Source organism: Halorubrum sp. Atlit-8R, assembly GCF_003666025.1.
GTDB classification, from domain to species: domain Archaea; phylum Halobacteriota; class Halobacteria; order Halobacteriales; family Haloferacaceae; genus Halorubrum; species Halorubrum salinarum.
Genome location: NZ_QPLV01000001.1, coordinates 57,672 through 113,365 on the forward strand (window position 1 = coordinate 57,672; position 55,694 = coordinate 113,365).

At 71.2% G+C, this 55,694-nt stretch carries 53 protein-coding genes and 1 tRNA gene (2 of these 54 cut by a window edge); 26 read left to right on the forward strand and 28 right to left on the reverse strand.

All coding sequences use genetic code 11. The annotated features are described in order from the left end of the window. Both tnpA and DVK05_RS00245 read left to right on the forward strand, forming a co-directional pair. Nucleotides 1-23: the 3' portion of an IS200/IS605-like element ISHmu6 family transposase gene (gene tnpA / locus DVK05_RS00240; RefSeq protein ID WP_121561460.1), read on the forward strand. Its footprint begins 382 nt before the window's first position; only the last 23 of its 405 coding nucleotides appear in the window; its start codon lies beyond the left edge, outside the window; the stop codon is at nt 21-23. A gap of 1 nt (nt 24) precedes the next feature. Continuing rightward, entirely contained in the window at nt 25-1,266 is a 1,242-nt protein-coding gene (locus DVK05_RS00245; protein ID WP_121561461.1) for an RNA-guided endonuclease TnpB family protein, read from the forward strand. A gap of 435 nt (nt 1,267-1,701) precedes the next feature. On the opposite strand, the gene DVK05_RS00250 is transcribed toward DVK05_RS00245, so the two are convergent. The 3 genes from DVK05_RS00250 to DVK05_RS00255 form a co-directional block, all read right to left on the reverse strand. Then, on the reverse strand, nt 1,702-2,157 hold the full coding sequence (locus DVK05_RS00250; RefSeq protein ID WP_121561462.1) for a pyridoxamine 5'-phosphate oxidase family protein: 456 nt from the start codon (nt 2,155-2,157) through the stop codon (nt 1,702-1,704). 133 nt (nt 2,158-2,290) lie between these two features. Then, nucleotides 2,291-2,449, reverse strand: a complete 159-nt coding sequence (locus tag DVK05_RS17180) for a hypothetical protein (RefSeq protein WP_173228886.1) — start codon at nt 2,447-2,449, stop codon at nt 2,291-2,293. Nucleotides 2,450-2,523: 74 nt separating this feature from the next. Next, nucleotides 2,524-3,159: a helix-turn-helix domain-containing protein gene (locus tag DVK05_RS00255; protein ID WP_121561463.1), complete on the reverse strand. Its 636-nt coding sequence runs from the start codon at nt 3,157-3,159 to the stop codon at nt 2,524-2,526. A 115-nt stretch (nt 3,160-3,274) separates the two neighbouring features. Between DVK05_RS00255 and DVK05_RS00260 the strand changes: the two genes are divergently transcribed. The 4 genes from DVK05_RS00260 (at nt 3,275) to DVK05_RS00275 (ending at nt 8,706) form a co-directional block, all read left to right on the forward strand. Beyond that, a complete protein-coding gene (locus tag DVK05_RS00260) occupies nt 3,275-3,661 on the forward strand; it encodes a helix-turn-helix domain-containing protein (RefSeq protein WP_121561464.1) in 387 nt (128 codons plus the stop codon). Between the two features lie 101 nt (nt 3,662-3,762). After that, complete coding sequence (locus DVK05_RS00265; protein WP_121561465.1) at nt 3,763-5,415, forward strand: PAS domain S-box protein; 1,653 nt, start codon at nt 3,763-3,765, stop codon at nt 5,413-5,415. A gap of 89 nt (nt 5,416-5,504) precedes the next feature. Next, on the forward strand, nt 5,505-7,652 hold the full coding sequence (locus tag DVK05_RS00270) for an acetate--CoA ligase family protein (RefSeq protein ID WP_121561466.1): 2,148 nt from the start codon (nt 5,505-5,507) through the stop codon (nt 7,650-7,652). After that, on the forward strand, nt 7,645-8,706 hold the full coding sequence (locus DVK05_RS00275) for a phosphotransacetylase family protein (RefSeq protein WP_121561467.1): 1,062 nt from the start codon (nt 7,645-7,647) through the stop codon (nt 8,704-8,706). Before DVK05_RS00270 ends, DVK05_RS00275 begins: the two co-directional genes overlap by 8 nt. A 16-nt stretch (nt 8,707-8,722) precedes the next feature. On the opposite strand, the gene DVK05_RS00280 is transcribed toward DVK05_RS00275, so the two are convergent. Further along, nucleotides 8,723-10,519, reverse strand: a complete 1,797-nt coding sequence (locus DVK05_RS00280) for a response regulator (protein WP_158598842.1) — start codon at nt 10,517-10,519, stop codon at nt 8,723-8,725. A 253-nt stretch (nt 10,520-10,772) separates the two neighbouring features. On the opposite strand from DVK05_RS00280, the gene DVK05_RS00285 reads away from it, so the two are divergent. Continuing rightward, nucleotides 10,773-11,888, forward strand: a complete 1,116-nt coding sequence (locus DVK05_RS00285; protein ID WP_121561469.1) for a hypothetical protein — start codon at nt 10,773-10,775, stop codon at nt 11,886-11,888. A gap of 151 nt (nt 11,889-12,039) precedes the next feature. Here the strand turns inward: DVK05_RS00285 and DVK05_RS00290 are convergent, their stop codons facing one another. Both DVK05_RS00290 and DVK05_RS00295 read right to left on the reverse strand, forming a co-directional pair. Beyond that, nucleotides 12,040-13,149, reverse strand: a complete 1,110-nt coding sequence (locus tag DVK05_RS00290; RefSeq protein WP_121561470.1) for a DUF373 family protein — start codon at nt 13,147-13,149, stop codon at nt 12,040-12,042. 134 nt (nt 13,150-13,283) lie between these two features. After that, complete coding sequence (locus DVK05_RS00295; RefSeq protein WP_121561471.1) at nt 13,284-14,006, reverse strand: DUF6517 family protein; 723 nt, start codon at nt 14,004-14,006, stop codon at nt 13,284-13,286. A 151-nt stretch (nt 14,007-14,157) separates the two neighbouring features. Between DVK05_RS00295 and DVK05_RS00300 the strand changes: the two genes are divergently transcribed. Next, nucleotides 14,158-15,156, forward strand: coding sequence for a radical SAM protein (locus tag DVK05_RS00300; RefSeq protein WP_121561472.1), 999 nt, complete (start codon nt 14,158-14,160; stop codon nt 15,154-15,156). Nucleotides 15,157-15,551: 395 nt separating this feature from the next. Continuing rightward, nucleotides 15,552-15,848 (forward strand): hypothetical protein, encoded by a 297-nt coding sequence (locus DVK05_RS00305; protein WP_121561473.1) that lies wholly within the window; start codon nt 15,552-15,554, stop codon nt 15,846-15,848. Between the two features lie 399 nt (nt 15,849-16,247). On the opposite strand, the gene DVK05_RS00310 is transcribed toward DVK05_RS00305, so the two are convergent. The 10 genes from DVK05_RS00310 to DVK05_RS00355 all read right to left on the reverse strand — a co-directional run bounded on the left by DVK05_RS00310 (nt 16,248) and on the right by DVK05_RS00355 (nt 27,854). Continuing rightward, on the reverse strand, nt 16,248-16,502 hold the full coding sequence (locus tag DVK05_RS00310; protein WP_121561474.1) for a preprotein translocase subunit TatA: 255 nt from the start codon (nt 16,500-16,502) through the stop codon (nt 16,248-16,250). Nucleotides 16,503-16,555: 53 nt separating this feature from the next. Further along, on the reverse strand, nt 16,556-17,884 hold the full coding sequence (gene nreA, locus DVK05_RS00315) for a DNA repair protein NreA (RefSeq protein WP_121561475.1): 1,329 nt from the start codon (nt 17,882-17,884) through the stop codon (nt 16,556-16,558). A 102-nt stretch (nt 17,885-17,986) separates the two neighbouring features. Then, nucleotides 17,987-18,973 carry a transcription initiation factor IIB family protein gene (locus DVK05_RS00320; protein WP_121561476.1) on the reverse strand — a complete coding sequence of 329 codons (987 nt, stop codon included), beginning with the start codon at nt 18,971-18,973 and terminating at the stop codon, nt 17,987-17,989. 78 nt (nt 18,974-19,051) lie between these two features. Then, entirely contained in the window at nt 19,052-19,891 is an 840-nt protein-coding gene (locus tag DVK05_RS00325) for a molecular chaperone (protein ID WP_121561477.1), read from the reverse strand. A gap of 17 nt (nt 19,892-19,908) precedes the next feature. Beyond that, the gene (locus DVK05_RS00330) at nt 19,909-20,127 is read right to left on the reverse strand and encodes a hypothetical protein (protein WP_121561478.1); all 219 of its coding nucleotides are present in this window, start codon (nt 20,125-20,127) and stop codon (nt 19,909-19,911) included. Nucleotides 20,128-20,134: 7 nt separating this feature from the next. Further along, nucleotides 20,135-21,325 (reverse strand): 4Fe-4S dicluster domain-containing protein, encoded by a 1,191-nt coding sequence (locus DVK05_RS00335; protein ID WP_121561479.1) that lies wholly within the window; start codon nt 21,323-21,325, stop codon nt 20,135-20,137. A gap of 33 nt (nt 21,326-21,358) precedes the next feature. After that, nucleotides 21,359-24,883 (reverse strand): molybdopterin-dependent oxidoreductase, encoded by a 3,525-nt coding sequence (locus DVK05_RS00340; RefSeq protein WP_121562422.1) that lies wholly within the window; start codon nt 24,881-24,883, stop codon nt 21,359-21,361. A gap of 279 nt (nt 24,884-25,162) precedes the next feature. Beyond that, entirely contained in the window at nt 25,163-26,722 is a 1,560-nt protein-coding gene (locus tag DVK05_RS17185) for a P-loop NTPase (RefSeq protein ID WP_199712266.1), read from the reverse strand. Then, nucleotides 26,719-27,363 carry a molybdopterin-guanine dinucleotide biosynthesis protein B gene (locus DVK05_RS00350; RefSeq protein WP_199712267.1) on the reverse strand — a complete coding sequence of 215 codons (645 nt, stop codon included), beginning with the start codon at nt 27,361-27,363 and terminating at the stop codon, nt 26,719-26,721. The genes DVK05_RS17185 and DVK05_RS00350 overlap by 4 nt, the downstream gene beginning before the upstream one ends. Nucleotides 27,364-27,395: 32 nt before the next feature. Beyond that, nucleotides 27,396-27,854 carry a molybdopterin-dependent oxidoreductase gene (locus DVK05_RS00355; protein WP_121561480.1) on the reverse strand — a complete coding sequence of 153 codons (459 nt, stop codon included), beginning with the start codon at nt 27,852-27,854 and terminating at the stop codon, nt 27,396-27,398. 112 nt (nt 27,855-27,966) lie between these two features. Here DVK05_RS00355 and rnhA point away from each other — a divergent pair, with 112 nt between their 5' ends. After that, the gene (gene rnhA / locus DVK05_RS00360; protein WP_121561481.1) at nt 27,967-28,563 is read left to right on the forward strand and encodes a ribonuclease HI; all 597 of its coding nucleotides are present in this window, start codon (nt 27,967-27,969) and stop codon (nt 28,561-28,563) included. After that, nucleotides 28,550-29,353, forward strand: a complete 804-nt coding sequence (locus DVK05_RS00365; RefSeq protein WP_121561482.1) for a hypothetical protein — start codon at nt 28,550-28,552, stop codon at nt 29,351-29,353. Before rnhA ends, DVK05_RS00365 begins: the two co-directional genes overlap by 14 nt. Nucleotides 29,354-29,450: 97 nt before the next feature. Here DVK05_RS00365 and DVK05_RS00370 read toward each other — a convergent pair whose 3' ends face one another. Next, nucleotides 29,451-29,801: a PadR family transcriptional regulator gene (locus DVK05_RS00370; RefSeq protein WP_121561483.1), complete on the reverse strand. Its 351-nt coding sequence runs from the start codon at nt 29,799-29,801 to the stop codon at nt 29,451-29,453. Between the two features lie 343 nt (nt 29,802-30,144). Here DVK05_RS00370 and DVK05_RS00375 point away from each other — a divergent pair, with 343 nt between their 5' ends. Then, a complete protein-coding gene (locus tag DVK05_RS00375) occupies nt 30,145-30,678 on the forward strand; it encodes an inorganic diphosphatase (protein WP_121561484.1) in 534 nt (177 codons plus the stop codon). A 97-nt stretch (nt 30,679-30,775) separates the two neighbouring features. After that, nucleotides 30,776-30,898: a hypothetical protein gene (locus DVK05_RS17680; protein ID WP_255409695.1), complete on the forward strand. Its 123-nt coding sequence runs from the start codon at nt 30,776-30,778 to the stop codon at nt 30,896-30,898. An 8-nt stretch (nt 30,899-30,906) separates the two neighbouring features. Here DVK05_RS17680 and DVK05_RS00380 read toward each other — a convergent pair whose 3' ends face one another. The 3 genes from DVK05_RS00380 to DVK05_RS00390 all read right to left on the reverse strand — a co-directional run bounded on the left by DVK05_RS00380 (nt 30,907) and on the right by DVK05_RS00390 (nt 34,510). Continuing rightward, nucleotides 30,907-31,704 (reverse strand): winged helix-turn-helix domain-containing protein, encoded by a 798-nt coding sequence (locus DVK05_RS00380; protein ID WP_121561485.1) that lies wholly within the window; start codon nt 31,702-31,704, stop codon nt 30,907-30,909. An 83-nt stretch (nt 31,705-31,787) separates the two neighbouring features. Next, nucleotides 31,788-32,036, reverse strand: coding sequence for a hypothetical protein (locus DVK05_RS00385; RefSeq protein WP_121561486.1), 249 nt, complete (start codon nt 32,034-32,036; stop codon nt 31,788-31,790). A 323-nt stretch (nt 32,037-32,359) separates the two neighbouring features. Next, nucleotides 32,360-34,510, reverse strand: coding sequence for a caspase family protein (locus DVK05_RS00390; protein WP_121561487.1), 2,151 nt, complete (start codon nt 34,508-34,510; stop codon nt 32,360-32,362). Between the two features lie 149 nt (nt 34,511-34,659). Between DVK05_RS00390 and DVK05_RS00395 the strand changes: the two genes are divergently transcribed. From DVK05_RS00395 to DVK05_RS00405, 3 genes are all read left to right on the forward strand, one after another. Beyond that, nucleotides 34,660-35,616 carry a succinylglutamate desuccinylase/aspartoacylase family protein gene (locus DVK05_RS00395; RefSeq protein ID WP_121561488.1) on the forward strand — a complete coding sequence of 319 codons (957 nt, stop codon included), beginning with the start codon at nt 34,660-34,662 and terminating at the stop codon, nt 35,614-35,616. After that, nucleotides 35,616-36,845 (forward strand): pyridoxal-phosphate dependent enzyme, encoded by a 1,230-nt coding sequence (locus tag DVK05_RS00400; protein ID WP_121561489.1) that lies wholly within the window; start codon nt 35,616-35,618, stop codon nt 36,843-36,845. The genes DVK05_RS00395 and DVK05_RS00400 overlap by 1 nt, the downstream gene beginning before the upstream one ends. 71 nt (nt 36,846-36,916) lie before the next feature. Next, nucleotides 36,917-37,819: a ketopantoate reductase family protein gene (locus DVK05_RS00405; RefSeq protein WP_121561490.1), complete on the forward strand. Its 903-nt coding sequence runs from the start codon at nt 36,917-36,919 to the stop codon at nt 37,817-37,819. Between the two features lie 46 nt (nt 37,820-37,865). On the opposite strand, the gene DVK05_RS00410 is transcribed toward DVK05_RS00405, so the two are convergent. Beyond that, nucleotides 37,866-38,087 (reverse strand): hypothetical protein, encoded by a 222-nt coding sequence (locus tag DVK05_RS00410; RefSeq protein WP_053771909.1) that lies wholly within the window; start codon nt 38,085-38,087, stop codon nt 37,866-37,868. Between the two features lie 275 nt (nt 38,088-38,362). Between DVK05_RS00410 and DVK05_RS00415 the strand changes: the two genes are divergently transcribed. The 3 genes from DVK05_RS00415 to DVK05_RS00425 are packed head-to-tail and all read left to right on the forward strand — an operon-like array spanning nt 38,363 to nt 41,630. Beyond that, entirely contained in the window at nt 38,363-39,211 is an 849-nt protein-coding gene (locus tag DVK05_RS00415) for a CBS domain-containing protein (RefSeq protein ID WP_121561491.1), read from the forward strand. Then, entirely contained in the window at nt 39,212-41,002 is a 1,791-nt protein-coding gene (gene glyS / locus DVK05_RS00420) for a glycine--tRNA ligase (RefSeq protein ID WP_121561492.1), read from the forward strand. A 4-nt stretch (nt 41,003-41,006) separates the two neighbouring features. Beyond that, entirely contained in the window at nt 41,007-41,630 is a 624-nt protein-coding gene (locus tag DVK05_RS00425) for a dolichol kinase (RefSeq protein WP_121561493.1), read from the forward strand. A gap of 92 nt (nt 41,631-41,722) precedes the next feature. Here DVK05_RS00425 and DVK05_RS00430 read toward each other — a convergent pair. Beyond that, nucleotides 41,723-41,807 (reverse strand) — tRNA-Ser (locus DVK05_RS00430). Between the two features lie 158 nt (nt 41,808-41,965). On the opposite strand from DVK05_RS00430, the gene DVK05_RS00435 reads away from it, so the two are divergent. Further along, nucleotides 41,966-42,928: a MoxR family ATPase gene (locus DVK05_RS00435; RefSeq protein WP_121561494.1), complete on the forward strand. Its 963-nt coding sequence runs from the start codon at nt 41,966-41,968 to the stop codon at nt 42,926-42,928. A gap of 18 nt (nt 42,929-42,946) precedes the next feature. Here the strand turns inward: DVK05_RS00435 and pyrE are convergent, their stop codons facing one another. Together pyrE and DVK05_RS00445 are read right to left on the reverse strand one after the other, a co-directional pair. Then, on the reverse strand, nt 42,947-43,495 hold the full coding sequence (pyrE, locus tag DVK05_RS00440; RefSeq protein ID WP_121561495.1) for an orotate phosphoribosyltransferase: 549 nt from the start codon (nt 43,493-43,495) through the stop codon (nt 42,947-42,949). 52 nt (nt 43,496-43,547) lie between these two features. Further along, nucleotides 43,548-46,736, reverse strand: coding sequence for a PAS domain-containing protein (locus DVK05_RS00445; protein ID WP_121561496.1), 3,189 nt, complete (start codon nt 46,734-46,736; stop codon nt 43,548-43,550). Between the two features lie 313 nt (nt 46,737-47,049). Here DVK05_RS00445 and gatB point away from each other — a divergent pair, with 313 nt between their 5' ends. The 6 genes from gatB (at nt 47,050) to DVK05_RS00475 (ending at nt 51,166) form a co-directional block, all read left to right on the forward strand. After that, nucleotides 47,050-48,537 (forward strand): Asp-tRNA(Asn)/Glu-tRNA(Gln) amidotransferase subunit GatB, encoded by a 1,488-nt coding sequence (gene gatB / locus DVK05_RS00450; RefSeq protein WP_121561497.1) that lies wholly within the window; start codon nt 47,050-47,052, stop codon nt 48,535-48,537. 28 nt (nt 48,538-48,565) lie between these two features. Continuing rightward, nucleotides 48,566-48,880: a hypothetical protein gene (locus tag DVK05_RS00455; protein ID WP_121561498.1), complete on the forward strand. Its 315-nt coding sequence runs from the start codon at nt 48,566-48,568 to the stop codon at nt 48,878-48,880. Between the two features lie 52 nt (nt 48,881-48,932). Beyond that, complete coding sequence (locus tag DVK05_RS00460; protein WP_121561499.1) at nt 48,933-49,154, forward strand: ubiquitin-like small modifier protein 2; 222 nt, start codon at nt 48,933-48,935, stop codon at nt 49,152-49,154. Then, on the forward strand, nt 49,151-49,687 hold the full coding sequence (locus DVK05_RS00465) for a GNAT family N-acetyltransferase (protein WP_121561500.1): 537 nt from the start codon (nt 49,151-49,153) through the stop codon (nt 49,685-49,687). The genes DVK05_RS00460 and DVK05_RS00465 overlap by 4 nt, the downstream gene beginning before the upstream one ends. Before the next feature lie 78 nt (nt 49,688-49,765). Then, a complete protein-coding gene (locus tag DVK05_RS00470) occupies nt 49,766-50,236 on the forward strand; it encodes a hypothetical protein (RefSeq protein ID WP_121561501.1) in 471 nt (156 codons plus the stop codon). Nucleotides 50,237-50,392: 156 nt separating this feature from the next. Next, on the forward strand, nt 50,393-51,166 hold the full coding sequence (locus DVK05_RS00475; RefSeq protein WP_121561502.1) for a 23S rRNA (uridine(2552)-2'-O)-methyltransferase: 774 nt from the start codon (nt 50,393-50,395) through the stop codon (nt 51,164-51,166). A 46-nt stretch (nt 51,167-51,212) separates the two neighbouring features. Here DVK05_RS00475 and DVK05_RS00480 read toward each other — a convergent pair whose 3' ends face one another. From DVK05_RS00480 to DVK05_RS00495, 4 genes are all read right to left on the reverse strand, one after another. Further along, nucleotides 51,213-52,877, reverse strand: coding sequence for a histidine kinase N-terminal 7TM domain-containing protein (locus DVK05_RS00480; protein WP_121598737.1), 1,665 nt, complete (start codon nt 52,875-52,877; stop codon nt 51,213-51,215). 118 nt (nt 52,878-52,995) lie between these two features. Next, on the reverse strand, nt 52,996-53,493 hold the full coding sequence (locus tag DVK05_RS00485; RefSeq protein WP_121561504.1) for a dihydrofolate reductase: 498 nt from the start codon (nt 53,491-53,493) through the stop codon (nt 52,996-52,998). Between the two features lie 74 nt (nt 53,494-53,567). After that, the gene (locus DVK05_RS00490) at nt 53,568-54,626 is read right to left on the reverse strand and encodes an ornithine cyclodeaminase family protein (protein ID WP_121561505.1); all 1,059 of its coding nucleotides are present in this window, start codon (nt 54,624-54,626) and stop codon (nt 53,568-53,570) included. Between the two features lie 20 nt (nt 54,627-54,646). After that, nucleotides 54,647-55,694: the 3' portion of a glycerate kinase gene (locus DVK05_RS00495; protein WP_121561506.1), read on the reverse strand. Its footprint extends 434 nt past the window's final position; only the last 1,048 of its 1,482 coding nucleotides appear in the window; the start codon falls outside the window, past its right edge; its stop codon occupies nt 54,647-54,649.

A 55,694-nucleotide genomic window follows, 5' to 3' on the forward strand; every position in this document is an offset into this window, starting at 1 on the left:
ACGTAGAGGACCAACGCGAGTAGAATGTACTACGCCTACAAGTACCGTCTCAAGCCATCCGACGCACACCGTGAGGAGTTGGACCGCCACCGAGACATTTGTAGGCAACTGTACAACCACACGCTCTACCGCCTCAACGAGTTCCAAGACGAACACGGCGAACTGCCGTCCATGACCGCGCTACGGTCGGAACTCCCCGACCTCAAGAGGTGGTGGGACGACCTCTCGGACGTGTACTCAAAGGTTCTCCAAACCGTCGTGGAACGCCTGTTCGACAACCTCAAAGGCCTCTCCAAGCTCAAGGAGAACGGCTACGGTGTCGGTCAGCTCAAGTGGAAGCCACCACGGGAGTTCCGCAGTTTCACGTACAGTCAGTCTGGCTTCAAGCTCGACAAGAAGGGCGGTCAGACTGTCCTGTCGCTCTCGAAACTCGGAGACATACCGATTCGGCTCCACCGCGCTATCCCCGACGACGCGAAACTCAAACAGGTCACGGTCAAGAAGGAACCGACGGGCGAGTGGTTCGCCACCTTCGGCGTCCAAATGGACCGTGAACCGCCCAAACCACCTGAGAATCCCGAGAAGTGCGTCGGTATCGACGTGGGGATTCTCAAGTACGTCCATGACACCGACGGTACGGCTGTCGGGTCACTCGACCTTTCCAACGAGCGCGAACGCTTGGAACGCGAACAACGGAAACTCTCACGCAAACAGCATGGGTCGAACAACTACGAGAAGCAACGGCGACGAGTCGCGGAGTGTCACGCCGATCTCCGACGGAAGCGCCGTGACTTCTTACACAAACTCTCGAACTACTATGCTCGGGAGTACGACCTCGTGGCGGTCGAAGACCTGAACGTGAAGGGAATGATGGAGTCGCCGTCGAACAGCCGCAACACGGCGTCTGCCGCGTGGCGGAAGTTCCTCTCGTTGCTCGAATACAAGTGTGAGCGAGCGGGGACGCACTTCCTGGCGGTCAACCCGAGAGGGACGACCAAAGAGTGCGCGTCGTGCGGCGTTTCGACGGAAAAGCCGTTGTGGGTCCGTGAACATTCCTGTCCCGCTTGCGGGTTTGAGGCGGACAGAGACGCGAACGCGGCGTGGAACATCCTTTCTCGCGGTCTACAAGATGTAGGAGTGGGACACTCCGAATCAACGCCTGTGGAGACTGCGCTCCCTGTGGATACGCCTGTGTCTGCAAAGCGCGTCGTGGAAGCAGGAAGCCCTACCCTCAAGGAGCGAACGGCGTCAGCCGTGAGCGAGTAGGGTAGGGTAGTTCACTGTCTTGTGTCCCCACATCGGAGACTCTGACAAAGCCCTACAGTCGCTCTGACAACCCCTCTCGATGTATTTTTCTCGCAGCTCTGAGTGTTCTGTGACAAGAATTCGTGTAGTACGATAGATTGAAATGGATCTCACCATTCAACCTAACACGCCAGACGCTGTCATGAGACACTCTCAATGGTTGCCGTGGCACGGAACTATTAGCGTATCCCAGTGACGGTGTCTGGCATCCCTCAGATGGGAGTGCTTGTCTGAGACACAATCGGCCTCAGTGGAACATCTGCGGCCTCCCGATCCTATGGCAGGGTCTGACGCTGTCTCAGCATTGCTGTTCATAAGCTAACACCGTTGTTCTGACTTGTCTGGTGTCACCACTGACCACGCTTTTCGACGGGTTCCAAATGCTTCCGACTCCGACTACTCTCCGTCGCGCTCGACGACGACCGTCCGCCCGGTCAGCGTCTCGGGCTCGAAGCGGTAGAGTTCGATGTCCAGGTCAGGCTTGTCGTCGGCCCAGATCTCGAAGAGCGGTCGCCGCGCCTCGCCGTACTGCGCGATCGTCTCGGGGGTGAGCTCGTCGAGGTCGACCCGCTCTAAGGCGCCGACGCCGACGACGCTCGCGTACTCGTCGTCCGCGTCGTCGTAGACGACCACGCGGGCCTGCGGCGTCGACGCGAGGAACTCGCGCTTCTCGCTGTCGGGCGTCGACACCAGCCGGAGGTACAGCGCGCGGTCGTCCGCGTCGTACCCGTAAGAGATCGGGATGGCGTACGGCGCGTCGTCGCGCGCCAGCGCGAGGACGCCCGTCTCGTGGCGGGACAGGTGCGCGTCCACCTCGGCCGGCGACATCTCGACCTCGCTGTTCGTCGGCATACCCGAATTTCTTCGCACGAGGTGATAAAGGACACGAGACGACGCGCGACGGGGCGGGGTCTCCGGGAGGTGTGGCGCCGTTGTGCGGCCTCGACGCTGGACGCAAGCGACGGGTGGCTCGTCGCCGTCGCCGCTAGCTGATCGCCGGCGCCCCGCCGATGTCCTCCTCGGTGACCGGCGCCCCGCAGACGACGCAGCCCGTCTCGAGCAGCGTCGCCCGCATCGCGTCGTCCACCTCGATCGAGCGCCGACACTCCGGGCAGACGAAGGTGTGGGTGGATCGCCCCGTCATACCTGTGCGTACGGTCCCCACGCCCATCAAACGGCCCTCGGATTCTCGGGAGTTCGAAATGTGATGAACGATCCTTACTCCAGCAGCGACCCGAACAGCTTTCGCTGGGCGGCCGCGACGTGCTCCGTGAACGTCGACCGACCGATCCCCAGCGACTCGGCCACCTCGCCGGCGTTGGCGCCCTTGGGGTGGTCGAAGTAGCCCGCCTCGTAGGCGGCCGCCAGCACCTCGCGCTGCCGCTCGGTCAGTTCGCTCCGGTCGACGGTCACGAGGTCCGACTCCGTCGGCGTCGTCGTCGACTGGAGCAGGCGCTTCACCTCCATGTCCGGACACGCGTCGCGGAACGCCTCCAAGACGGACCGCAGCGTCGGCAAGTCGGTCGCGTGGAAGGTGATCCGGAGCCGGCCGTCGCGGACCGTCGCCTCCGAGACGGGCGTCTCGTGGCGGTCGAGGACCGCGAACGGCGAGTCGGGGTCGACCGCGGCGTCGAAGCGGTACGCCGCCCGGCCGCCGTAGTCGAAGACGACCTCGACGTCGTCTGGGACCGCGAGGTCGGCGTCCGCGATGAACTCCACGACGACGCGCTCGCGGTCGGCCGCGGGCGTACAGCGCGCCACCTCGGAGACCGGCGTCGCCCCGTCGACGACGCCGTCGAACGGCGACGGCGACGCGGTCGGCAGCGAGACCTCCGCCCGGATTCCCGAACCCATCTCGTTCGTCCGTACCCGTCCCGGGCCAAAACGTTGACGGGCGCGCGGCCGCGGTATAAAACCCCCCGCATATGATGGGCCACCGTTCGGGGGGCTGGAGCGGGTACATACAGATATGAAACGCCCCCCGCGCACGACCGACGGCACCACGACGACCGAGGGAGACGCGGCGCTCGACGCGACGTTCGAGGCGCTCGCCGACGCCGACTGCCGGGCGATCCTCGCGGCCGCGACGACGCCGAAGACGACGAGCGAGCTGGCCGAGGACTGCGACATCGCGCTCTCGACCGCCTACCGGAAGGTGGAGCTGCTGAGCGAGACGCCGCTGCTCGCCGAGGGGGTCCGGTTCGACCCGGACGGCGACCACGCCGCGGAGTACGTCCGCGACGCCGCCGACGCCGCGATCGAACTCGGCGACGACGGCGTCGCGCTCACGGTCGACGACGGGGGGAGCGACCCGCTCACCGCCGCGCTCGACGCCCCCGGCGTGTCGGCCGACTGACAGCCGCGCACGGCGAAGAGGCCCCTCGATCCGCGCCGATTGTTCTCGGCGCTGATAATCGAACGGTCAACGTTTTAGGCCAGTTCGCAGACGGGTTTCGTATGTCTCGGCCGCCGGAACCAGAGACCCTCATCGATCTCGCGCAGGACAAAATCGCGGTGATCGACGAGACGGGTCGGTTCCGATACCTCAACGCGGCCACCCGCGACCTGCTCGGGTACGCGCCCGACGAACTCGTCGGCACGAACGCCTTCGACCTGGTCCATCCCGACGACGCCGACCGAGTCCTGGCGGCGTTCGAGCGCCTCGTCGTCGACGGCGAACGCCCGGACGCCCCGCTGGAGTACCGCTACGCGACCGCCGACGGCGACTGGGTGTGGTTCCGCACCCGCGTGTTCCTGCCCGCCGACACCGGACTCGACGGCTACGCGCTGAGCTCTCGCGACGTCACCCTCGAAATCGAGTCCAGGCGGCGCTTGGAGACCATCGCCTCGACCTCGCCGGACGTGCTGTGGATGTTCACCGCCGACTGGTCGGAGCTGCTGTTCGTCAACGGCGCGGCCGAGTCGGTGTTCGGGATCGACCCGGACACGCTCGAAACGCGGCCGCGAGCGTTCCTGGAGGCCGTCCATCCCGACGACCGGGAGGCCGTCGAGGACTCGATGGAACGGCTCTCCGCCGGCGAGCCGACGAACCTCGACTACCGGATCGGGTCGCGCGACGGCCCGACCAGCTGGGTCAGGGTGCCCGCCCGCCCGGTGATCGAGGACGGCGAGGTGGTCGCGGTCACGGGGTTCGCGCGCGACGTGACCAACGAGTACCGCCGCGAGCGACAGCTCACGGTGATGGACAACCTGCTCCGGCACACGATCCGCAACGACATGAACATCGTCGACGGCACCGCGGAGCGGATCGCCGAGCGGGTCGACGACGCCGTGCCGTCCGGCGACGGGGAGGCGGCCGACGTCGACCTCGCCGGCCTCGCCGCCGACCTGATCGACCACGCCGAGACGGTTCGCCGCGTCGCGGACGACCTGTTGACGACAGCGGAGAAGCAGCGCGGCGTGATCGACCTCCTGCGGCAACACGAGCCGCCGCAGCGGCTCCGGGTCGCCCCCCTCGTCGAGCGCGCGGTGGCGGACGCCGTGGGGGACCCGAGCGACTCGCCCGCCGACGTCTCCGTCACCTGTCCCGAGGACGCGCGGGCGTTCACGCACCCCGAACTCGACTACGCGATCGCCGAGCTGATCGAGAACGCGATCGAACACGCGGAGGGGACGGCGACGGTCGAGATCGAGGTCACGGCGCCCGGCGACCGCGTCGAGATCGCGGTCCGGGACGACGCGCCGCCGATCCCGGCGGCCGAGCGGGACCCCATCACCGACCGGTGGAAGATGGACGACCTCAGACACACCGGCGGGATGGGGCTGTGGCTCGTCTACTGGATCGCGGACCGCTCCGGCGGGGACCTCGCGTTCGACCCCGGCCCCGACGGCAACGAGGTGACGATCAGCGTCCCCGACGCCGACTGCGAGCCCTCCTTCTCGGTGGCGGAGCGGGGGCACCCGGCGGCCGCGCCGGTCAGCCCGTCGGCGGCCGGGATGGACCGCGGGTCGACGGCGCCGGTCTCCGGCTCCGAGGCGGTCTCCCAGTCCGACGGCGACGGTGGAGCCGTCGCCGCGTCCGCCGCGGACGGCGGGGTGGACGGGTCCGACGCGTCTCCCGAGGCGTCGCCGGGATCGACGGACGGCTGACCGAAACCCGATCGATCGTTCACCGTTGGATTCGATTTCGAAGAACCTCCCACCGATCTTAAGCCGGCGCTTCGCGTACTCCCGCGTTGATGGGTACGCTCAACGAGCTGTTCGACCCGGACCGGGTCGCCGTCGTCGGCGCCACCACCCGCGAGGGGGCCGTCGGCCGCGCCGTCACGTCGAATCTCCTCGACGACTTCGACGGCGACACGGTCCCCGTCAACCCGAACTACGACGAGGTGCTCGGCACGCCCTGCGTCGACGACGTCGCCGACGCGGACGCCGACGTGGCCGTGATCGTCGTGCCCCCCTCGATCGTCTTGGACGCCATCGAGGCGTGCGGCGAGGCGGGGGTCCGCAACGTCGTCGTGATCACCGCCGGGTTCGGCGAGACGGGAGAGGACGGAGCGGCGAGGGAGCGTCGCCTCGCGGAGCTAGCCGACGAGTACGACCTGAACCTCGTCGGCCCCAACAGCCTGGGGATCATGTCGACGCCCTCGGGGATGAACGCGACGTTCGGCCCCGAGAACGCGCTCCCCGGCGGGCTCTCCTTCATGAGCCAGTCCGGCGCGTTCGTCACCGCGGTCCTCGACTGGGCCAACGACAACGGGATCGGGTTCAAGGACGTGGTCTCGCTCGGCAACAAGGCGGTCTTAGACGAGACGGACTTCGTCGACCACTGGGGAGACGACGAGGAGACCGACGTGATCATCGGCTACCTGGAGGGGATCGAGGACGGCCGCGAGTTCATCGAGACCGCCCGCGAGACCACTCAGGACACCCCCATCGTCGCCGTGAAGTCCGGCCGGACGAGCGCGGGCGCGCAGGCGGCCTCCTCGCACACCGGCACCCTCGCCGGCTCCGACAAGGCGTACGAGGCCGGCCTCGACCAGGCGGGCGTCATCCGCGCCGAGTCGGTCGACGAGCTGTTCGACTCGGCGGGCATCCTGGGGAGCCAGCCGCTGCCCGACACCGACAGCGTCGCGGTCGTCACCAACGCCGGCGGCCCCGGCGTGATGGCGACCGACGCGGTGGGCGACGCCGACCTCGACATGGCGTCGTTCACCCGCGAGACCAGCGACGCGCTCGCGGCGTCGATGCCGGAGGAGGCGAACATCCACAACCCGGTCGACGTGATCGGCGACGCCGACGTCGAGCGGTTCCGCGAGGCGCTGGAGATCACCGTCGAGGACGACAACGTCGGCGCGGCCCTCGTGTTGGCCGCGCCGACGGCGACGATCGACTTCGGCGACCTCGCGGACGCGATCGAGGCCGTCAGCGAGGAGATGGACGCGCCCGTCGCGGCCTGCCTGATGGGCGGCGACCGGACCCGCGAGCCGAAACAGCAGCTCCAGGCGAAGGGGATCCCCTGCTACTTCGACCCCGCGCGCGCCATCGACAGCCTCGCGACGCTCGCGCGCTACCGCGACATCAAGGCCCGCGAGTACGCGCCGCCCATGGAGTTCGACGTCGACCGCGAGCGCGCTCGCGAGATCCTCGCCACGGTACGCGACCGCGACGACAACCGCCTGGGCGTCGAGGCGATGGACCTCCTCGACGCGTACGGCATCCCCACGCCCGACGGCGAGATCGTCGACTCGCCGGAGCGCGCCCGCGAGGTCGCCGAGCGCGTCGACGGCGACGTGGTGATGAAGATCGTCTCGCCGGACATCCTCCATAAGTCCGACATCGGCGGCGTCGCCGTCGGCGTCGCCGACGCGGACGTGGCCGACACCTACGAGGACCTCGTCACCCGCGCCCGCAACTACCAGCCGGACGCGACCGTCCTCGGCGTCCAGGTACAGGAGATGGTCGACTTAGACGACGGCGTCGAGACCATCGTCGGCATGAACCGCGACCCGCAGTTCGGCCCGCTGCTGATGTTCGGGCTCGGCGGCATCTTCGTGGAGGTGATGGAGGACACCACCTTCCGCGTCGCGCCCGTCTCCGAGCCCGAGGCCCGCGAGATGACCGAGGAGATCCAGTCGGCGCCGCTGCTGCGGGGCGCCCGCGGCCGCGACCCGGTCGACGTCGACGCCGTGATCGAGACGATCGGCCGGCTCTCGCAGCTGGTCACCGACTTCCCGGCCATCCTCGAACTCGACATCAACCCCCTCGTCGCACTGCCCGACGACGACGGCGGCACGAACGCCGCCGCCGTCGACGTGAGACTCACCGTCGACCCGGAGGCACTCGACCCCGAAGCCACCGACCCGGAGGCACCCACCGATGACTGACACACCCACCACACTCGTCACCGCGACCGGAGACAGCGCCGGAAAGACAGCGATCACCGTCGCCTTAGCGCGGCTCGCGGCCGACCGCGACCGCAGCGTCGGCTACATGAAACCGAAGGGCACGCGGCTCCAGTCGAACGTCGGCAAGACGCTCGACCAGGACCCCATGCTCGCCCGCGAGGTGCTCGGCTTGGACGCCGAGATGCACCAGATGGAGCCCGTCGTCTACTCGCCGACGTTCGTCGAGGGCGCGGTCCGCGGCACCGAGGACCCCGACGCCTTACGCGACCGGATCCGCGAGGAGTACGAGGGGATCGCCGCCGACAACGACCAGGTGTTCGTCGAGGGCGGCGGCAGCTGGACGACCGGCGGCGTCGTCGACCTCACCGACGTCGACGTCGCGGAGCTGCTCGACGCGCGGGTGGTGCTCGTCGCCGACTACGACTCGCCGAACGACCTCGACGAGGTGTTGGCGGCCGCCGACGCGTTCGGCGACCGCCTCGCCGGCGTCGTGTTCAACAAGGTGTCCGACGACGCCTTCGAGTCGCTCGACCAGGACGGGATCCCGTTCCTCGAATCGAGGGGGATCACGGTCTTCGGCGCGCTGCCGTACGAGAAGGAGCTCGCCGGCGTCACCGTCGGCGAGCTGGCCGACGAGCTGGGCGCCGAGCTGCTCACGGACGCGCCCACCGACGCGTTCGTCGAGCGCTTCCTCGTCGGCGCGATGGGCGGCGACGAGGCGCTGCGCTACTTCCGGCGCGCCCGCGACGCCGCGGTCATCACCGGCGGCGACCGCGCCGACGTCCAGACCGCGGCGCTCGACGCCTCCGGCGTCGCCTGCCTCGTCTTGACCGGCGGCCACCGCCCCTCGGGCGCGGTGCTGGGCAAGGCCGCGGACGCCGGCAAGCCCGTCCTCGCCGTGAACACCGACACGGTCACGGCCATCGACCGCGCCGAGGAGGTCGTCCGCGGCGGCCGCACGCGCGACGTCCGCACCGTCGACCGGATGGCGGAGCTGCTCGGCGACCACGTCGACGTCGACGCGCTGGTCTGAGCGGCGCGCGCCGGGCCTACGCGGCGAACCGGACCCCGGTGATCTCGAACCGCGCGCCGCCGGCCGCGCTTTCCGTGACGGTCACGTCCCAGCCGTGCGCGTCCGCGATCTCGCCGACGATCGCCAGCCCGAATCCGGTGTTGTCCGGCACCGTCGAGTACGCCGACTCGAACACTGCCTCCCGGTCGGCCGCGGCGATCCCGGGGCCGTCGTCCGCGACGTAGAACCCGTCCGCGAGGCGCCCGACCTCGACGGTCACCTCCGGACCGACGTGGTCGATGGCGTTCCGGATCAGGTTCTCGAGGAGCTGTTTCAGCCGCCCCCGGTCGGCCATCACCGCGCGATCGGCGTCGACGTTCAGCGTCGCGTCGCCGGTCTCGACGCCCGCCCAGCACCCCTCGACCACCTCCTCCAGGGGCACGGGCTCGGTCTCGGTGACGACCTTCCCCTCGCGCGCCAGCGACAGCAGGTCGTCGACGAGCGCCTGCCCGCGTTCGAGCGCCTGCTCGGCCTCGACGAGCTGGTCGCTGTCGCACTCGGACCGGGCCAGTTCGAGCCGCCCTTCGACCACGTTCAGCGGGTTCCGGAGGTCGTGGCTGACGACCCGCGCGAACTTCTCTAGGCGCTCGTTCTGTCGCTGGAGCTCCTCCTCGCGCTCCCGCCGCTCGGTGATGTCCCGCGCGATGTGGAGCCCGGCGACGACGTCGCCGTCCTCGCGGACCGGCGCCGTCCGTATCTCGAACACCCGGTCCTCGTAGGGCACCTCGACGCGCTCCGACGCTCCGGCCAGCGTCGCCTCGTGGACCGCCTCGATCGTCTCGATAAGCTCCTCGGAGAACCGCTCGACCTCGGAGACGCTGCGCCCCACGATGTCGTCGGGGTCGGTGTCGAGCGGGTCGAAGCCGCTCCCGGAGACGATCTGGTACCGGAACTCGCGGTCGACGTAGAAGACGCCGCCGTTCGGGAAGTTCTCCGCGAGCGTCCGGTACCGGGACTCGCTTTTCGCGAGCTCCTGCTCTCGCTGTTTCCGTTCGGTGATGTCGGTGATGAACCCCTCCAGGGCGTCCAGTTCGCCGTCGTCCGCGTACACGCCCCGCCCGCGCTCCCACATCCACCTCGTCTCGCCGTCCTCGGTGACGATGCGGTAGGTGACCTCGAAGGTGTCGCCCGCGGAAAGCTCCGCCTGAACGGTCGCCCACATCTCCTCTCTGTCGTCCGGGTGGAGGATGTCCTCGCCCCAGACGACCCCGTCGTCGCCCTCGATCGCGCCGGCGCTGTGCCCGGTGAGGTCCTCGACTTCGCCCCTGACGGTCTCCATCGGCCACCCCGGCTCGTTCCGACACCGGTACACCATCCCCGGCAGGTTGCTGATGAGCGTCTCCAACCGCCGCGTCCGTTCCGCCGCGATGCGCCGCGACCGGTGCGCCTCGACGGCGTTCAGGATCCGGTTGGCGAGCAGCGCGTACTGATCGGCGCTTCCGGACTTCTGGATGTAGTCGGTGACGCCGGCCGAGATCGCGTCGCTGGCGACCTCCTCGCTCCCCTTGCCGGTGTGGAGGATGAACGGGAGGTCGGGGTGGTCGTCGCGGACGGTCTCCAGGAACTCGATCCCGTTCTGTCCCGGCATGTCGTAATCGGAGATCACGCAGTCGAACGACTCGTCGGCCAGCCTGGCCGACCCCTCGGTCCCGCTGGACACGATCTCGACCTCGAACCGGTCGTCCTCGCGTCTGAGAAAGGTCGCGGCCATCTCTGCGAACTCCGGCTCGTCGTCGACGTACAGGACGCGGATCGAGTCGGTTATCGGCTCCATCTGTGCCACCAATTGACGAACAATCACGTCTGGAACTGATAAATCCGGTGGCGACGCTCGCATCTCGCGCCTCCGGTCGCCGACGCCGGCCGTCTCTCCGGCTTTCGCCTCTCGCCCCACGCTTGAGCCCGACCGTTGGCCCGACAGCGCGGTGCGTTCACGAGCGGTCGCCGCCGTCGGACGGCGCGCGCTCGCCCGCCCCGCGGGTGATCGTCTGACGTACTGTTTTCACGGTGGACGACGTACCCCGCCCATGACCAGTCTCTCGGAGGCGTACGGTGGACGGGGGCGCTCCGGGGTCGACCCGCGTCGGCTGTACCTCGGTGTGGGGTCGTTCGTCGCGGGCGCGCTGCTCGTCGTCGCGGGGATCCTCGTGGCGGCCGAGGTGGCGATGCCGTCGGGGTTCTCGTCGGGAACCGCCAGGGAGGTCGGCGGGATCCTCGGCGGCGTCGGCGTCCCGCTCGTGTTGCTCGGCGTGATGGCCGTCCTCCCGGCCGACCGCAACACCTACGCCGCGGCGGCGGTCGGCGCGGCCGTCATGTGTCTCGGCGTGGCCCTGTTCGCCCACGCGTACCCCCAGCAGTGGGTCGGCGGGCCGCGCCCGGAGCTGACCGACCTCACCCTCCCGACCGCGGGCGTCTACTTCCTCGGCGCCGCGACGACGCTGTGGAGCGTGTTCGTCGGCGTCGCCAACTTCAAGACCCGCAACGACCCCGGCGGCACCGTCTCGATGGAGGTGACCCACAAGGGGGAGACGAAGGTGGTCGAGGTCCCCCGCGACCAGCTGAACGGCCCCGGCGGCGTCGGCCTCCTCGGCGGCACCCCCGACGGCGAGGTCGAGACGCAGACGAACCGCCCCGACGACGCGGACCGACCGGCACGCGGCGCGTCCCGCCCGGCCGATCGAGACCCCGCCGGCGCGGCGGCCGGCACCGGAGCGACGAACGGATCGGGTGCGACGAACGGATCGGGTGCGACGGCCGCCCCCGGGGCGTCCGACCGCTCCGGCGGTCGGTCGAACGGCCGCTCCGCCGCGGGCGACCGGTCGAACGGCACGGGACCGTCCGGGGCGGGCCGGTCGGGGACTGGCGGCGCCCCCACCCCCGGCTCGGCGGGCGTGAGCGACGGCGGCAGCGCCGAGACCGACATCAGCTCCCCGCTCGACGGCCCGGGCTCGGAGGGACCGGCCTCGCCGTCGACCCCCTCGCCCGGCTCCCCCGCCGCGCGCGACGGGCCGGGAGACGCCTACTGCGGCAACTGCGAGAAGTTCGACTACGTCCGGACCGAGGACGGGATGCGCCCCTACTGCGCGCACCACGACGAGCTGATGGACGACATGGAGGCGTGCGACTCCTGGACGCCGCGGTAGGCGACGGACGCCTGCTTTCTCCCCGCCTCACACCGGCTCCGCGGACGGGATGCGCCCCTACTGCGCGCACTACGACGAGCTGATGGACGACATGGAGGCGTGCGACTCCTGGACGCCGCGGTAGGCGACGGACGCCTGCTTTCTCCCCGCCTCACACCGGCTCCGCGGACGGGAGCTGCGACTCCGCGACCGCGAACGCGAGCGTGCTCAACACGCCGATGAGCGTCCCCGCCGCGAGCGCCAACGCCAGCTCCGAGAGGCCGAGCGCCGTCACGCCCGGCGCGTCCGGGAGGAAGAACCCGGAGACCGCAAACAGCACGACGGCGATTGAGGCCACGTAGAAGGGGGCGTTGAGGTAGCGCCACCGGAACCGACCGGCGAGGTACTCGTCGGTGATCTGGCCGAGGCTGGAGGTGACGCCCGCGACGCCGAGCCACTGGACGAACCCGTGGACGAACGCCGCGAGGGCGGTGCCGGCGGCGAGCGGGCTCCCCAGCGCGGTCCGGACCGTGTCGACGGTGTCGACCCCCTGAACGCCGCCGACGACGATCAGCGCGAGCGCGACGACGTAGGTGACGAGCGTCACGCGGCCGGTGTACAACACGTTGCGGACGCTCTCGGCGGCGCCGTCGACGCTCTCTTCGAGCCCCAGCCCGCGGAACAGCGAGTAGAGGCCGACGGCGCCGGAGAGGATCCCCAGCACGGCCGCGCCGGCGACGTCGAAGAGGTTCGCGACGACGACGAGCGGGTAGATGAGGAGGAGCACGCCCAGCGGGATGAGGATCGTCCCGCGCGTCTCCGGGTCCGCGAGGACCTGCTTGATCGTGTAGTACAGCGACTCGAGGTCCTGCGCCTGGCGGACGACGACGCGGCGCATCCCGTCGATCGGCATCCGCGACCGGATCACGGGGAGGACGGACTCGTCTTGGGCGCCGTCGGTGATCACGACGGCCGACACCTCCTCGCCGGTCGACAGCTCGGCGAGGACACGGTCGACCTCTTGGCCGACGGCGCGGTTCGCCTTCACGTCGGGGCCGTCGACGCCGGTGACGGCCGCGACCTCGACGGCCTCGCCCTCCGCGGCGAGCTCGTCGTGGACGTTGACGCCCTGGAAGAGGACGTTCACGTCGGAGTCCTCCGGGTCGGCGGTCGCGAGCGCGACCGCGGCCTCCGTGACGTCCTCGTCGCCGATGACGGGGCTGGGGATCCCCGTCTTGCGGCCGAGGTCGTCGTCGAGGTCGACGCAGAGGACGAGCAGCATCGGTCGAGGCTACGCGGGGGGACGGCATATGTTTTCGGCTCGGCTCGCTCGCGTCGAACCCGGCGACCGCGTCGGCCCGCGCGGCCGATGCGCGCGGCCGCGTTTGTGCGCGTCGCCCCGCGCCGCCGCGCCCGTCAGTTCTCTTCGTTCGGCTCGTGTTCGATCCCGTTCATCATCCGGCGGACGTTCTCGCCGTCGCTGAACGCGCTCGGGTACGCCGCGAGCGGGAGGACGAAGTCGCTGCCGACGCCGACCGGCTCGCCGATGTGGAGCTCCAGCTCGGTGGTCACGCCCGTGCCCTCGATCTCCGCGTCGGCCGTGTACACGACGACCCCGGCGTCCGAGCCGAGGACCTCGGTCGAGTACTCCGAGCCGCGTTCGAGGTCGCCGACGCCCTCGAAGCGGCTCAGGATGAGCTCGGCGCGCTCGCGGGTGCTGAACTCCGCGATCGGGTTCAGCGCCTCGCCGAGCACCTCGATCTGCGGCGTCGTCACCGCGGCGAAGACGGCGGCCTGGTAGCGCTCGCCGAACAGCTCGACGGCCTTGTCGTACTCGGCCACCGTGTTCGTCACGCGGACCTCGCGGGTCTGCCCGGCCGCCTCGACCTCCCGAGAGAGGGTCTCCTCCGAGACCTCGTTGAGCTCGTACCCGCTCTCCGAGAGCGTGGCGTCGGCGACCGTGGCCGTGCCGGCCGCGAACTCCGCCGGCCCCTCGCCGGTGGCCACCTCGAACGCGGTACAGCCGGCGAGGCTCGCGAGGCCGACCGCCCCGCCCGCCGCGAGCGCCCGGCGACGGGTGACGGCGTCGCTCGCGTCGCTGTTCTCGGCGTCGTGCTCGGCGGTCGGGTCTCGGTTCATGGCCGTCACTGACGGCGGCGGGGGTACATACTTTGTGTTCGAGCGGGTCGGACCGCCGCCCGCTCGCTCCGTCACGTCGCCGTGACAACCGCTCTCGCCCGACTCCGCGCTTCGCACGCTTTTTCACGTCGCGGCCGGTAGAGGGGGGTAGATGATCTCCAAGGGCTGTGAACAGTGCGCCAAGGGCGGGAAGATGGTGCTTTTCGTCTACGGGTACTGCGACCAGCGGGACTGCTTCTACTGCCCCCTCGGAGAGAACCGGAAGAACGTCACCGACGTGTACGCCAACGAGCGGAAAGTCGAGTCGGACGAGGACGTGATCGAGGAGGCAAAGCGCATGAGCGCGCTCGGCACCTCGATCACCGGCGGCGAGCCGCAGGAGGCGATGGCGAAGACGACCCGGTACCTCGAACTCCTGAAAGACGAGTTCGGCGAGGACCACCACACCCACCTCTACACCGGGATCACCGGCGGCCGCGAGAACATGCGTCGCCTCTCGGAGGCGGGCCTCGACGAGATCCGCTTCCACCCGCCGCTGGAGATGTGGGGCGACATGCACGGCACCGAGTGGGAGGAGATCCTCCACATCGCCCGCGAGGAGGGGCTCACGCCCGCCTTCGAGATCCCCGGCATCCGCGCGGAACCGGAGTTCCTGGAGTTCTTAGACGAGGGCGCCGCGGACTTTTGTAACATCAACGAGTTCGAGATGTCCGACGGGAACTACCGCCGGATGCAAGAGGAGGGGTTCGAGCTCCAGGAGGGCCACATGTCCGCCGTCGAGGGGTCGAAGGACGACGCCATCCTCGAGGAGATGGCGAGCCACGAGAAGGTGTACTTCTGTACGTCGGTGTTTAAAGACGCCGCCCAGCACCGGAACCGCCTCAAGCGGATGGCGCGGAACATCCGCCGGGAGTTCGACGAGGTGACCGACGACGGGACCCTGGTCTACGGGAAGGCATTCGCCGACCCCGAGCGGTTCGAGGCGCTCGGCGTTCCCGAGGAGTTCTACACGGTGAAGTCGAACCACGTCGAGGTGGCGTGGTGGTTGCTCGAAGAAATGGTCGAGGACGGCGACTTAGACGAGGGCGAGATCGTCGAGCAGTACCCGACCGTCGACGGGACGGTCGTCGAGCGCACCCCGGTCGCCTGAGCGAGGCGCGGTTCGGTTCTCCTGACGAAGATTCCCGGTGCTTACCCGCAGGAACGGCGGTGGCGCGCGCCTGCGAGGCCGCGCTGCGGCCGAGCAGCGCGCGCGAGGGAGTCAGTCGCCGAGCGGAGCGACGGCGACTGACGAGGCTGGGGAGGCGTGAGGCCGCGGTGCTGTGCGGTGAGGGGCGGGACTCGAAGGGGCAGTCGGGAGGACGAAGCACGGCGCAGTAAGCACCGCAGGAACGAGCGGAGCGAGTAACGAGGAGCACAGCAAGCCGCGCGAGTCCTCCCGGCTGGGGCTTTGACGGTGTTCTCCATCGAGTAGTGGTCCCATATCTCGTCCGCGTCGTGCCACCTACTATCACAATTATAAGTGATAAACACGTACGGTCGCGTATGGCCTCCGAAGAACCCGTATTCGCCGACGTGAGCATCGGACAGGCGGTGTACAACGAGGACGGAGAGCGGCTCGGCTCGATCCGCGGGGTCGACGACGACGGCTTCTACGTCGCGTCGCCGTCGGGCACGGACACGCTGACGCTCACCGACGCGCGCGACGTGTTCGGCACCGCGTACGTCATGTGGCGCTGTTGGGAGTGCGGCGAGATGGGCGAGATCGGCGACCAGCTCCCCGCGAACTGCCCGAACTGCGACGCGCCCCGCGAGGAGCTGTACTACTGGGCCGAGGACTGAGCGGACGGCCGTGGGAAGCGACCTCGTTTCCCTGTCATCTACTTATAATTGATTGACCTCGTAGACAGTGCTGACACCCTCGAAGCCCCAGCCGCTCGGCTATATGTGTCTGTTTATAAGTCGATAATCGGTATCAACGCCTCCGAAGCCCCAGTCGCGAGGGCGCCGCACACTCGCTGCGCTCCTCGGTCGCTCACTCCGTTCGCTCCCTGCGGTGCTTACGTCGTCTGCGGCGCCCTCGCGACTGCCCCTTCGAGTCCCGCCCCGCACAGCACCGCGGCCTCACGCCTCCCCAGCCTCGTCGCTGGCCCTCCGCTTCGCTCCGGGCCACCGACTCCCTCGCGCGTGCTGCTCGGCCGCAAGGCGACCTCGCAGGCACGCGCCGACCGTTTCGGCCGCTCACGAGCTCTCCTCTTCCTCCTCAAGCTTGTCCCCATCGTCGCCCACCTGCTCGCGGAGGCGCTCGACCTCCGCCTCCAGTTCGGCGATCCGGTCGGCGTCCGCACCTCCGTCGTCGGAGCGCGTCGTGAGGTACACCACCGCGCCCGCGACGAGGACGAGCGGCACGCCGAAGAGGAGCACGGCGATGATCATGATGATTACCAGCTCCGGACCGCCGGGGACGCCGCCGAACGCGGGGACGAGAGAGACCATGTGCCGTCCACTCGACGGCGCGACTAAAGCGATCGGGGCGAGGGGTCCGCGGCTCAGTCCGCGTCGACGAAGTCCGCGAGGTTCGCCTGGAGCCCGGCCGCGAGCGTCGACTTCCGGCGGAGGCGCCTCAGCGAGACGGGGAGGTGGTCGGCGACGCCGCGGACCGCCTCGCCGAACGTCTCGGCGGCCCCGAACTCGCCGTCGAACGCGTTCCGGACGGCCTCGCGCACCTGCCAGACGCCGACCGGGCCCCAGTAGTCGTCGGAGACGTGGCGTAAGACGAGCGCCTTCGCCTGCCGACCGCGGTCGTCGAGGTGTTCTAAGACGCCGAGCCGGGCCGCGTAGTAGGCGCCTGCCGTCTCCTCGACGTAGCCGGTCCGGCCCTCGCGCCCCTCGCTGGCGGCCGCGAGGTACACCCCCGCTTCGGGGTCGGGGTTCCAGATGGAGCCGGGCGACTTCATCTCGACGAGCTCGTACTCCCAGCGCCCCGGGACCAAGATCACCCAGAAGGCGTTGCCGAGGTACTCGTTGCGGTGGACCTCGATCCGATCGACCGCGGGGTTGTCGCGGATCGAGCCGCGGAGGAATTGGCCGACCGTGTCGTCGACGGCCGTGATCGACCAGCGCGTCGGGACGAGCCGGCGGTTCTCGCCGCGCCCCAGCGCGCCCGCCGAGAGGATCGTGTTGATCTCGTACACGTCGAACCCGCGGCGGTAGAGGTACGTCATCGCGCCCTCGGCGCGCCAGTCGTCGTCTTCGAGCGTCTTCTTCACCGGGCGCGGCACGTGCGGGTTCTCGCCGAGGTCGGCCCGCTGCGCGGCGGCGCGCGGCCCGGTCGGCGTCTTGATGTCCTCCGTCCCCACCTCGAAGTCGAGGTCCGGGCGGCCGTCGAGCCCGATCTCCACGTCGACCGGGCGGTCCGCGATCGCGACCTCGCGTTGGACGCCCAGCCAGCCGTCCCACGCGTCGTGGACGCTCTCGGCCGGGCCGCCCCCCGTGCCGACCGACTTCGCCCCGCTCGTCGCGCCCGCGTCCGCGACGTCGACGCCGCGGGTCGAGTTGAGCAGGCTGGTCCGGCGGTCGAACACGTCCGAAATCGAGACGCCCTCGTCGTACCACGCCGCGGAGGTCTCGAACGCTTCCGCGCGCTCCTCGCGTCCGACCGGCGAGAGCAGGCCCGTCGAGACGTTCGGGTAGTCCGCGCGGCCGACGAAGATGGAGGGCGAGACGCTGCCGACCACGGCGTCGTCGGAGACGTGCTCGTCGAAGCGCCGCTCGAAGGAGTCGAGGTGATCGAGGATGCCGTAGTCCTTCTCCGCGGCGAGGCGCCGCCGCTCGGCGCGCTCGTTCGCCTCGAACTCGATGAACTCGTCGAGCCGCATTCGGATCGGCGTTGGCGGCGCACCGGCTTGAACGTTTCCGGCGCGGGCGCCGTTCAGAACGGCAGAGAGGGGAAAGTAGAGGGACCGCGGGACCGAGGCCGCCTAACTGTGGATGCCCATCGCTTCGATCTGCTCTTGGTACCGGTTGCGGATGGTGACCTCGGTGACCTGCGCCACGTCGGCGACCTCCCGCTGGGTCTTCTTCTCGTTACAGAGCAGCGACGCGGCGTAGATGGCGGCGGCGGCGTAGCCGGTGGGCGACTTCCCGGAGAGGAGGCCCTGCTCGGCGGTCGTCTCGATGATCTCGTTGGCCTTCGACTGGACCTCCTCGGAGAGTTCCAGCTCCGAGGAGAAGCGCGGGACGTACTTCTTCGGGTCGACCGGCCGCATCTCTAAGCCGAGCTCCTGGGAGATGTAGCGGTACGTCCGGCCGATCTCCTTGCGGTCGACCCGCGAGACCTCCGAGATCTCCTCGAGGCTGCGGGGGATCCCCTCCTTGCGACAGGCGGCGTACAGGGCCGCGGTGGAGACGCCCTCGATCGAGCGCCCCCGGATGAGGTCCTCGTTCAGGGCCCGTCGGTAGATCACCGACGCCACCTCGCGCACCGAGCGCGGCACGCCGAGCGCGCTGGCCATGCGGTCGATCTCCGAGAGCGCGAACTGGAGGTTGCGCTCGCCCGCGTCCTTCGTCCGAATTCGCTCCTGCCACTTCCGTAAGCGGTGCATCTGCGACCGCTTCTTCGAGGAGATGGAGCGGCCGTAGGCGTCCTTGTCCTTCCAGTCGATGGTCGTCGTCAGCCCCTTGTCGTGCATCGTCTTCGTCGTCGGGGCGCCGACGCGCGACTTCTCCTGCCGCTCCGAGTGGTTGAACGCGCGCCACTCCGGGCCGGGATCGATCTGCTCGTCCTCGATGATCATCCCCGTCTCCTCGTGTATCAGCTCCCCGTCGGCCGTCCGGGTGAGGTCCTCCGGATCGAAGTCCTCGGGGTCTAACTCGTCGACGTCCTCGATGTCTATCTCCGCTTCCTCGGCGTCCTCGTCCCCCACGCGCTGCCGGTCGTGATCCCGTTGCCGGGTGGGCCGTGTCATCGCATTTATATGCTATCCAATCGGTTTAACTTAAAAGTTCGTTACCATGCGGGTGAGTAGCACGGACTTTCGCGGCGCTCACCCCGACGGCGGCTCGCTCGGGAGCCCCTCGGATGCCGAACGCTCGTCGGCCGACGCGTCGTCGCCGTCGTCCGCGGCGCCGGCGGTTCCTTCTTCCTCCGGATCGGGGGTGCCACCCGGCCGTTCCGACGCCCCGTCGCTCGGTTCGGGCGTCCCCCGGCCCGCGGTCGGCGTCGCGGCGCGCTGGCCGGGCGAGCCGGTGAAGTTCTCGCGGCCGGCGGCGCCGCAGCCGGTCGCCGCCGGGTGGTCGGCCGGCCCGCTCGCGTCGGCGCCGCCGCCGGCGCCGCAGCTGACGTTCAGCCGCCCGTCGGCGTCGGTGTCGACGCCGGTCAGGCTCTCGACCGGGCCGTCGGGCCGCGCCTCGAACACCTCGGGGTCGACGCCGAAGCGGTCGGCCTCCCGGTCGACGAACGCCTCCAGCACGTCCGCGAGCGCGGGGAACGGGCCCCCGTCGGCCGCCTCGCGCACGTCGGCCGCGAACCGCGGCACCCACCGGCCGACGTGGTCCTCGACGAACGCGGCCGTCGCGTCCGTGACGCGCTCGACGCCCGTCTCGTCGCCCTCCTCGCGGAGGTACGCGCGCTGGGCCGCGAGGTGCGAGCAGAACTCCAGTTCGACCGATATCGCGTCGGCGCGGTCGCGCGCGCCGTCGGCGTTCTCCAGGCCGAACCCCCGGTAGAATCCGGCGGCGTCCGCCATCCGGTCGGTGTTGACCGTGACGCCGCCGGGCGCGTACGCCACCTCGTAGCGGTCGACCGCGCCGTCGGTCTCGACGCCGAACGTCCGCGCGAACGTGCGTTCGAGCGCCGTCGGGTCGTCCGGGAGGCGGTCGGCCACCGCCGCGGCGGCGCCGGTCAGATCCGAGCGGCCGTGGCCGCCTCGGCGATCACCTCCCCGAGCACGGTCGGGTCCGGGTCGCGCTCTGCGTCGGCCGCGGTTCCCCGCGGGCGGTCGAACGCAGTCGCCAGCGCCTCGTAGAGCCGCCCGCGGTGGACGTCGCGCTCCGAGGCGGGGGAGAGGTCCCCGCCCCAGCCCGCGGGCGGATCGTCGTGGGTCGCGTCGGTATCGCTCATGGATGGATCACGTCACGTCGAGTCGGTAGGCGTCGACCCCCTGCTCGAACTTGGGGCGCTCGGCGCGCGGTTCCTCCATCGGGACCTTCGCGACGGTCCGGCCGTCGGCGTCGTAGCCGATCGCTTGGTCTTCGGTCACCTCGAACTCCTCGATGCGCCACTCCGTGCTGCCCATCAGGTGGAGCAGGCCGCGGAGCTTGCGCTGGTCGGCGCGGCCGTCGCGGGCGCGGCGGTACGTCTCCTTGGCCTCCTCGACGCCGGGCCCGAACATCTGGAAGAGGTAGTCGTCCGGGACGTTGATCGGCGGGATGTAGTAGACGTTCGGCTCCAGGCCCAGCTGCGGGTACAGCGGCAGCGCCACCTCGGCCTCGTGGACGAGGTAGTCGATCGGGTTGGTCGGGTCCGCCTCCTCCGGCGGGTTCACCCAGCCGTGCTGGCGGATCTTCCCGAGGCAGTTCTCGAAGCACTGCGGGACGAGCCCCTGCTCGACCTTGGGGTAACAGCCGACGCACTTCTGGGAGTTCCCCTTCGCCTGGTTGAACACCGACTTCTTGTACGGGCACGCCTGGACGCACTGGAGCTGCGCCTGACAGCTCTCCTCGTCGATGAGGACGATCCCGTCCTCCTGGCGCTTGTAGATCGCCTGGACCGGACAGGAGCCGGCACAGCCCGCGTACGTACAGTGGTTACACACCCGCGGGAGGTAGAAGAACCACATCGGGTGTTCCTCGCCCTCGATGTGGGTGTCGCCCGCGAACGCCTCGCCCGCGGGCTCGTCCTCGCCGAGGTTCGGGTGCGCCCAGTCGGCGTCGTCGGGCATGTAGCTCGCGACGTGGCCCTCGTTGGCGACGTGTTCCTCGGTCGGGCTCGTCTCCTCCCAGTCGACGTCGTTCGCCTCCCAGATGGTGTCGCCGTCGTAGACCCCGTCGGAGCCCCACTCCTGGACGCCGAGTCGGTCTAAGATCTCCTGGTCCCAGCCGAGCGGGTGGGCCCCGTACGGCTTCGACTCGACGTTGTTCCAGAACATGTGCTCTTGACCCTCGCCGTGGGTCCAGGTGGTCTTACACGAGAGCGTACACGTCTGGCAGGCGATACACTTGTTGAGGTCGAAGACGGCCCCCCACTGTCGGTCCGGGCGGTTCTCGGCGTAGGGGTACTCCATCTCGCGGCCGATCTGCCAGTTGTAGACGGTTGCCATTGGTCTGGTGTGGTGGTGTCGGTGTGTGGTCGGTCAGTCGGACTCCGAGCGGCCGACGAAGCCGCCCGCGAGGTACTCTTCCATCCGTTCGTCCTCGTTCGTCGGGCGGACGCCCTCCTCGACCGGGCGCCAGTCGCCCTCGCCGTCGACGCCGCCGTCCGCGGCCTTCTCGACCTTCACGAACGCCTCCTTCGGCGCGCCGTTGGCGGCGTGGACGTCGGGCTCGAACCCGTCGTCGAGGTTGAGCCCGGCGAGGTTCTTCCGCGGCATCGTGTCGGTGAGCCACGTGCGGCGGAGCCACGTCGTCGTCGCCGACTGGTGGCCCCCCTGCCGGTACATCCCGACGTAGTTGGTGTCCTCGGCCTTCGCCATCCCGTCGTCGCGGCTCTCGGTCGCCGCCACCGACTTGTGGGAGGCGTTGGTCACGTTCATCCAGCTGCGGGTGACCCCCTGCGGGAGGCTCGGCTGGAACCGGACGCGCATCATCGCGCGGGCGACGTCGTAGGAGTCGTCGCTCGCCTCCCAGTCGGGGTACGGGCGGTCCTGCGGGTCGGCGTCGACCCACACGTAGTCGCCGTCGGTGAGCCCCTCCGCGAGCGCGTCGGCGGGGTTCATCTCGATGTACCCCTCGCCGAAGTACGGCTGCCGCTGGTCGCGGCGGGTCATGTCGCCGAAGTTCGACCACCACACCGCGATGTTCGGGAGGTCGCTGCCGAACGAGTGGGTGCCATGGCGGTACTTCGGCGTCATGTACACGTACTCGTACCCCTGGTCGAGGTCGTTGAGCGGGTGGCTGCTGTCGGTGAGCTCGTTCGGCGAGCGCACCACGTTCCGGACCTGCCGGTCGTTTGTGTCCTCGACTTCGTCGCCGTCCCACCCGCGGTCGTCCGGCGTCTCGGGGTCGATCACCGGGCTGTCGCTGTCGTCGACGATGACGTTCGGCTCGTACGGCGTCGCGTCCATCGGCTCCCGGTGGAGCGGGATGTTCTCGCCGGCCTCGGTGAACTCCGGCTCCTCGCGGAAGAACTCCAGCCGGCCGGTCTTGGTGTACCAGGGGTCGTCGTCGAGCGTCTGCTCGTTGCCGACGTGCTTCGGGTACGACCGCGTCATGATGATCGCGGGCGTCCCCTGCCGGGCGTCCTCGAGTAAGTTCTCCACGTCGTACCCCTTCACCGTGTTCGAGTGGTCGACGATGCGCTGGAGGTACGGCTTCGCGCGGTGCTCGTCCTCGTCGATGAACTGCCAGTAGTCGACGAAGCGGTCGTCGCCGGTGATATCCGCCAGCCGCTCCGCGACGCCCTTGTAGTGTTGGGCGTCGTTGCGGGTGTCGTAGATCCGGTCGATCTCCGACTCCGGCATCGTCGTGATGAACGGGTTGGTGACCGAGGCGGTCATGTCGTGGACGTTGTGCTCCGCCCACGAGTCGGCGGGGAAGACGATGTCGGAGTACTCGCAGGTCATCGTCCACCACCACTCGTTGGTGAAGAACGCCTCTATCTTCCCGTTCCGGAGCATCCGCTCGATGACCTTGTACGCCCCCTTCGCGTTGCCGAGGATGGAGTTCGACCCGGACACCCAGATCGACTTCGTGGGCGTGTGCATGTGCGAGTCGCCCTGGAAGTACTCCCCGTCGACCTTCAGCGGCTTGTCGAGGTTGGTGTAGAAGTGCGCCGAGTGCATGTCGTACCGCTGGTCGACGGTCGCGTCCGCGTCGGGGTCGTCCTCGACGTCGAACGGGCTCTCCTTCGTGTACTGTTCGAGCCCGTTGAAGTAGGCGGCGCGGTAGTTGCCGGAGTAGGAGCCGACGTTGCCGGTCTGGTAGCCGACGTTGCGGGTGAGCGACGCCACGAGGAACACGGCCCGGTCCTTCAGGTCCGCGTTCGCGTAGTGGTTCGGCCCCATCCCCGTGAGGATGAGCGTCTCCTGCTTGTTGTCGGCCACGTCGCTCGCGAGGTTCTCGATCGCCTCCGGCTGCGTCCCGGTCACCTCGGCGGTGCTCTCGGGGTCCCACGTCTCCGCGAGGTGCTCGCGGATGAGGTCGAAGACGGTCCGCACCTCGACGGTTTCCCCGTCGGCGAGCTCGACCTCGAAGGCGCCCTCGATAGTCGCGGGCACGTCGAAGTCGTCGCCCACGTCGTCGCGGGTGACCGGCTCAAGCTCGCCGGTCTCCTCGTTGCGGACGACGAAGTCGCCCCACTCCTCGCGGAGCTCCTCGTCGATGACCTGGTCGGCGATGTCGGTGCGGCCCGCCGTCGGCCGCTCCTCGTCGTCGGCGACCGTCTCGGTCTTCGATAAGTCCGCCGGCTCGTAGTCGGCGAAGACGTCGCTCGCGCGCAGCAGCTCCGTGTCGTCCATCCGGACGAGGAGCGGGAGGTCGGTGTTCGCCCGGACGAACTCGGGGTCGTACAGGTCGTTTTCGATCAGCTCGCGGGCGACGCCCAAGAAGAGCGCCGAGTCGGTCGCGGGGCGGACGGTGACGACCTCGTCGCACTTCGAGGCGGTCGCGTTGTAGTCGGTGAAGATGCCGGTGAGCTTCGTGCCCTTCACCTTGGCCTCGGTGAGCCAGTGGCAGTCCGCCATCTTCGAGGTGAGGTAGTTCATCCCCGCGACGACGAGCTGGTCGGCGTGCTCGACGTTCGCGAGGTCGAAGTCGACGGTCTGTTGCCCGGTGACCATCGTGTGGCCCGGCGGCAGGTCGGTGTGGAACGAGTAGTTGTCCAGCCCCATCGCGCCGAGCGCCTCGTCCTCGTCGACGTCGCGGACGTAGTTGTCCAGAAGCGCCATCGAGTTGGCGTTCCGGTACTGGCCGAACAGCTTGATCAGCCCCAGCAGCGGCATGCCGCCGCGGAACTTCATCGACCGGACGCCGGCGCCGTCCATCTCCTCGACGATGCGCTCGTCGTACCCCTGTTCGAGCAGGCGCTCCGCGCCGGACTCGCCGCTGTACTGCTCGGCCAGCTCGACGAACGTGCGGGCCGCGAGGTCGTACGCCTCCTCGAAGTCGACCTCGACGAAGGCGTCCTCGCCGCGGTTCGCGTACTCCTCCGGCATGGACCCGTCCTCGTTGCGGGGGAACCCCTCCTCGACCCACTCGCGGAACCCCTCGCGGACCATCGGGGCCTGGACGCGGCGGTCGCTGTAGAACCGCTCGACCATCGCGAGCCCCTTGTTACAGACGCGCGGGTCCCAGCGCTGTGAGGCCTGGTTCCCCTGGAGGTCGGTCGCCTCGCCGTAGTTCATCGAGGGCCCCAGCCGCGTGATCTGGCCGTTCTTCACGGCGGCCTCCAGGTAGCAGTTGTGCGTGTCGTTCGGCGTACAGGTGAGCATGAACGAGTCGTCGCGGTCCCACACCTCGCGGTAGTGGGACTCCCACTCCTCGTTCGGGTACGCCTCGAAGGGGCTCCGCCGGCCCGGGAACGGCCCGGGGTCGTCCCCCATCGTGAGTCGAGTGCTCCCGAGGTAGCCGGCGGCGCCGATGCCCGCGACCGCGCCGGCCGCGGTCAACACGTCGCGCCGGCTCACCTCGTAGTCGCTCTCCTCGTCGTCGGCGCGACTCATCCGGACCACCCCCATCGAACCGCCGGGGTGTCGGATCGTCGCCCCCCGTACCGGACCGATCGGTTCCTGGTCATCGCGCCCGGAAGATGGGCTTCCGGGCGATTATAACGGCTCTCGCGTTCCTACTCCCCTACACTCCGGCGAATCACTTCGGGGTGAATCACTTAAACGATCGAGCGCGTCGCATCGCGGTCCGCGTCGCTTCTCGCTTCAGTCCGGGAGTTTCTCGCTCGCTTGCCTCCCGAGGACACGCGACGCGAAAAGACACCCGCGAGCCGCTCAGACCGACCCGGCTTCGCCCTCGACTCGGACCACCGAGCGGTCGTCGTCGACCGGTTCGACGTCGACCGCGAACTCGTCGCCGAGCGCCTCGCCGACCCGGTCGTCGCCGCGGTCCACGAGGAGCGGCCGCGGGCCGTCCGGGGCCGCGCCCGCCTCGATGAGCGCCTGCTGCTCGCGCAGGCGGTCCGGCAGGCCGCTGATGTCGACGGCGTCGTCGGGCACGTCCGGACCGGCCTCGTCGAGGAACGCGGTCACCGCGCTCCGGAGGTCGTCGAGGGCGGCCGCGGTCGCCTCGCCGAGCGCGTCGAACTCGAACCCGGCCGGGTCGCGGAGGGCACCGTCGAACGGGAGCGAGACGAGCGGCGGGTCGCCGGTCGCCTCCGCGACGAGGTCGGCCGGGTCGCGGTCGCCCGCCGCCCCACCGTCGTCGTCGACCGCGTCGCCCGCGCGGACCTTGTTCGCGACCACGGCGGCGACGGGCACCTCGCGGGCGTCGAGCAGGCCGACCGTCCGCGTGACGTTCCGGACGCTCACGTCCGAGGGGGTCGTCACGACGACCGCGCCGTCGACGGGGACGCGCGAGAACACCGTGTGCGCCACGTCGCCGACGCCCGGCGGGAGGTCGACGAGGAGCACGTCGAGGTCGCCCCAGACGGCTTCGCCGAGCAGGTCCGCGAGCGCGTCGTGGGTCATCGCGCCGCGCCACGCAGTCGGGCGGTCCCCGGAGACGAGGTCGATGCTCACGATCCGCATCCCGTCGGCGTACGCGGGCGAGGGGCGCCCGGTGGGCGTCGAGACCACCGGGTCGCTCGCGCCGAGGTACTCGGTGAGGTCCGGCGCCTGGAAGTCGGCGTCGAACACGCCGACGTCGAGGCCGGCGTCGCGGAGCGCCCGCGCGAGGGCGATCGTCACGGTGCTCTTGCCCGCGCCGCCCTTCGCGCCCGCGACCGCGAGGACGTGCTCGACCCCCTCCGGGCTGAGTTCGCCCTCGACGCGGCTCCGCTCCGGGCTCTCGATCCGGACGTGGTCGACGCCGTCGATAGCCAGCCCGGCCCCGCGTACCTGCTCGCCGACCGCGGTCGCGACCGCGGGGTCGAGGCCGCCCGCGTCGAGCGTCGCCGTCACCACGCCGTCGCCGACGTCGAGGTCCGCGAGCACCTCGGCGGAGACGGGGTCGCCGCGCGGCGTGTCGATCGACCGGATCTCCCGGACCATCCGGTTCCGGATCCGCTCCGCGTCCGGGAGGTCGGTCTCGACCGGAGCGTCGGGCGGCGACCCGCCGCCCGGGCCGCTCGCGCCGCCCGGGGGACCGCCCCCCTGCGGACCGCCCCCCTGCGGACCGCCCCCTTCCCCCAGCGCCGGGTGGTTCCGCGGGAGTGCGCCCTTCCCGGTTTCTTCTAAGTCGATCGGACGGTAGTTCCGGTTCGGGTCGTCCGTCGGCGGCGCCTCGCGGGTCTCGACGCCCGGCGGCCGGCCGTCGGCGCCGTCGGCCTCCGGCTCCGACTCGTCGTTCGTCGCGTCCGGTGCCTCCGTCTCGTCGCGCGTGTCATCGCTCATCTGTGGTCGGTGTCGGTCGCGGTCGGTTCGGCCGCCTGCGCTCGGCCGAGCGATTCCGGCGGGTCGACGGCGCGGACCGCCTCGCGGACCGCGTCGAACGGCTCGTCGCCGTCGGCGACGACCTCGCCCGCGACGCGCTCGGGGTCGGCGTCGCCCACGAGGACCGTCGGGACGGCCACCTCGGCGAACCCCTCGACGACGACGAGGTCGTACCCGCCCGCCGCGAAGCGGTCGAGCGCGTCCCGGAGCGCGGCGCGCTTCCGGGCGTCCGCGCCGCCGTCGCCGCTCTCACCCTCGTCGCCGCTCCCGCCGCGGTCGTGTGGGCGGACCTCGAAGGCGTGTCGCGGCGTGATCCCGACCGTCGCCGCCGCTCCCGCGGTCCGGTGGCGGTGGGTGTCGGTCCTCGGCTCGTCCGGCTCGATGGCGTGGTGGATCGACTTCACCGTCGCCACGCGCCGCCCCGCCGCGGCGAACGCGTCGACGAGCCGCTCGACGAGCGCCGTCTTCCCGGCGCCGCTCGGCCCCGCGACGGCGACGACCGGCGGAAGCGGGGCGTCGCCTCGCCGCGCCCCGCCGGCCGCCCGCGGGTCCTCCGGCGCCGACTCGTCCGTCTCGTTCCGCTCTCGGGTCGTTGGGTTCATGGCTCGCGTGGTGTGGGGTCGCCGCGCCCGCGTCACTCGCCGCCCGCCGCCCCGTCGACGGTCCCCGGAACGGGGTCCGCGTCGGGCGGGAGCGCGACGGGCGCGAGCGCCGCGAGGTCCCTGACGGTCTGTGCGCTGTCGAAGTCCGGGCCGACGAGCCGCGGGAGTCCCGCCGCCGGGCCGTCGAGCCGCTCCGTCGCGACGACGGCGTCGAGCGCGTCCCGCACCGGCACGTGCGCCCGGTACCCGTCCGCGGACTCGGCGCGGAGGTGGGTCGTCTCCGGCGGCGCGTCGTCGAGGAGCGGCGCCACCGCGACCCCGCGCCACTCGCCGCCGAACTCGGTCCCGGTCGCACACCGGTAGCGGCAGGCGACCGTGACCGCTCCGCGCCGCTCGCGCACCGCGTGGAGTTGCGCGAGCAGGTCCGGCGCGGAGCGCTCCGCGGCGCCCCCGGCGTTCGGTCGGTTCGAGCCGACGTTCGACGAGGTCACTGCGTCGTAATCGACGGACGCGCCGCCCGTGTCGGCTACGCCTCATATATTCGGTCCTTTTTCAGTCGGCGGACGGACAGCCCTTTGTCCGCCCGGCGCGGAACCCGGACGAATGCCGACCATCGACTGCGACCCGACGGTCGCGCGCGAGCGCCTCGCGGACGCCGGCGTCCGGATCGACGAGGGGAACACGCCCCACGAGCGGTGGCGCGCCGACCGCGACGGGGCCGTCGCGGTCGCGTACGACGACAAGGTCGTCGTCCAGGGGAGCGACCCCACCCGCCTGACCGCCCTGCTTCGCGACGGCGGCGGCCGCGCGCACGTCTACTTCGACGGGGCCTCCCGCGGGAACCCGGGCCCGGCTGCGGTGGGCTGGTGTCTGGTCACGTCCGACGGCGTCGTCGCCGAGGGCGGCGAGCGCATCGGCCGCGCGACGAACAACCAGGCCGAGTACGCGGCGCTGATCCGCGCGCTGGAGGCGGCCGACGAGTACGGCTTCGACGCGGTCGACGTCCGCGGCGACTCCCAGCTGACGGTCAAGCAGGTCCGCGGCGAGTGGAACGCCAACGACCCGGAGCTGCGCGAGCGACGGGTCCGCGCCCGGGAGCTACTGGAGCGGTTCGACCGCTGGTCGATCGCCCACGTACCGCGGGAGATAAACGAGCGCGCCGACGATCTGGCGAACGAGGCACTCGATGACGCGAACTGACGACGACCCGCCCGAGTGGGCCAAAGAGCGGGCGCGCGAGATGATGGCGGCGGGAGACGAGGAGGCGACTGACGACCCCGCGGACGCTGCGGACTCTCCCGACCCCGACGACGAGCGCGTCCCGGACGTGCCGGTCGAGGCGGTCGAGGAGGCGGAGCGGCTCACGCGGCTCGCCCGCGAGGCCGAGTCCGCGGAGCCGACCCCGGAGATCGAGCAGGCGGCCGCGCAGTACCGCGAGCGGCGCGACGCCCTCGCGGCCGAGTACGGCTACACCGCGCGCGTCCGCGAGGAGGACGACGCGCTCGTGCTGTATCCCGACGAGTGGATGGAGGAGGGGACGGTCCAACTCGACCGCGTCGAGGACACCGACCGCGCGGTCGAGGTGTCGCTGTCCGGTCCCGGCGACGCCGACCGCTACCGCGAGGTGGCCGCGTACAACGAGGCGGTGGCCGCGGCGGTCGCCGAGCGCGAGGCCGCGGTCCACGCGCGCACCGCGGAGACGTTCGCGACGTTCATGAGCAACCACTACGTCCGCACGGTCGACGACGCGACCCCGGAGATGCGGGCGGAGTTCCGCGAGGAGTACCTGGTCCGGAACGGGTGGCCGACCGACGAGCAGCTCGACGCCGTCGACGAGTCGCTGTCCGTGATCGAGTCCGTCGCCGCCGACGTGGCGGTCGACGACGTGGACGATCCCGCTGGCGACGAACCAGACGACGCCGGCGGGTCCGCCGACGCCGACGGGTCCGCCGACGCCGCGGACTCACCCGACACGAGCGACTCGGCGTAGCGGTCGCTCGGCGGAGAAAAACGCGGCTTTCGCCGCGCCGTGTGCCAAAAGGGTCGGTTAGCGTTCGATGCCGGACGGCCCCGCGGGGCGCGCTCGACTACTCCAGCAGCGCGCGGACCTCGTCCGCGCGCTCCTCGTCGGTGACGAACCGGTCGAGGACCCACTCGATCTGCCCGAGGACCACGTCGTGGCCCGCCTCGGTGAGTTCGTACTGGTTCGTCCGCTTGTCGAGTTCGCTCTTCTCGACGAGCCCGTCGTCGACGAGGTCGTCGAGGTTGGGGTACAGGCGGCCGTGGTTCACTTCGGAGCCGTAGTACGCCTCCAGTTCCCGCTTGATCGCGAGACCGTACATCGGCTCCTCGGCCAGGATGGTCAGGATGTTCTGCTGGAACGCCGTGAGATCGCTCGCCGCCCTCGATTCATCAGTGACTGTTTGTGCCTCTGACATGCGTAATGGAAAGGGGCCCGAACTTATAGTCTTTCTCAACATTCACGATCGTTGCGATGCGTAACCCCCAACGGTTGTCCGGATCTCTCGGTACCGACGGTCTCTCGGCGGACATCCGTGCTATCCGCCGGCGGACTGCGTTCGACCGATCGATTCCGTTCGCGCCGAGTGGACCGACGATCCGTCGGTCGCAGCGCCGTTTCGGTTCGCGATCGAAACCCGGGGTTCGACGTCTAACGGGGTCGGATCGGCGCCGCGGGTCGACGTTCCCGTCGCGTCGCGCGTCCGCCGGCTCAGGCGATCCCGAAAGGACTTTGCCCGACTTCGACCCATCTTCGGGCACATGGTCAACCTCTGGGAGGATCTCGAGACGGGACCGAACGCGCCGGACGAGATCTACGCCGTCGTCGAGTGTCTCAAAGGCGAGCGCAACAAGTACGAGTACGACAAGGACATCCCCGGCGTCGTCTTGGACCGCGTGCTCCACTCGAACGTCCACTACCCGTACGACTACGGCTTCATCCCGCAGTCGTACTACGACGACGAGGACCCCTTCGACGTGATGGTGCTCGTCGAGGACCAGACGTTCCCCGGCTGCGTCGTCGAGGCCCGCCCCGTCGCCCTGATGAAGATGGACGACGACGGCGAGCAGGACGACAAGGTGATCGCGGTGCCGACCGAGGACCCGCGGTTCGACCACATCGAGGACCTCGAGGACATCCCGCCGCAGACCCTCGACGAGATAGACGAGTTCTTCGCGACCTACAAGAACCTCGAGGCCGGCAAGGAGGTCGAAACGCTCGGCTGGGAGGACAAGGCCGCCGCGAAGGACGCCATCGAGCACGCGCAGGACCTGTACGACGAGCACTTCGCGTAACGGACCGATAACCGGGACGCATCCACCGCCCGCGGCCGGATGCGTTATGCCTATGGGTAATTTTTAGAACATGAGTCGCGTACCCTCGCGTAGAGCCATGAGCGCCACCACGCCTTCCGTCGGCATCGATCACCCGACGGTCGTTCCCGCGAACTTCGACCCGCACGACGACGCGGTCGACGCGGCGGCCGAGGAGACCGCGACGACCGACGACGCGTAGCCGACTCCTCAGACGCGTTCGACGACGGCGGAGAGCGGCGTCGCCTCGTCCCGAAGCGACGCGAACGCCTCGTCGACCCAGTCGACGACGGTCTCGTCCGTCGATTCGAGCACGCATCGTGGGTTGTTCCGCTCGTCGTACGCGGCCACGCACGCGACGTCGCCGCACCGGACGAGCCCGTACTCTATCGGCTCGGCGCTCACGTACACCGTCGCGTCGTCGTCGTACAGGGCGCGGTCCGTCGCCGGACCGAACTCCGCGACCGACGCGTCGGCGACGTCGCGGTCGATGATCAGTTCCACGTCCGCGCCGCCGTCCAGCGCCGCGGCCGCCGCGTCGTTGAACTGCTGGAGGACGACCGGGGAGACGGCCCGGATCTCGGCGCCGCGGCTCTCGCGCAGGAGGTCCGTGAGCCGGTCGACCACCGCCAGCGGGTTCTGATCGGACGCCACCGTGAGGTCGCTGTCGGGGATCCCCTCCGGCGGGAAGTCGACGCCGACGCGCTCGACGGTCTCGGCGAACCGCCCGTAGCGCTCGCCGCGTTCCACCTCGGTCAGGAGCGCCTCGTACGCGTCGTGAACGCGCACTCCGGTCGGCGTCACCCGGTAGTCGGCGTCGCGTTTCACGACCCAGTCCCGCTCGCGGAACCCCCCGAGGATCCGCTGAACCGTCGTTCGGGTCGCGTCGACCGCGTCGGTCAGCTCGGCCGGACGCCGCGGCTCCTCGCGCAGCGCCCGGAGTATCGCGACCCGAACGGGCGAGCCGGCGAGGTACTGTGCGCCGTCGTGTCCGTCCTCGGCCGTCATCGTACGATCCGTGTGTACGGGTACCGCCGTGTTAACCATACCGCGTCCTCGCGGTGGTCGCCGCGACCCGCGCGCTCTCGTCCTCAGTCCCGGTAGCGGAACGAGACGACGGTGCCGACGGTGTCCTCGCCGGCGATGCGCTCCGTGGTCACGGTCACGGCCGCGAGCGCGTCCGCGCCGAGCGCCTCCTCGATCACCGCCCGCAGCGCGTCGGGGTCGGCGCCCTCCTGTCTCACCGGCACGCGGACCTGTCGGCGGTTCACCGCGACGTCGCCGAGGTCGTACTCCGTGTGCTCGAACGCATCCTGGATCGCCGCTTCGATGTCGGTCATAGCATCCCGACCTCCGCGCGCGGCGGTGAAAAAACGCGGTCCTTGGTCGCCGTTTCGGTGACGGCCGTGTGTTGTGGGCGTTTTACACCCATCTAATGCTGTCTCAATTTAATACTGATCTCAAATTTTTCAAATATGGGTATAATTCAACCGCAGAACAATTTAAATATTTAATAAGCCTGACACTTTCCAAATATGCACGAAAGTGTGGCGGAGTACGTGGCAGAGAATCCGAAAATGGCCGGCGTCCTGTTCACCGCCCTGCTGCTGTTAACGCAGGCGGCGCCCGCGGCGGCGAATGTCGCTGCTTCTAATCCTGGGCCCTAATCAATTGTAATACTACCACTCCAAGCTAGTTCATCATCGTAAAACACGGGAATTAACTCTTTTTCCATCAAATCTAGCAGCTCACTTTTTGATATTGACTCACAGTCCACAAGAGAGGGAACGTAATAATTGTATCCTATAACATTTGTATTTAGCGTTGCGAGTGATCCAGATTTATGATGGCCATTTGGATAAAAGTCTGCTGATAAATCAAACTCTTCCTCAGATCTTTTTTCTACATTAAATACCACGGCCACACCACTCCGGCTCTGACAGATCGTCGTCCCCCCGTCACCCACCACGATGTACTGGTGACCCGTGATCAGCTCCCGCTTCGCCACGTGGAGCGCGGTCCGGAGGTTGAACCCACTGTTCATCAGGCGAGCGATGATTCGGCCGAGCTTCGTCGCGGGCGAGTTTGCCACATCGGAGAGGGTAACAATGCCGCCGCGCGAGCCGCGGTGAACGAGGGCCTCGCCTTGTTGGTACGACTGGCAGGCGTTGAGCAGGAAGGCGCTGACCTTGATTTCAAGATCCTCGTCGGTCAGGTCGAGGTAGCAGTCCGCGCACTGCATCCCTCGGTCGTCGACGTGGCCGATGTAGTGGAGGAAATCGACGTCCGACGCGAGCACGTCGCGCATCTCCTCGCGGGTGAGGCTATGACGCACCTCGATGTCGAACTGGACCATGTCGCGAAGCCCGTACAGGTTGGCGACTTTCCCCTCCTCGCGCATCTGCGCGTCGTTACAGACGACGAGGACGGAGATCCGCGACTGCTCGACCTCTTCGGTCACCAGCCGGCGGTGGTACGCGTCGAGCGTCGCCTTGTTCGCGTCGAGCGGGACGCCGTCGCCGACCCACGCGTGCTCGACGGTGTCGACCGGCTCCGGTCGGACGAAGTCGGTCTGGGCGGCGACGGCGCCGCGCTCCGCGGAGGCGTCCGCGCCGCGGGTGGCCGCCGCGCTCGCGCCGCCGCGCACGAACTCGTCGTCCCCGAGGCCGACGCCGCCGGCCGGGACCTCCCGCCTCGTCGCCCGCGCGGAACTCCGGTCCGCGCCGCCCAGGAAGCCGACGCCGGCCCCGCCGTCGTCCTCCACCGGCGTGACGGTCTCCGGCGAGCGCACGATGGACAGCTCGCCCGCGACGAACGGGAGCATCTCCACGTTCCCGGGGTCGGGGCGCACGTCCGTCGTCAGGGTCCACTGCGGCAGCTCGGGCTCGACATCCGCGAATGGCACGTCGAGGTACTCGCCGAGCCGCTCCGCGAGCGGGAGGTCGTACAGGCGCCCCCAGTCGAGGTCGAGGCCGGTCGTCTCGCGCTCGTGGAGGTCGACCGGGTAGAACCCTTCCGTGCGGGCGAGACAGTCCATGTGGAACGACTGCCTGAGCACCTGGGCGGTCCGCGCCTCGAAGCCGGGTTCGAGCGGGTACGTCCACCCGTCGCCCTCGATCCGCGGGTCGTCGCCGGGGACCACGTCGGCCGCGAAGTAGTACGCCAGCGAGACGACGGGGTAGAGGTAGCGGTACTCGGGCGGCACGACGATCCGGACGCCGCTGTCCACCGGCTCGACCCGCTCGGGGACGCGGAACTTGTCGCCGGGTTCGATCAGCGGGGGATGCCCCCGCAGGGTGGGGAACGACCGCTCGGGGCTGGTCGTCTGGAGCGCGGAGCCGAGCAGCGAGACGGCGTCCATCAGCGACTCCGGATCGGTGGGCGTGGTGATCGTTCCCGCCGGCGTCTGGTGGAGCGACCGGAAGCCGAGCCCGACGGTGCCCGGTGTATCGAGGTCGATCCGGGTGGTCCGGTCGGTCGTGGACACGGAGAAACCGGCGTCGAAGGTGAGGTACAGCTTCGTCGGTGCCGGGTTGATCCCTACGTGGTACGTCCCGTCCGACATCGTGTAGCAGTCGCCGTGCGTGAGCAGCGACCCGTCGCCGGCGCGCGTCTCGACGACCGCGACGCGCGGGATCTCGATCGCGCCGGTCTCGACGGCGACGCTGGCGTCGACCGGGAAGTAGTGGTCCGACTCCGGCCGTCGTCGCGGCTCGACCGGTCGGTCGGTGTACACCTCGAACTGGGTGTTCTCGATGTGGTCCGTGACGGTGATCCCGTCGGCCTCGCGCAGCGGGTCGATGTCGATGCTCATGGGGGCTCCGCGGCCGTCGTTCGGGCGGACGGGGACGGACGCCGCGGGGGTTGGTACCGTTCGGTTGGGCGAAAGCGGCGATAAAGCTTGCGTCGGCCGGATCGCCGCGGACCGAACGGATAAAGTCCCGCCCGCCCCACCTCCGCGTAATGATAACGCTGGGAACGGCCCGCGCCGCTCCGGGCGAGACGGACACGGGCCGTCTCGAGGTGGGGGAGATGCGGGACGGGAGCCCCGTCCGGCTGCCGGTCGCCGCGATCAACGGCGCGGCCGACGGGCCGACGCTGTACGTCCAGGCGGTGAGCGACGGCGACGAGCTGAACGGGCTCGGCGTCGTCAACCGTGTCGTCCCGCGCCTCGACCCGGCCGAGCTGTCCGGGTCGGTCCTCGTCGTCGGCATCGTGAACCACTTCGCCTTCCAGGCGGCGGAACACCGGAACCCGGTCGACGACCGGAAGATGAACCGCGGCTACCCCGGCGACGCCGACGGGACGACGAGCGAGCGGATCGCCCACGAGACGTTCCAGGTCGCCAAGCGCGCCGACTACATCCTCGACCTCCACCAGGGGTCGACGAGCCGGATGATAAACGAGACGCGCGTCCGCTGCGGCGTCCGCCACCGCCTCCACGGCGACTGCTTGGAGCTCGCGAAGGCGTTCGGCTGCGGGCACGTCCTCGACATCAAGGGCCCGGACGGCCAGCTCGCCCGGGCCGGCCCGGAACACGGGATCCCCACCGTCGACCCCGAGCTCGGCGGCTGCGTCGGCTGGGACGAGGAGTCGATCCGGTACGGCGTCGAGGGCGTGTTCAACGTGCTCCGCCACTACGGGTTCCTCGACGGCGACGCCGCGCTCGACTCGCAGACGCGCGCCCGCGGCTTCGACCAGTACGGCTCGCCCGCCGGCGGCCTCGTCCGCTTCGAGCGCGAGCTCGGCGAGCGCGTCTCGGCCGGCGACGTCCTCTTCGAGGTGACCGACACCTTCGGCGCCCTGGAGGGCCGCGTCACCGCCGACACGGACGGGATCTTCTGGCGGACGCGCCGGCTCCCGCAGGTGGCCGCCGGCGAGTACGTCTGCTCGATCGGCACCAACGTCGACGAGTACTGATGGGCTCTCCCGACGGACCGAGCGAGGGAGTGCGCGCCCTCCGCTGCCCCGAGTGCGGCGACACGTACCGCGACCGCTGGCGCTGCCGGTGCGGCGCCCCCCTCGACTTCGCCGAGCCCCCGGTTCCGGACGGTCCGGCGCCCGACCCCGAGTCGTTCGACGCGCGCGACGGCCTTTGGGCGTTCGACGGCTTCCTCGCCGTCGGCGACGACCCCGCTGACCGGGTGACGCTCGGGGAGGGGCTGACGCCGCTCGTCGACGCCGACGACGGGGGCGGACCCGCGGCGAACGCGGACGGCGACGACGGCGCCGCGCCGTGGAACGCCTCGTTCAAGCTGGAGTACGTCTTCCCGACCGGCTCGTTCAAGGACCGCGGCGCGACGACGACGCTGACGCGGGCCCGCGAGCTGGGCGTCGAGCGCGTCGTCGAGGACTCCTCCGGCAACGCCGGCGCCGCGGTCGCGACCTACGCCGCCCGCGCCGGGATCGGCGCCGAGATCTACGTCCCCGCCGACGCGAAGGAGTCGAAGCTCGCGGCGATCCGCCGCGCCGGGGCCGAGCCGGTCCGGATCGAGGGGAGCCGGCGGGACGTGACCGAGGCGTGCGTCGCGGCGCTCGACGGAAGCGGAGACGACCCCGCGGGCGACGACGGCGGCCCGGCCGCCGACGGCGACGACCCCGCCTGGTACGCCAGCCACGCCTGGAACCCGGCGTTCTTCGAGGGGACCGCCACGGTCGCGTACGAAATCGCGTACCAGCGCGGCTGGGACGCACCCGACGCGGTCGTGACGCCGCTCGGCCACGGGACGCTCTTCCTCGGCGCCTACCGCGGGTTCCGGCGGCTCGAACGGGCCGGCTGGACCGACTCCGTCCCCCGGCTCTACGGCGCGCAGGCGGCCGGCGTCGCCCCGATCGTCCGGGCGCTCCACGGCCCGGACGCGGCCGACCCGGAGGGCGCCGTCAACGAGGCGGCCGACGGGATCCAGATCGCGGAGCCGGTCCGGGACCGCGAGATCCTGGCGGCCGTCGACGCGACGGACGGCGACGCGGTCGCCGTCACCGAGGCGGCCGCGACCCGCGAGCTCGACCGGCTCCACGCCGCCGGGTTCTACACGGAGCCGACCTGCGCGGTCGCGCCCGCCGCGCTGCGGACCCTCCGCGACCGCGGCGAGATCGGTCCCGACGAGGACGTCGTCGTGCCGCTGACCGGCAGCGGGCTGAAGGGCTGAGGCGGACGGCGCGGTCGGCGCCGACCCGCCCCACCGTCACCACTATTCAGCCGGCGCCCGTCGCCGTCGGTATGGAGGTGCTCGTCTACGGCGCCGGCGCGCTCGGGAGCCTCGTGGGCGGGCTGCTGGCGCGCGAACACGACGTGACGCTCGTCGGCCGCGACCCGCACATGCGGACGATCCGGGAGGACGGCCTCCGGATCGACGGCGAGATCGACATCTGCGTCACCCCTCGCGCGCTCACCGACGGGCGGCACCGCGCCGCCGACCTCGCCCTCGTCACGACGAAGGCGTACGACACCGACGCGGCCGCCCGGGCGCTCGCGACCGGCGAGTACGAGGCGGTCTGCTCGCTCCAGAACGGCCTCACCGAGGAGCGGCTGGTCGCCGCGCTCGACGCGACGGTCCTCGCCGGCACCGCGACCTACGGCGCCCGGTTCGCGGAGCCGGGTCGCGTCACCTGTACCGGCGTCGGCGAGGTGGTGGTCGGCGCGCTCTCCGGGGGCCCGAGCCCGGCGGCCGCGCGGGTCGGCGCCGCCTTCGAGGCGGCCGGGATCGAGGCGGTCGTCGCCGAGGACATGCCGGTCCGCCGCTTCGAGAAGCTCGCGGTCAACGCCGGGATCAACGGCCCCTCGGCGCTCGTGCGGACCGAGAACGGGCCGACGCTGGACGGGCCGGCGGGCGAGGTCGCCCGCGAGGCCGCCCGCGAGACGGCCGCGACCGCCCGAGCGGTCGGGATCGACCTCGCCGACGACCGGGCGGTCGCGGCCGTCGAGCGCGTCGCCGACGACACCGCCGCGAACCGGTCGTCGATGTGCGAGGACGTGGCGAACGGCCGCCGGACCGAGGTCGACGCCGTCTACGGGGCGATCGCCGACCGAGCGGAGCGTCACGCCGTGGCGGTCCCGACGTGCCGGACCGTCGGGTCGCTGATCCGCGGCTGGGAGGCGGCGCGGGGGCTCCGGCAGGGGTAGACGAACCGCGAAAAGGTCCGGGGCGGCGTCCGCGGCCGCTACGCGCTCAACACCACTCCTCGAGGACGGTCGCGTCGGTCTCGTCGACCGACACCCACGCGTCCTCCCGCGAGACGTCCGCGATGACGAGCTCCGGCCGCGACGACGAGGAGTCGATGGACGCCATCACGTCCGGCGCCTCGGCGGCGTCGAGCGCCGGGTCCGTCGGCAGGGCCGTCCGACGGCGGTCGGGGTCCGGGTCGTCCCAAGGAGTGGAACTCCGTGACATGGTTGTGAATAGTTCACAGTACGTATAAGAGTTGCGAACCCGACCGGAATCCGCCGTCAGATCCGAGTTTCCGGGGACCGCCGGCCGACGTATCTGCCGATACGCGGCCCCTCGGCCGACGATGTGCTCGAACGTGTCGACTTTCTCATCGGCTCGCCGGGGGCTCCCGCCCGGGGCCTCCGGCTCCGCGCGCGGCCGGCGTTTCCCCGTGCGCCACGCGGTCCGTCTCGGCCCACCTTCGCAGTATACAAGAGGTGTCACGCTGAATGACGGGCATGAACGTCGCAGACGCCATGACGCCCCGGTCGGAGCTCGTCGTCGTCGAGATCCCCGGGAGCCGCAACGACGTGTTGGAGTACATCCAGGAGCACGGCTTCTCCTCGGTGCCGGTCGTGAAAGACGCCGACGGCGACGAGGTGTACCGCGGGCTCGTCACGCGAGACGACCTGATCGAGCAGCCGGACGAGGACCAGCTCGCGCTGCTGATGCGCGAGGTGCCGACCGTCGAGGCCGACGACGACATGGTCGAGGCCGCCCGGACGATGGTCGCGGAGGAGTCCCGGCGCCTCCCCGTCGTCGACGGCGACGAGCTCGTCGGCATCCTCACCGTCACCGACGTGGTGCGGGCGATCGCCCGCGGCGAGGTCGACGGGGAGACCCAGGTCGGCGAGCTCGCGACGCGCGCGGTCAACGCGACCCACGCCGGCACGCCGCTGCCGGTCGCCGAGCGCGAGATCGGGCTCTCCGGGGTCCCGTACGCGGTCGTCCTCGACGACGAGGCCGCGGTCGCGGGGATGCTCACCGAGGTCGACATCCTGGAGGTCGCCCGCGTCGTCGAGGGCGAGGCCAGCACCGGCGACTCGATCGCCGAGGAGGACTCCGAGTGGTCCTGGGAGGGGATCAAGGCGACCGGCGCGCGCTACCTCCCTACCCGGAACGTCGAGATCCCGGCCGAGGCGGTCCGCCACTTCATGACCGAGGACCTGATCACGGTCAACGCCACGCGGACGGCCCGGGAGGTCGCCCAGGAGCTCATCAGCAACGACATCGAGCAGGTCCCGCTCGTCTCCGGCACGGACCTCGACGGGATCGTCCGGGACGTGGACCTGCTGGAGGGGCTGTAGATGGCCGCGGACGCGCTCGCCGAACTCGCGAAGCGGCGCGGGTTCTTCTTCGGCTCGAACGGCGCGTACGGCGGCACCGCCGGCTTCTACACGTTCGGCCCGCAGGGCGCCGCACTCAAGCGGAACGTCGAGGACGCGTGGCGCGACCGGTTCACCATCCGCGAGGGGAACCGCGAGATCGAGGCGCCGACGGTGATGCCCGAGGCCGTCTTCGAGGCCTCCGGCCACCTGGAGGGGTTCGACGACATGCTCGTCGAGTGCCCCGAGTGCGGCGAGTCCCACCGCGCCGACCACCTCGTCGAGGACGCCACCGACGTCGAGGACGCCGAGGCGCTCCCCGGCGAGGAGGTCGCCGAGCTGATCGCCGATAACGGCATCGCCTGCCCGGCCTGCGGCACCGAGCTCGCCGGCCAGCCGGTCGAGGCGTTCAACCTCATGTTCGCGACCGACATCGGCCCCGGCGACGCCCAGCCCGGCTACCTCCGCCCGGAGACGGCGCAGGGGATCTTCGTCGAGTTCCCGCGGCTGAAGGAGTACGCCCGCGGGAACCTCCCGTTCGGCATCACCCAGATCGGCCCCGCCTACCGCAACGAGATCTCGCCGCGCGGCGGGCTCCTCCGCCTCCGCGAGTTCACGCAGGCCGAGCTCGAGCAGTTCATCGACCCCGAGGCAGACGAGCCGCCGCTCGACCGCGTCCGCGACGTGGAGGTCCGGCTGTACCCGGCAAGCGAGCAGGAGGCGGACGACGGCGACTACCTCGACACGACGGTCGGCGAGGCGGTCGACGAGGGCGTCATCGGCTCCCCGTGGGTCGGCTACTACCTCGGCGTCGCCCAGGAGTGGTACGAGCGCGTCGGCGTCGACCTCGACCGCTTCCGGTTCCGCCAGCACCTCGCGGGCGAGCGCGCCCACTACGCGGCCGACTGCTGGGACGCGGAGAGCGAGGTCGACGGCGACTGGATCGAGATTGCCGGCTTCGCGTACCGCGGCGACTACGACCTCTCGAAGCACGACGAGTACGGCGACGACGCGTTCACCGTATTCAAGCGCTACGACGAGCCGAAGACCGTCGAGCGCGCGACGGTCGATCCCGACATGTCCGTGCTGGGGCCCGAGTTCGGCGGCGACGCGGCCGCGGTCGCCGAGGCGCTCGAGGCGCTCGCCGAGCGCGACCCCGACGCCTTCGACGGCGAGACGGTGACGGTCGACGTGGAGGGCGAACCGCGCGAGGTCGACGCCGACGTCGCGAACTTCTCGGTCGAGGAGGTGACCGAGAGCGGCGAGCACATCACGCCCCACGTCGTCGAGCCCTCGTTCGGCGTCGGCCGCACCGTCCAGACGCTGCTGGCGCACGCCTACGAGACCGACGAGGTCGACGGCGAGGAGCGGACGTACCTCTCCCTGGCGCCCGAGGTCGCGCCGCAGGACGCCGCGGTCTTCCCCCTGGTGACGAACGACGACCGCCTCACGGCGCTCGCCGACGAGGTCGCGGCCGACCTGCGGGCCGCGGGGCTCGCGGTCGCGTACGACGACTCCGGCTCGATCGGCCGGCGCTACCGCCGGCAGGACGAGGTCGGCACGCCGTTCTGCGTCACGGTCGACCGCGACGGCATCGAGGGCGACGGCCCGGACACCGTCACGCTCCGCGAGCGCGACTCCGCGGCGCAGGTCCGGATCCCCGTCGCGGACCTCGCCGCCGAGCTGACGGCGCTGCGCGAGGGCGAGCCGTTCGCCGCGGTCGCGGACCGGTACGACGCGGTCGACACCGACGTCGAGACCGCGGGGAACTGAGGGCGTGACGCTCCCGGCCGCGGCGTGGCGCGAGCGCGTGGAGTTCGAGCGGCGGCTGGTCCACGCGAGCGGCACCCTCTATCCGGTCCCGTACCTGCTGGGCTGGATCTCGTGGCGGACGACCGGCCGGCTGCTCCTCGTGAGCGTCGCCGTCGCGGCCGTCCTCGAAGCGCTCCGACTCTCGGGGTCGGTCGGCCCGCTCGACCCGCTGTACGACGCCTTGGTCCGGGAGTACGAGTCCGACGGCGTCGCCGGCTACGCGCTGTACCAAGTGAGCATGGCGGGCACCGCGCTCCTCTTCGCGCCGGTGTTCGCCGTGCCCGCGATGTGGATGCTCTCGGTCGGCGACCCGATAAGCGGCGGCCTCGGCGAGAACCCGGCGACCGAGCCGAAGCGCCTCTCCGTGGTGGCCGCGATGGTGTTCGTCTGCTTCGGGATCGCCGTCCCGTACGCGATCCCGGCGTTCGGTCCCGACCCGGGCGTGATCGTCGCGCTCGCCGGCGCGATCCCCGCCGCGGTCGCGGACGGGCTCCCGCCGCTCATCCGCGGCGTCGCCGTCGACGACAACCTCACCATCCCGCCCGCGGCCGCCGGCGGGATGTTCCTCGCGGCGGCGCTGATCGCGTAACACGGTTGATTGAGACCGCGTGGCGCGGTCGCTCGGGAGCTCCCGCCCGAGGGGCGACGACGCCGTCGCTCGCCGAACGGAACTGAGAGAAGCGCCGAGGCGGAGATTTGAACTCCGGTGTCCGAATGGACAGTAGATTTCGAATCTACCGCCTTGGCCAGGCTAGGCTACCTCGGCTCACTCTCCGGTTGGCCGGTTCCGCTGTTATGCGTTTCGATCGCGCCCGCGGCGCGGTGCCCCGATCACCGGCGACCCCGACCGGGTCCGCGCGCCCCCGTCCCCCCGCGGTCTCCGCTTCCGGCAACGCTTTTCGGCCCGGCTCCCGTGCGGTCGGTATGGACGTCCCCGAAGCGGCCGACGCCTGTTCCCGCGTCGTCGACGAGGTCGGCGGCGCCGTCGTCGCCGACCGCGAGTTCCTCGACCGCGTCACGCTCGGCATCCTCGCCCGCGGCCACGTCCTCTTGGAGGACGTGCCCGGCACCGGCAAGACCCTCTCGGCGCGCTCGTTCGCGACCGCGCTCGGCTTGGAGTTCTCCCGGATCCAGTTCACCCCCGACCTCCTGCCCGCCGACGTCACCGGCACCAACGTGTTCGACGAGCGCGACGGCTCCTTCTCGTTCTCGCCGGGGCCGATCTTCGCGAACGTCGTCCTCGCCGACGAGATCAACCGCGCGCCGCCGAAGACGCAGGCGGCGCTGCTGGAGGCGATGGAGGAGGGCCAGGTGACCGTCGACGGCGAGACCCACGCGCTCCCGAGCCCGTTCTACGTGATCGCGACCCAGAACCCGGTCGAGAGCGAGGGCGCGTTCCCGCTGCCGGAGGCCCAGCTCGATCGGTTCACGATCAAGACCTCCATCGGCTACCCCGACGAGGACGGCGAGCTGGAGCTGCTCCGCCGCCGCGCCGGCCGCGTCGAGCAGTCGCCGACCGTCGACCGCGTGCTCGACCCCGACGCCGTGGCGGCGCTGCGGGAGGTGCCCGAGTCGGTCCGCGTCGACGACGACCTGCTGCGCTACGCGGCGGCGCTGGCGCGGGCGACCCGCGAGGACCGCCGCGTCGAGGCCGGCGTCTCCCCCCGCGGCACCCAGCGGCTCTTCGAGACCGCCCGCGCGGCCGCCGTCCTCGCCGGCCGCGAGTTCGTCACGCCGGACGACGTGAAGCGGGTCGCGGAGCCGACGCTCGCTCACCGGCTCGTGTTGACGCCCGACGCCGCCGTCAACGACGTCGACGAGCGCGACGTGATCGCCGACGTGCTCGACCGCGTCGCGGTGCCGACGGTCGAGCCGCCGGAGGCGTAAGTCGCCTCGGCGCCGCGGCTACTCCGCGTCCCGCTCCGCCAGCAGCTCCGTCGCCGTGAGCAGCGACTCCAGCTCCGCGTCGTGTTCTTCGAGCAGCTCCGCGGCGCCCTCCTCGCGGTCGACGACGACCAGCACGCGGTCCACGGTCGCGCCCGCCTCGCGGAGCGCCTCGACCGCGTCGACCGCGGACTGCCCCGTCGTGGCGATGTCCTCGATCACGACGACCTCCTCGCCGTCGTCGAGCCGCCCCTCGATCCGGTTGCCCGTCCCGTACTCCTTCGCCTGCTTGCGCGCGATGACGTACGGGCGGCCGAGCTCCGCGGCCGTGACGGCCACCAGCGGGACCGCGCCGAGCGCGACGCCCGCCAGCTTCGCGTCCGTCTCGGCGAGCCGGTCGGCGAACGCCTCGGCGACGAGCGTCAGGGCGTCCGGGTCGGTCTCGAAGAGGTACTTGTCGACGTAGTAGTCGCTCGTGCCGCCGTGGGACAGCTCGAACTCGCCGAACCGGACGGCGTCGGCCGCGGTGAGCGCGGCGATCAGCTCGCGTCGTCGGTCGTCGTCGGTCATACACTGAGACGGACCGCCGCCGACAATAAACGGGTCGGAACGCGGAGGGCGGCTACCGCTCGTCCCCGCCGTCGAGCCCGGGACCGCTCCGCTCCGCGGCCGGGAGCACGAGCGTCACCGTCGTCCCCTCGCCGTCGAGCCCGGAGCCGAACCGGATCTCGCCGCCGTACGCCTCCACGACCCAGGCGGCGATCCACAGCCCGACGCCGGTGTTGTGCTGTAGCTGCGTCACCTCGCTGTCGCCGGTGATCACGTCCCGGACCGCGGCCGCGATCCCGGGGCCGTCGTCGGCGACGCGCACCGCCACGACGCCGTCGTCCGGGTCGCGCTCGGCGGTCACCGCGACGCGCGGGGCGTCCCCGCCGTGCTCGACGGCGTTCTCCACGAGGTGGTCGACCGCGACCGAGAGGCGGTCGTCGCCCCGCACCGCGGTCCCCGCCGGCACGTCGGTGGTGATCCGCGCGTCGGACCGCTCGGCCGCGTGCTTCGACGCGACCGCCTCGACGACCTCGGCCACGTCGACCGCGTCCGGGTCGGTCACGTACCCCTCCTCCACGACGCGGCGGAGCGTGGTGGCGCCGTCGGCGACGCCCGCCAGCCGCTTGCCCGTGGCCTCGATCCGCTCCGCGAAGTCGCTGACCTGCCCGTCGTCGCTGCGGTCGGCGATCTCGCCGGCGAAGCCGAACACGACGTTCAGCTCGTTGCGGACGTTGTGCCTAAGGATCCGGTTGACGATCCGCACGTACCGCTCGCGGCGCTTCCGGTCGGTGATGTCCGTGTAGATCCCGAACGCCCGACGGGTCCCCTCCGTCTCGTAGCTGAACCCGCGGAAGAGGAACTCCCGCGGGCCGTCCGTGGTCTGCCGGCGGACCTCTCGCGTCGCGAACCCGCGCTCGCGGACCAGCGCGTCGAGGTCCGCCTCCTCGTCGCCGCCGCGCTCGCTGTCCCCCAGCCGGTCGTCCTGGATGTCCAAGGCGCCGATCGTCCGGCCGCGGAGCGACGCCTCGTCCGCGCCGAACTGCTGCTCGAACGCGGGATTGACCCCGTCTATCACCGTCTCGTCGTCCTCCAGGACGACCTCCATCACCGGGTCGGGGATCCGGTCGAACAGCCGCCGGAAGCGGTCACGCTCCGTCGACAGCTCGGTCTGCGTCCGCCGGAGGTCCGTCGTGTCGCTCAGCGACCCGACGACGCCGCCCCCGTGGTCGGAGAGCCGCGACAGCCGCAGCTGGCCGTGCCGCGGCCGCGGGTCGCCGTCGCGCTCGGCGGTCAGTTCGATCGTCCGTGCCGGCTCGGGGCCGCCGGCGTCGTCGGCCGTCGGGTCGGTGAGCGCCCCGACCGCGTCGGCCACCCGCGGCGCGTCGGCCGCGTCGACGAGCGCGTCGAGCCGCTCCCCGACGACCTCGTCGCGGTCGTCGGCCCCGAACCACGCGACGAACGGCGCGGTGGCGTACGTGACGGCGCCGTCGGCGTCGAGCACGCACACCATGTCGTCGACGTTCTTCAGCGCGTCCTCGTAGGTCCGGAGCCGGCGGCGGCGGTCCGCGGCGTCCATCGCCGCGACCGCGTTCGTCGCCAGCAGTTCAAGGACGGCGAGGTCGTCCTCGCCGAAGGCGCTCGGTTCGACCGCGCCGACGATGAGCACGCCGTGACCGCCGAGCGGGACCGCAGCGACGGAGCGCATTCCGTGGTACGACCGCCCGTCGCCGAGCGACTCGATGTCGTCCATCACCCGCGGGTCGCCCGACTCGAACACTCCGCCGGTGAACCCCTCGCCGGGGCGGCGCGGCCCGCGGCTGTCGGCGAACCGGTCGCCGACCCCGTCGCTCGTCGCGACCAGCCGGAGCAGGTCCGCGTCGGCGTCGTACAGCCGCACGCCGCTGATCTCGTAGCCCAGCACCTCGTCGGCGGCCTCGATCAGCCGGTCGGCGACGGCCTCCCTCCCGTCGGCCCGCTGAATTCCCTCCACGGTGCCGAGGAGCCGTTCGAGGACCCGCTCGCGGCGCTTCCGGTCCGTGACGTCCGCGAAGAACACGGAGAGCCCGTCGGGCGAGGGGTACGCGGTCACCTCGGTCCACAGGTCCAGCGGCTCGTAGTAGCTCTCGAAGGAGACGGACTCCTGCGTCTCCATCGCCCGCCGGTAGTTCGTCTCGTACTCCTCGCCTATCGCCGCCGGGAACTCCGCCCAGACGTCGGCGCCGAGCAGCTCGTCCGGGTCGCGCTCTAACAGCGCCGCGGCCCGCTCGTTGACGTAGGTGAACCGCCAGTCGTCGTCGAGCGCGAAGAAGGCGTCGTCGATCCGTTCGAGGGTCTCCTCGAATCGGTCGACGGCCGCCTCGCGCTCCTCGCGGGCGACCCGCCGTTCGAGCGCCCGCCCCAGCCAGTCGGCGAGCAGCTCGACGAACAGCCGCTCGCTCTCGTCGAACGGCCGGTCGCGGCGCTCCGGGTCGAGGAAACAGAGCGTCCCGAACGTCTCGCCGTCGACGACGACCCGGCCGCCGACGTAGCTGCCGAAGCCGAACGCCTCGTAGGCCGGGTCGTCGCCGAGGCCCGCGGCCTCGGGGTCGGTGAACGCGACCACGTCGTCGCTCCGGACCGTCCGCTTACAGTAGGTCAGGTCCAGCGGCAGCGTCCCGTCGTCGTCGAGCGCGTCCTCGGCGAACGACGCCACCGTCCCGGTCCCGTCGCTGTACTGTCGGAGTTCGATCCGGTCGCCCTCGACCCGCGAGGAGTAGCCGATGGAAAGGTCGAGCCGGTCGCGGCCCAGCGCCAACAGCTCGTCGAGCTTCTCGTCGAGGTCGGTCGTCCGGTCCGAGACGATCCGAATGAACGGTTCGAGGGCGGCCTCGCGCTCCCGACGCAGCGTGCCGTCGGGTCGTGGATCCTCCCGCCCGGCGTCGAGCCGGTCCGCGAGCGTCTCGCCGTCGGCCGCCAGCCGTCGGCCGGAGGCGTACTCGACCCCGATCCGGCTCGCGTCGATCGCCGCGTCCGCGTCGTCCTCGACGGTGTACGCGAGCGTCGTCGCGTCGGGGTAGCGGTCGCGGACCGCCCGCAGCCGGTCACGAACGGCGCGGCCGCGCTCGCCCGCCGCCCCGTCGCGCAGCCGGACGATCACCGCGTCCGGGCACCCGACGCCGTCGCTCTCCCGGCCGCCGTGCGGGACCGTCCGGGTCCCCTCCGGGAGGGCCCCCCACGCGGCGTCGACCGGCTCTCCGAGGTGGAGCGTCGACTCACCAGGCATCTGTTGCGGGCGTGCGTCGCGGTCGTCCGCGGCGGGGGCGGTCGGCGGCGGTCATCCCGGCCGCGGCCCTCTCGCCTCTGGTCGCCGGGCCGGGGGGACGGTCGGCTCGCCGACCCCGTTCGGCTCGGTACCCTCCCGGCTCGTCGCGTCGGTCATCGGCTCTGCTACGAACGTCCCCCACATAACCGTTCCCTCCGCGTTTTCGGAATCGATACCGGCGGTTCCTCGCGGCGTCGCGGCCGCGGCCGACCGGTCGACGCCGGCGGCGACGGTCCCGACACGATTTAGGCGGCCCGCTCACAACGCTCCGGTAATGAGCACGCAGGCCGCGACGGCGGACCGGACAGTCGTGATCGGGCTGGAGGTCCACGTCCAGCTCGAGACCGACACGAAGATCTTCTGCGGCTGCTCGACGGAGCCCGCCGAGGACGAGGCGCCGAACACGCGCACCTGCCCGACCTGCCTCGGGCTGCCGGGCGCGCTCCCCGTCCTCAACGAGGCCGCCGTCGAGGCCGCCGTGAAGGTCGGGAAGGCGATCGACGCCGACATCCCCGAGACGACCACGTTCCACCGGAAGAACTACTACTACCCCGACCTCCCGAAGAACTTCCAGCTCACCCAGTACGACGCGCCGATCTGCGCCGAGGGCGAACTGGAGGTCCGCGTCGACGGCGACCCGCGGACCATCGGGATCACCCGCGCGCACCTCGAAGAGGACCCCGGCAGCCTCCAGCACGCCGGCGGCTCCATCGAGTCGGCGACCCACACCCTCGTCAACTACAACCGCGCTGGCACCCCCCTCATGGAGATCGTCACGGAACCGGACTTCCGCTCGCCGGCCGAGACGCGGGCGTTCCTCGCCAAGCTGGAGGAGGTGCTGGAGTACCTCGGCGTGTTCGACCCCGGCCGCGACGGGAGCCTGCGCGTCGACGCCAACGTCTCCTTAGTCCCCGCGGAGCACGTCGCCGACGACGGGACGATCGACGGGGACGCGCTCGACGAGGTGAACCGCGCCGAGGTGAAGAACATCTCCAGCCACAAGGGCGCGGAGCAGGCGCTCGCCTACGAGGTCACCCGCCAGGAGAACGTCCTCCGCCGCGGCCGCGAGATCGAACAGGAGACCCGCCACTGGGACGAGGACCGCGGCGTCACCGTCGGCATGCGCTCGAAGGAGGCCGAGAAGGACTACCGCTACTTCCGCGAGGGCGACCTCCCCGCGCTGGAGGTGGCCGACTGGAAGGAGTCGATCGCGATCCCGGAACTCCCCGACGCCCGCCGCGAGCGCTTCCGCGACGAGTACGGGCTCGACCGCGAGGCGGCCTCGAAGCTCACCTCCACGAAGGCGGTCGCCGACTTCTTCGAGGACGTGGCGGGCGAGTTCGACCCCGACCTCGCGGCGACGTGGGTCGCCGACAACCTGCTCGGCGAGCTCAACTACCGCGAGATGCAGATCACCGACGTCGAGGGGCGGCTCGACGAGTTCACGCGCCTGATCGAGCTCGTCGCCGCCGACGAGCTGACCGTGAAGAACGCCGAGGAGATCGTCCTCCGCGAGATGCTCGACGAGGGCGACGACCCCGAGACGATCATCGAGCGCGAGGACCTCGGCAAGGCCGAGAGCGGCGAGGTCGAGGCCGCGGTCGCGGCCGCCATCGACGAGAACCCCGACGCGGTCGCCGACTACCACGACGGCGACGAGGGCGCCATCAACTTCCTCGTCGGCCAGGTGATGCAGGCGACCGGCGGCAGCGCCGACCCCGGCCAGGTGAACGGCCTGCTCCGCGAGGAACTGGACGACTGAGCCGGACCGACGCGACCGAGAAAGCGCCATGGCGATCGTCGAAACCGTCCTGATCGGCCACGTCAGCGAGGTCTGTCTCCTTCTCGCGTGGGCGATCCGCCGCGGCGACGCGGCCGACCTGATCGCCGGCTACGACGGCGACTTGCCGCCCGAGCGCGAGGCGGCGCTCGCCCGCGACGCGGCGCGCGTGCTGGTCGTCGCCGCGGCCGCGACGGGCCTCCTCGTCGTCGACGCGTGGACCGGCACGGTCCCGCGGCCCGGCGCGCTGGTGGCGGTCGCCGTCGGCGCCGCGGTCGCGTGGTTCCTCTACACGTGGAACGTCCGCGAGCCGGCCGGCGACTGAGCCGAGCCGCCGGAACCGTGCGATTGACGCCGCCGCGCCCGCTACGGCGCCCATGGACGTGACCGTCGAGATCGTCGGCGAGGGGACCGCCGAGTACAGCCTCGCCGCCGACGCGACGTACGACGACCTGATCCGCGAGGCGGGCTACCACCCGCAGGAGGCGTCCGCGCTGGTCGACGGCTCGCCGGTCCCCGGCGACCGCGTCGTCGACGCCGCGGAGGTGCGGGTCCTGCGGCTGATCAAGGGCGGGACGGGCGCGAGCGACCCGCCGTGACCGCCGAGGGACCTCGCCCCGATCCGCCCGCGGACGTGACCGTCGAGCGGGCGACGCCCGACGACCGCCTCGACGCCCTCCGGATCCTCGACGCCGCGATGCTCTCGACCGACGCGGCGACCGTCGACGACCGGATCGACGCGGGCGACGCCGTCGTCGCCCGCTCCGCGCGGACCGGCGGGGTCGTCGGCGCGCTGGTCGCCGTCCGACCCGACTCGGATCGACTCCACGTCGACGCCGTCGCGGTCAGGCGGGCGCGCCGAGGGGAGGGAATCGGCGCCGCGCTCGTCGCGGCCGCGCTCGACCGGGGGGCGTCGGACCCCGCTGTCGCGGCCGTCACCGCGACGTTCGACGCCGACCTGCGGGGGTTCTACGAGGGCCTCGGGTTCGCGGTCCGGCCGGCGGGAGCGCGAGGGGACGACGCCGAGGAAGCGCCGGGCGACGACGCTCACGGAGCGGCGGGCGACGACGCCAGCGGCAGTTCGGACCGGCTCGCGGGTCGGGCGCCCGTGACCGGTCGCGAGCGGTCGTGAACCCCGCGCAAGCGGCGCGTCGGACTCGCGGCTGACTGAGGCTTTTCAGTGTGGCACTCGTACGCACACCTCTCACGGATGATGCCCTCAGCGTCCGGATCCCTCGATCCCGGTGGCACCGACGGCGAGGCGGTGGACTCGATCGACGGCCCCAGGCTCCGCCCGGCCGCGTCCGCGGACGATCGATCGACCGACGACGAGCGGCCCGTTCCGGACCGACCCGGCCGCGACGGGGCCCGCGCGGCCGAGTGCGACCCGCCGGCGGACCGGGTCGAGCGGCTCGCGGACGAGGTGGCCGCGCTCGAAGCGGAAGTCGCGGCGCTCGAAGCGGAAATCGAGTCGAAGGAGCGGCAGCGCCAGCAGGTGATCGACACCTACGAGTCGATCGTCGCGGCGCAGCGGACGTCCGGCCGCTCGGCCGGGCCGACGCACAACGCATCGACCGAGCCGACGCCCGACCCGTCGACCGAGAGCGACGGGCGGCGGCCGCTCGCCGAGCTCGCGTCTCGCCTCGGGCGGGTCGCGACGTGGCTGCGAGGGCGCGAGTAGCCCTTCCTCATCCGCGCGCCGCCGAAGCGCTCAGCGCCCTCTCCCCGACGCGCACGCATTCGACGTTCATTTCCCGGTCGCCCCCGTCGTTACGGGTATGAGCGCGAATTCGCCCGCGGGTTCGGCGGCCCCCTCCCGGGCCGCGGTGACCGACGCATGAGCGGGAAAGACGACTACTACAACCGGTCCAAACAGCAGGGGTACCGCGCCCGGTCCGCCTACAAGCTGAAACAGCTCGACGAGGAGGCCGACCTGCTCGACCGCGGCGACACCGTGGTCGACCTCGGCGCCGCGCCCGGCGGCTGGCTCCAGGTCGCGGCCGAGGCGGTCGGCGAGGAAGGCACCGTCGTCGGCGTCGATCTCCAGCGCATCGACGAGTTCGACGACCACGACGTGGAGACGATCCGCGGCGACATGACCGAGGAGCGCACCCGTCACTACCTGCGCGAGGCGGTCGGCGAGGGCGGCGCCGACGCGGTCCTCTCCGACATGGCGCCGAACATGACCGGCGAGTACTCCCTCGACCACGCCCGGTCGGTCCACCTCGCGCGGCAGGCGCTCGACACCGCGGACGAACTGCTCGCGCCCGGCGGCGACTTCGTCGTGAAGGTGTTCCAGGGCCAGGACCTCGACGACTTCCGCGACGACGTGAGCGAGTCGTTCCAGTACGTGCGGACCGTCTCGCCGCCCGCCTCGCGGGACTCGTCCTCGGAGGTGTACCTCGTCGCGAAGGGGTACACGACCTCCCCGGTCGCCGAGGGCGACCGCGTCGAGGTGACGGTCGAAGAGGAGGGCGACGAGGGCGACGGGATCGCCTACGTCGAGGGGTACACGCTGTTCGTCGACGGCGACGTCGGCGAGACGCTCACGGTCGAGGTCACCGACGTGAAGCCGCGGTTCGGGTTCGCCGAGCGCGTCGACGGCGACTGAGCCGGTCGCCCCGGCAGGGCACGCGGTCGGGTCCTCACCAAGCGCGTCACGCGGCCGCGTCCCGCTCGACGGTCGCGCCGCGCACCGCGTACCTGACGCCCGCCTCGTAGTCGCGGTCCGGCTCGACGCTCCAGCCCTCGATCCGGCCGAGCGCGCGGACGTTCGGCAGCGCCATCCCAGCCTCCGCGCTCGGCTCGGCGCTCTCGTACTCGAACAGGAGCTCCCCGCCGTCGTCGCCCGTGAACCGGCCGTCGTCGGCGACCGCGAACCCGTCGTCGGTCAGCGTCACGGTCACGGCGGCCGCCTCGTTGAAGTCGGCGAACGCGAACGCGTTCTTGAACAGCTGTTTGAGCCGGGTCGGCGCCGCGCGTATCCGCCCGTTGCCCTCGACGGCCACCTCCACGTCCGCCTCGGACGCGGCCGCGGCGTCGGCCACCGCGGCCTCGAAGTCGACGAACGTCGACTCGTCGACGTCGCGCGCGTACCGCGCGAGGGTGTGGAGGTCCTCGACGACCCCGCCGATCCGGGCGACGCGGCGCCGCGCCACGTCCACCGACTCGGCGGCGGCCCCCGCGTCGCCCTCGCCGAGCCGGTCTTCCGCCTCTGCGAGGTGGCCGTCGGCGACCGCGACGGAGTTCCGCAGCTCGTGCGCGATCGCGCCGGCCATGTCCCTCAGCTGCTCCTCGTGGCGGTCGAGCTGCTCGCGCTGCCGCTCGATGGCGGTCACGTCTTGGACCAGCAGCGCCCACCCGAACGCCGCGCCGCCGACCGCGAGCGGCTCGCTCGTGACGCAGTAGGTCCGGGTCCGCCCCGCGTCGTCGACGTCGACGAGCGCGGGCGCCTCCGTCCGGTACCGCTCGGCGACGCCCGGGGCGAACTCCTCGACGCGCTCCGCCCCGTCGGGGATCGCGGGGAACAGGTCGGCCGCCCGCTCGTTGTGGTCGCGGAGCCGCCCCTCGGTGTCGAGGACGAGGACGGCGCCGGCGGTGCGCTCGACGAACGCCCGCGTCGTCCTCTCCTCGACCGCGAGGAAGGTGTCCTCGACGAGGTAGACGGCCCCGACCGCGAAGACGGCCACGCCGAGCGGCTCGTAGCTCAGTTGGGGGAGGAGGTTCGGCGCCGCGAGGGCGACCGCGTTCGGCACGACCGCGAGCCCGGTCGCCGCGAACAGCCCGGCCAGCGTCCACGACGACCCCTCGGACCGCTTGAACAGCCGGTACAGGAGGTAGAAGCCGACCCCGGAGAGGAGGTACGCGGCCGCCAGCGACGCCCAGTACAGCGCCCCCTCCTCGACGACGAGCCGGCGGACCGGCTCCGTCCGGAGCGACGCCTCGAAGTAGCGCCCGTGGATCGGGTTCGTGAGCTTCAGCGCGACGACCGCGACGTAGAGCGCGACCCCGGCCCGCCGGTAGCCCGGCCGCCGGTGGTAGTCGCGGCCGGCGTACGCCGAGGCGAAGTACAGCCACGCGAACGGCGTGGCGAACCCGACGATCAGCGCGAGGACGTACAGCGCCACCGCCGTCGACTCCTCGCCGGCGAGCAGCACGCCCGCCTGGAGGAACCCCCAGACGCCGACGAGGACCAGGAGCCAGCGCAGCCCCCGCCGGCCGTCGCCGTTCCGCAGGCGCGACCCGTGGAACGCGGCCGCGAAGCAGGCGGCTCCCGAGAGGGCGAACAGCCCGACGAGCCACCACATGACCGTCACGGACACATCGCATATCGGAGGGGAATGACTTAATTTGGTCGCTCACTCGGGGACAGAACGTCGGACGAGAAATATATCTCTGCGTATGTGTCGCCGGTTCGGCGGTCCCGGCCGAGCGCGGCAGTCAGTTCGCGGCGCGCCTGACCCACTCGCGGAGCGTGAACCGGTCGTACGCCGTCTCCGCGGCGACCTCCCACTCGTCGTCGTCCCACTCGGGGTAGTACGTGTCGCCCTCGTAGGCGCCGTCGACGTGGCTGAGGGCCATCCCGTCGAGGTGCGGCTGGAACAGGTCGTAGATGCCCCCGCCGCCGAGGACGTACGCCGTGTCGACGCCGACCTCGGCGACGGCGTCGCGGGCCAGTTCGATCGCCGCCTCGTCGCCGTTCGCGACGCTCGCGGTCGGCACGTCCACCGCCTCGACGCTCCGGCTCACGACGATCTGGCGGCTGCCGGGGAGGTCGTCGCGCATCGAGTCGAAGGTGCGCCGCCCCAAGATCACCGGCGAGCCCGCGACGCGCTCGCGGTACTGCCTGACGTCCGCCTCGATGTGGGGCCACGGCACCTCGCCGTCCCTCCCGATCACCCGGTTCTCCGCGAGCGCGGCGACGCTGACGAGTTTCACGGACGCGGTAGGGGACGGAGGGGCAAAAGCGGCGCGTCGGCCGGGGTCGTCGAGGCCGAGCGAGGCGGACGGACTCAGCCGTCGAGGCCGAGCAGGTCGAACGGGTAGCCGTTGTCCAGTTCGTCGGCGCGCTCGTAGACGACGCGGGCGGCCGCCACGTCCTGGATCGCGAGCCCCGTCGAGTCGAAGACGCTGACGCCGCGCACGCCGTCGGCGTCGGCCGGCGTGCCGGGCGTGCCGGGGCGGCCCGCGCGGCGGCCGACGACGATCTCGCCGATCTCGCCGTAGATGTCGTCGTCGGTGAGCGTCCCCGCGGCGTACGGGACGTTGATCTCGCCGGAGTGGGTGCACTGCTCGTGGTCGTCGATGACGACGGTGGCGTCCAGGAGGAGGTCGTCCGCCAGTTCGTGTTTGCCCTCGGCGTCCGCGCCCATGGCGTTGACGTGGGTGTGGTCGCCCACGTCGTCCGGGCCGACGATCGGGTCCTCGACGGGGGTGACCGTCGAGAGCACGTCGCAGTGGCCGGCCTCGGCGATCGAGCCTGCGCGCACGTCGAACCGGTCCTCGAAGGCGTCGACGAAGTCGGCGACGCGCGCCTCGTCGAGGTCGCTCACGACGACCTCCTCGATGTCCCGGACCGCCGCGATCGCTTCGAGCTGGGTGTACGACTGGACGCCGGCGCCGACGATCCCCATGCTCGTCGCGTCCGGGACCGCGAGGTGGTCGGTCGCGACCGCGGCGGCCGCGCCGGTGCGTTTCATCGTCAGCGTCGTGCCGTCCAGGACCGCGAGCGGGAACGCCGTCTCCGGGTCGGAGTAGATCATCGTCCCCATCACGGTCGGCAGGTCGTGGTCGGCGGGGTTGTCGGTGTGGACGTTCACCCACTTGATCCCGGCGGCGTCCCAGCCGTCGCCCTCCTCGGTCTCCTCGGCCACGTCCTCCTCGCGCACGTCGAGGTAGGCCGGCATCGAGCGGAAGTCGCCGTTGTACTCGGGGAGGTCGATGTACGACTTCGCCGGCATCTTCGCGTCGCCCCGCTCGTAGGCCGTGAACGCGCCGCGGACCGCGTCGATCACGCGGTCCATCTCGGCGTTCTCGTCCACGTCGTCCGCGTTCAAGAGCAGCGTCTGCATGTCGCAGAATTTGCCGGCCGCTACTTAGTCCCTTCCGAACCGCCGTCGCCGCCGTCCGCTCGGGCGCCGCCGTCGTCCGGACGCCCGCCGCGCTCCGCGACCGCGACCGCGCGCAGGTCGTTGACGTTCGTCCCGGTCGGGCCGGTGCGGATCAGCGCCCCCGCGTCGTCGAGGACCGGGTACGCGTCGTGCGCGTCGAGCGCAGCCGCGGCCGCCTCGCGGTCGAGCGCCCCGCCCTCGCCGACGAGGCGGTCGTCGACCAGCGCCCCCGCGGCGTCCGTGGCGCCGTCGATCCCGTCGGTGTCGACGCTCGCGACGGCGACCCCCTCGCCGTCGGCCCCCGCCGCGTCGAGTTCGAGCGCCGCCGACAGCGCGAACTCCCCGTTCGGCCCGCCCGTTCCGGGGTCGTCGCCGAGCGTCACCGTCACCTCGCCGGCCGAGAGGAGGACCGCCGGCGGCTCGACCGGCTCCCCGACCGCCCGGCACTCCTCGGCGACCGCCGCGTGCGCCTTCGCCGCCTCCCGCGCCTCGCCGCGCATCCGCGCCGAGAGCACGAGGGGCTCGTACCCCCGCTCGGCGGCTGCCTCGCGGGCGGCGGTCAGGGCCGTGCGCGCGTTCGCGACGATCCGGACGTCGACGCCGCCGCCGTCGAACGGTGACTCGCCCGGCCCGGGCGTCTCCGCGACCTCGCCCGCGGCGCCGCGTTCGAGGCGATCCGCGACGGCGCCGGGGGCGTCGATCCCGTACCGGTCGAGGACGGCGAGCGCGTCAGCGAAGGTCGTCGGGTCGGGCGAGAGGGGGCCGCTCGCGATCACGGCGGGGTCGTCGCCGGTCACGTCGCTGACCGCGAGGCCGAGGACGTCGGCGGGGGCGGCCGCCCGCGCCAGCCGCCCGCCCTTCACCGCCGAGAGGTGCTTGCGGACCGCGTTGATCTCCGAGATGGTCGCCCCGCTCGCCAGCAGCGCGTCGGTCGTCTCGCGGAGGTCGCCGAGCGCGACTCCCTCGGCCGGCGCGGCCAGCAGCGCGCTTCCGCCGCCGGTGATCAGCCCGAGCACGAGGTCGGACTCG

Coding starts and splice junctions, on each gene's coding strand:
- DVK05_RS00245 (WP_121561461.1), top strand. CDS start 25: ATGTACTACGCCTACAAGTACCGTCTCAAGCCATCCGACGCACACCGT.
- DVK05_RS00250 (WP_121561462.1), bottom strand. CDS start 2,157: ATGCCGACGAACAGCGAGGTCGAGATGTCGCCGGCCGAGGTGGACGCG.
- DVK05_RS17180 (WP_173228886.1), bottom strand. CDS start 2,449: ATGACGGGGCGATCCACCCACACCTTCGTCTGCCCGGAGTGTCGGCGC.
- DVK05_RS00255 (WP_121561463.1), bottom strand. CDS start 3,159: ATGGGTTCGGGAATCCGGGCGGAGGTCTCGCTGCCGACCGCGTCGCCG.
- DVK05_RS00260 (WP_121561464.1), top strand. CDS start 3,275: ATGAAACGCCCCCCGCGCACGACCGACGGCACCACGACGACCGAGGGA.
- DVK05_RS00265 (WP_121561465.1), top strand. CDS start 3,763: ATGTCTCGGCCGCCGGAACCAGAGACCCTCATCGATCTCGCGCAGGAC.
- DVK05_RS00270 (WP_121561466.1), top strand. CDS start 5,505: ATGGGTACGCTCAACGAGCTGTTCGACCCGGACCGGGTCGCCGTCGTC.
- DVK05_RS00275 (WP_121561467.1), top strand. CDS start 7,645: ATGACTGACACACCCACCACACTCGTCACCGCGACCGGAGACAGCGCC.
- DVK05_RS00280 (WP_158598842.1), bottom strand. CDS start 10,519: ATGGAGCCGATAACCGACTCGATCCGCGTCCTGTACGTCGACGACGAG.
- DVK05_RS00285 (WP_121561469.1), top strand. CDS start 10,773: ATGACCAGTCTCTCGGAGGCGTACGGTGGACGGGGGCGCTCCGGGGTC.
- DVK05_RS00290 (WP_121561470.1), bottom strand. CDS start 13,149: ATGCTGCTCGTCCTCTGCGTCGACCTCGACGACGACCTCGGCCGCAAG.
- DVK05_RS00295 (WP_121561471.1), bottom strand. CDS start 14,006: ATGAACCGAGACCCGACCGCCGAGCACGACGCCGAGAACAGCGACGCG.
- DVK05_RS00300 (WP_121561472.1), top strand. CDS start 14,158: ATGATCTCCAAGGGCTGTGAACAGTGCGCCAAGGGCGGGAAGATGGTG.
- DVK05_RS00305 (WP_121561473.1), top strand. CDS start 15,552: ATGGCCTCCGAAGAACCCGTATTCGCCGACGTGAGCATCGGACAGGCG.
- DVK05_RS00310 (WP_121561474.1), bottom strand. CDS start 16,502: ATGGTCTCTCTCGTCCCCGCGTTCGGCGGCGTCCCCGGCGGTCCGGAG.
- nreA (WP_121561475.1), bottom strand. CDS start 17,884: ATGCGGCTCGACGAGTTCATCGAGTTCGAGGCGAACGAGCGCGCCGAG.
- DVK05_RS00320 (WP_121561476.1), bottom strand. CDS start 18,973: ATGACACGGCCCACCCGGCAACGGGATCACGACCGGCAGCGCGTGGGG.
- DVK05_RS00330 (WP_121561478.1), bottom strand. CDS start 20,127: ATGAGCGATACCGACGCGACCCACGACGATCCGCCCGCGGGCTGGGGC.
- DVK05_RS00335 (WP_121561479.1), bottom strand. CDS start 21,325: ATGGCAACCGTCTACAACTGGCAGATCGGCCGCGAGATGGAGTACCCC.
- DVK05_RS00340 (WP_121562422.1), bottom strand. CDS start 24,883: ATGAGTCGCGCCGACGACGAGGAGAGCGACTACGAGGTGAGCCGGCGC.
- DVK05_RS17185 (WP_199712266.1), bottom strand. CDS start 26,722: ATGAGCGATGACACGCGCGACGAGACGGAGGCACCGGACGCGACGAAC.
- DVK05_RS00350 (WP_199712267.1), bottom strand. CDS start 27,363: ATGAACCCAACGACCCGAGAGCGGAACGAGACGGACGAGTCGGCGCCG.
- rnhA (WP_121561481.1), top strand. CDS start 27,967: ATGCCGACCATCGACTGCGACCCGACGGTCGCGCGCGAGCGCCTCGCG.
- DVK05_RS00365 (WP_121561482.1), top strand. CDS start 28,550: ATGACGCGAACTGACGACGACCCGCCCGAGTGGGCCAAAGAGCGGGCG.
- DVK05_RS00370 (WP_121561483.1), bottom strand. CDS start 29,801: ATGTCAGAGGCACAAACAGTCACTGATGAATCGAGGGCGGCGAGCGAT.
- DVK05_RS00375 (WP_121561484.1), top strand. CDS start 30,145: ATGGTCAACCTCTGGGAGGATCTCGAGACGGGACCGAACGCGCCGGAC.
- DVK05_RS17680 (WP_255409695.1), top strand. CDS start 30,776: ATGAGCGCCACCACGCCTTCCGTCGGCATCGATCACCCGACGGTCGTT.
- DVK05_RS00380 (WP_121561485.1), bottom strand. CDS start 31,704: ATGACGGCCGAGGACGGACACGACGGCGCACAGTACCTCGCCGGCTCG.
- DVK05_RS00385 (WP_121561486.1), bottom strand. CDS start 32,036: ATGACCGACATCGAAGCGGCGATCCAGGATGCGTTCGAGCACACGGAG.
- DVK05_RS00390 (WP_121561487.1), bottom strand. CDS start 34,510: ATGAGCATCGACATCGACCCGCTGCGCGAGGCCGACGGGATCACCGTC.
- DVK05_RS00395 (WP_121561488.1), top strand. CDS start 34,660: ATGATAACGCTGGGAACGGCCCGCGCCGCTCCGGGCGAGACGGACACG.
- DVK05_RS00400 (WP_121561489.1), top strand. CDS start 35,616: ATGGGCTCTCCCGACGGACCGAGCGAGGGAGTGCGCGCCCTCCGCTGC.
- DVK05_RS00405 (WP_121561490.1), top strand. CDS start 36,917: ATGGAGGTGCTCGTCTACGGCGCCGGCGCGCTCGGGAGCCTCGTGGGC.
- DVK05_RS00410 (WP_053771909.1), bottom strand. CDS start 38,087: ATGTCACGGAGTTCCACTCCTTGGGACGACCCGGACCCCGACCGCCGT.
- DVK05_RS00415 (WP_121561491.1), top strand. CDS start 38,363: ATGAACGTCGCAGACGCCATGACGCCCCGGTCGGAGCTCGTCGTCGTC.
- glyS (WP_121561492.1), top strand. CDS start 39,212: ATGGCCGCGGACGCGCTCGCCGAACTCGCGAAGCGGCGCGGGTTCTTC.
- DVK05_RS00435 (WP_121561494.1), top strand. CDS start 41,966: ATGGACGTCCCCGAAGCGGCCGACGCCTGTTCCCGCGTCGTCGACGAG.
- pyrE (WP_121561495.1), bottom strand. CDS start 43,495: ATGACCGACGACGACCGACGACGCGAGCTGATCGCCGCGCTCACCGCG.
- DVK05_RS00445 (WP_121561496.1), bottom strand. CDS start 46,736: ATGCCTGGTGAGTCGACGCTCCACCTCGGAGAGCCGGTCGACGCCGCG.
- gatB (WP_121561497.1), top strand. CDS start 47,050: ATGAGCACGCAGGCCGCGACGGCGGACCGGACAGTCGTGATCGGGCTG.
- DVK05_RS00455 (WP_121561498.1), top strand. CDS start 48,566: ATGGCGATCGTCGAAACCGTCCTGATCGGCCACGTCAGCGAGGTCTGT.
- DVK05_RS00460 (WP_121561499.1), top strand. CDS start 48,933: ATGGACGTGACCGTCGAGATCGTCGGCGAGGGGACCGCCGAGTACAGC.
- DVK05_RS00470 (WP_121561501.1), top strand. CDS start 49,766: ATGATGCCCTCAGCGTCCGGATCCCTCGATCCCGGTGGCACCGACGGC.
- DVK05_RS00475 (WP_121561502.1), top strand. CDS start 50,393: ATGAGCGGGAAAGACGACTACTACAACCGGTCCAAACAGCAGGGGTAC.
- DVK05_RS00490 (WP_121561505.1), bottom strand. CDS start 54,626: ATGCAGACGCTGCTCTTGAACGCGGACGACGTGGACGAGAACGCCGAG.